49 protein-coding genes and 1 pseudogene (1 of these 50 cut by a window edge) are annotated in these 57,671 nt (G+C 58.7%); 22 read left to right on the forward strand and 28 right to left on the reverse strand.

The window, feature by feature from the left end; all coding sequences use genetic code 11:
• The 7 genes from hflX to ACTG19_RS08835 all read right to left on the reverse strand — a co-directional run.
• Positions 1-956, reverse strand: the 5' portion of a protein-coding gene (hflX, locus tag ACTG19_RS08805; protein ID WP_439988985.1) for a ribosome rescue GTPase HflX. The gene continues 331 nt to the left of window position 1, outside the view; the window shows 956 of its 1,287 coding nt (coding positions 1-956); it begins with the start codon at positions 954-956; its stop codon lies off the left edge, out of view.
• 63 nt (positions 957-1,019) lie between these two features.
• Entirely contained in the window at positions 1,020-1,283 is a 264-nt protein-coding gene (gene hfq, locus ACTG19_RS08810; protein WP_005339045.1) for an RNA chaperone Hfq, read from the reverse strand.
• 72 nt (positions 1,284-1,355) lie between these two features.
• Positions 1,356-2,285, reverse strand: coding sequence for a tRNA (adenosine(37)-N6)-dimethylallyltransferase MiaA (gene miaA / locus ACTG19_RS08815; RefSeq protein ID WP_164980011.1), 930 nt, complete (start codon positions 2,283-2,285; stop codon positions 1,356-1,358).
• Positions 2,275-4,140, reverse strand: coding sequence for a DNA mismatch repair endonuclease MutL (mutL, locus tag ACTG19_RS08820; protein ID WP_129504708.1), 1,866 nt, complete (start codon positions 4,138-4,140; stop codon positions 2,275-2,277). The genes miaA and mutL overlap by 11 nt, the downstream gene beginning before the upstream one ends.
• A gap of 199 nt (positions 4,141-4,339) precedes the next feature.
• A complete protein-coding gene (locus ACTG19_RS08825; RefSeq protein WP_439988986.1) occupies positions 4,340-6,028 on the reverse strand; it encodes an N-acetylmuramoyl-L-alanine amidase in 1,689 nt (562 codons plus the stop codon).
• A 23-nt stretch (positions 6,029-6,051) separates the two neighbouring features.
• Entirely contained in the window at positions 6,052-6,525 is a 474-nt protein-coding gene (tsaE, locus tag ACTG19_RS08830) for a tRNA (adenosine(37)-N6)-threonylcarbamoyltransferase complex ATPase subunit type 1 TsaE (RefSeq protein ID WP_005339056.1), read from the reverse strand.
• Between the two features lie 9 nt (positions 6,526-6,534).
• A complete protein-coding gene (locus tag ACTG19_RS08835) occupies positions 6,535-8,046 on the reverse strand; it encodes an NAD(P)H-hydrate dehydratase (RefSeq protein ID WP_439988987.1) in 1,512 nt (503 codons plus the stop codon).
• Positions 8,047-8,106: 60 nt separating this feature from the next.
• Between ACTG19_RS08835 and queG the strand changes: the two genes are divergently transcribed.
• Both queG and ppgK read left to right on the forward strand, forming a co-directional pair.
• A complete protein-coding gene (gene queG / locus ACTG19_RS08840) occupies positions 8,107-9,261 on the forward strand; it encodes a tRNA epoxyqueuosine(34) reductase QueG (protein WP_439988988.1) in 1,155 nt (384 codons plus the stop codon).
• Positions 9,262-9,372: 111 nt separating this feature from the next.
• The gene (gene ppgK, locus ACTG19_RS08845) at positions 9,373-10,113 is read left to right on the forward strand and encodes a polyphosphate--glucose phosphotransferase (RefSeq protein WP_439988989.1); all 741 of its coding nucleotides are present in this window, start codon (positions 9,373-9,375) and stop codon (positions 10,111-10,113) included.
• 104 nt (positions 10,114-10,217) lie between these two features.
• Here the strand turns inward: ppgK and ACTG19_RS08850 are convergent, their stop codons facing one another.
• Entirely contained in the window at positions 10,218-10,673 is a 456-nt protein-coding gene (locus tag ACTG19_RS08850) for a hypothetical protein (protein ID WP_201938481.1), read from the reverse strand.
• A gap of 504 nt (positions 10,674-11,177) precedes the next feature.
• Between ACTG19_RS08850 and metN the strand changes: the two genes are divergently transcribed.
• From metN to rfaH, 4 genes are all read left to right on the forward strand, one after another.
• Positions 11,178-12,221 (forward strand): methionine ABC transporter ATP-binding protein MetN, encoded by a 1,044-nt coding sequence (metN, locus tag ACTG19_RS08855; protein WP_005339067.1) that lies wholly within the window; start codon positions 11,178-11,180, stop codon positions 12,219-12,221.
• The gene (locus ACTG19_RS08860; protein WP_005339070.1) at positions 12,202-12,855 is read left to right on the forward strand and encodes a methionine ABC transporter permease; all 654 of its coding nucleotides are present in this window, start codon (positions 12,202-12,204) and stop codon (positions 12,853-12,855) included. The genes metN and ACTG19_RS08860 overlap by 20 nt, the downstream gene beginning before the upstream one ends.
• Positions 12,856-12,880: 25 nt before the next feature.
• Positions 12,881-13,681 (forward strand): methionine ABC transporter substrate-binding lipoprotein MetQ, encoded by an 801-nt coding sequence (gene metQ, locus ACTG19_RS08865; protein WP_005339072.1) that lies wholly within the window; start codon positions 12,881-12,883, stop codon positions 13,679-13,681.
• Between the two features lie 96 nt (positions 13,682-13,777).
• Positions 13,778-14,278, forward strand: coding sequence for a transcription/translation regulatory transformer protein RfaH (gene rfaH, locus ACTG19_RS08870; protein WP_216949623.1), 501 nt, complete (start codon positions 13,778-13,780; stop codon positions 14,276-14,278).
• A 59-nt stretch (positions 14,279-14,337) separates the two neighbouring features.
• Here rfaH and ACTG19_RS08875 read toward each other — a convergent pair whose 3' ends face one another.
• From ACTG19_RS08875 to arcB, 6 genes are all read right to left on the reverse strand, one after another.
• Entirely contained in the window at positions 14,338-16,314 is a 1,977-nt protein-coding gene (locus ACTG19_RS08875) for a HAMP domain-containing methyl-accepting chemotaxis protein (protein WP_439988990.1), read from the reverse strand.
• Between the two features lie 39 nt (positions 16,315-16,353).
• Positions 16,354-17,565: an EAL domain-containing response regulator gene (locus tag ACTG19_RS08880; RefSeq protein ID WP_439988991.1), complete on the reverse strand. Its 1,212-nt coding sequence runs from the start codon at positions 17,563-17,565 to the stop codon at positions 16,354-16,356.
• Positions 17,546-21,787, reverse strand: coding sequence for an ATP-binding protein (locus ACTG19_RS08885; protein ID WP_439988992.1), 4,242 nt, complete (start codon positions 21,785-21,787; stop codon positions 17,546-17,548). Before ACTG19_RS08885 ends, ACTG19_RS08880 begins: the two co-directional genes overlap by 20 nt.
• 223 nt (positions 21,788-22,010) lie before the next feature.
• A complete protein-coding gene (locus tag ACTG19_RS08890) occupies positions 22,011-22,214 on the reverse strand; it encodes a hypothetical protein (RefSeq protein WP_005349248.1) in 204 nt (67 codons plus the stop codon).
• Between the two features lie 315 nt (positions 22,215-22,529).
• On the reverse strand, positions 22,530-23,894 hold the full coding sequence (gene dgt, locus ACTG19_RS08895) for a dGTPase (RefSeq protein ID WP_224968705.1): 1,365 nt from the start codon (positions 23,892-23,894) through the stop codon (positions 22,530-22,532).
• A gap of 51 nt (positions 23,895-23,945) precedes the next feature.
• Positions 23,946-26,258 (reverse strand): aerobic respiration two-component sensor histidine kinase ArcB, encoded by a 2,313-nt coding sequence (gene arcB, locus ACTG19_RS08900; protein ID WP_224968707.1) that lies wholly within the window; start codon positions 26,256-26,258, stop codon positions 23,946-23,948.
• A 206-nt stretch (positions 26,259-26,464) separates the two neighbouring features.
• Here arcB and ACTG19_RS08905 point away from each other — a divergent pair, with 206 nt between their 5' ends.
• Positions 26,465-27,463 carry a DUF2860 family protein gene (locus ACTG19_RS08905; RefSeq protein WP_439988993.1) on the forward strand — a complete coding sequence of 333 codons (999 nt, stop codon included), beginning with the start codon at positions 26,465-26,467 and terminating at the stop codon, positions 27,461-27,463.
• Between the two features lie 67 nt (positions 27,464-27,530).
• On the opposite strand, the gene ACTG19_RS08910 is transcribed toward ACTG19_RS08905, so the two are convergent.
• The 4 genes from ACTG19_RS08910 to ACTG19_RS08925 all read right to left on the reverse strand — a co-directional run bounded on the left by ACTG19_RS08910 (position 27,531) and on the right by ACTG19_RS08925 (position 30,451).
• Complete coding sequence (locus ACTG19_RS08910) at positions 27,531-28,229, reverse strand: DUF3334 family protein (RefSeq protein ID WP_005339098.1); 699 nt, start codon at positions 28,227-28,229, stop codon at positions 27,531-27,533.
• A gap of 89 nt (positions 28,230-28,318) precedes the next feature.
• On the reverse strand, positions 28,319-28,765 hold the full coding sequence (locus tag ACTG19_RS08915) for an HIT domain-containing protein (RefSeq protein ID WP_439988994.1): 447 nt from the start codon (positions 28,763-28,765) through the stop codon (positions 28,319-28,321).
• A 73-nt stretch (positions 28,766-28,838) separates the two neighbouring features.
• Positions 28,839-29,480 carry a DUF2057 domain-containing protein gene (locus ACTG19_RS08920; RefSeq protein ID WP_439988995.1) on the reverse strand — a complete coding sequence of 214 codons (642 nt, stop codon included), beginning with the start codon at positions 29,478-29,480 and terminating at the stop codon, positions 28,839-28,841.
• A 71-nt stretch (positions 29,481-29,551) separates the two neighbouring features.
• Complete coding sequence (locus ACTG19_RS08925) at positions 29,552-30,451, reverse strand: LysR family transcriptional regulator (protein ID WP_439988996.1); 900 nt, start codon at positions 30,449-30,451, stop codon at positions 29,552-29,554.
• Positions 30,452-30,548: 97 nt separating this feature from the next.
• Here ACTG19_RS08925 and ACTG19_RS08930 point away from each other — a divergent pair, with 97 nt between their 5' ends.
• Positions 30,549-31,151: a short chain dehydrogenase gene (locus ACTG19_RS08930; protein WP_021231956.1), complete on the forward strand. Its 603-nt coding sequence runs from the start codon at positions 30,549-30,551 to the stop codon at positions 31,149-31,151.
• 128 nt (positions 31,152-31,279) lie between these two features.
• Here ACTG19_RS08930 and ACTG19_RS08935 read toward each other — a convergent pair.
• The 3 genes and pseudogenes from ACTG19_RS08935 to dapA all read right to left on the reverse strand — a co-directional run bounded on the left by ACTG19_RS08935 (position 31,280) and on the right by dapA (position 34,557).
• Positions 31,280-32,418: pseudogene (locus tag ACTG19_RS08935) on the reverse strand (phosphoribosylaminoimidazolesuccinocarboxamide synthase).
• A 131-nt stretch (positions 32,419-32,549) separates the two neighbouring features.
• On the reverse strand, positions 32,550-33,677 hold the full coding sequence (bamC, locus tag ACTG19_RS08940) for an outer membrane protein assembly factor BamC (RefSeq protein WP_031227977.1): 1,128 nt from the start codon (positions 33,675-33,677) through the stop codon (positions 32,550-32,552).
• Positions 33,670-34,557, reverse strand: coding sequence for a 4-hydroxy-tetrahydrodipicolinate synthase (dapA, locus tag ACTG19_RS08945; RefSeq protein WP_005349232.1), 888 nt, complete (start codon positions 34,555-34,557; stop codon positions 33,670-33,672). The genes bamC and dapA overlap by 8 nt, the downstream gene beginning before the upstream one ends.
• Before the next feature lie 205 nt (positions 34,558-34,762).
• Between dapA and ACTG19_RS08950 the strand changes: the two genes are divergently transcribed.
• The 3 genes from ACTG19_RS08950 (at position 34,763) to ACTG19_RS08960 (ending at position 36,450) form a co-directional block, all read left to right on the forward strand.
• A complete protein-coding gene (locus ACTG19_RS08950) occupies positions 34,763-35,296 on the forward strand; it encodes a glycine cleavage system protein R (protein ID WP_005349229.1) in 534 nt (177 codons plus the stop codon).
• A gap of 24 nt (positions 35,297-35,320) precedes the next feature.
• Positions 35,321-35,785, forward strand: a complete 465-nt coding sequence (bcp, locus tag ACTG19_RS08955; protein WP_439988997.1) for a thioredoxin-dependent thiol peroxidase — start codon at positions 35,321-35,323, stop codon at positions 35,783-35,785.
• A gap of 164 nt (positions 35,786-35,949) precedes the next feature.
• Positions 35,950-36,450, forward strand: a complete 501-nt coding sequence (locus ACTG19_RS08960) for a YfbU family protein (RefSeq protein WP_439988999.1) — start codon at positions 35,950-35,952, stop codon at positions 36,448-36,450.
• Between the two features lie 59 nt (positions 36,451-36,509).
• On the opposite strand, the gene yfbV is transcribed toward ACTG19_RS08960, so the two are convergent.
• Complete coding sequence (gene yfbV, locus ACTG19_RS08965; RefSeq protein ID WP_005339116.1) at positions 36,510-36,950, reverse strand: terminus macrodomain insulation protein YfbV; 441 nt, start codon at positions 36,948-36,950, stop codon at positions 36,510-36,512.
• Between the two features lie 304 nt (positions 36,951-37,254).
• On the opposite strand from yfbV, the gene ACTG19_RS08970 reads away from it, so the two are divergent.
• The 5 genes from ACTG19_RS08970 to ACTG19_RS08990 all read left to right on the forward strand — a co-directional run bounded on the left by ACTG19_RS08970 (position 37,255) and on the right by ACTG19_RS08990 (position 44,010).
• Positions 37,255-38,457 carry an acetate kinase gene (locus ACTG19_RS08970; protein WP_005349210.1) on the forward strand — a complete coding sequence of 401 codons (1,203 nt, stop codon included), beginning with the start codon at positions 37,255-37,257 and terminating at the stop codon, positions 38,455-38,457.
• Between the two features lie 55 nt (positions 38,458-38,512).
• Positions 38,513-40,693, forward strand: a complete 2,181-nt coding sequence (gene pta / locus ACTG19_RS08975) for a phosphate acetyltransferase (RefSeq protein ID WP_005339119.1) — start codon at positions 38,513-38,515, stop codon at positions 40,691-40,693.
• 377 nt (positions 40,694-41,070) lie between these two features.
• A complete protein-coding gene (locus tag ACTG19_RS08980; protein ID WP_115521677.1) occupies positions 41,071-41,391 on the forward strand; it encodes a ComEA family DNA-binding protein in 321 nt (106 codons plus the stop codon).
• A 96-nt stretch (positions 41,392-41,487) separates the two neighbouring features.
• Positions 41,488-42,399, forward strand: coding sequence for a UTP--glucose-1-phosphate uridylyltransferase GalU (gene galU, locus ACTG19_RS08985; RefSeq protein ID WP_005339121.1), 912 nt, complete (start codon positions 41,488-41,490; stop codon positions 42,397-42,399).
• A gap of 213 nt (positions 42,400-42,612) precedes the next feature.
• Positions 42,613-44,010, forward strand: coding sequence for a peptide MFS transporter (locus ACTG19_RS08990; RefSeq protein ID WP_005339123.1), 1,398 nt, complete (start codon positions 42,613-42,615; stop codon positions 44,008-44,010).
• A 74-nt stretch (positions 44,011-44,084) separates the two neighbouring features.
• Here the strand turns inward: ACTG19_RS08990 and ACTG19_RS08995 are convergent, their stop codons facing one another.
• Entirely contained in the window at positions 44,085-45,056 is a 972-nt protein-coding gene (locus ACTG19_RS08995) for a response regulator (protein WP_439989000.1), read from the reverse strand.
• A gap of 240 nt (positions 45,057-45,296) precedes the next feature.
• On the opposite strand from ACTG19_RS08995, the gene ACTG19_RS09000 reads away from it, so the two are divergent.
• The 3 genes from ACTG19_RS09000 to ACTG19_RS09010 all read left to right on the forward strand — a co-directional run bounded on the left by ACTG19_RS09000 (position 45,297) and on the right by ACTG19_RS09010 (position 47,690).
• Positions 45,297-45,995 (forward strand): DnaT-like ssDNA-binding domain-containing protein, encoded by a 699-nt coding sequence (locus ACTG19_RS09000; RefSeq protein WP_439989001.1) that lies wholly within the window; start codon positions 45,297-45,299, stop codon positions 45,993-45,995.
• Positions 45,996-46,066: 71 nt separating this feature from the next.
• Positions 46,067-46,921, forward strand: a complete 855-nt coding sequence (locus ACTG19_RS09005) for a DnaA ATPase domain-containing protein (protein WP_439989002.1) — start codon at positions 46,067-46,069, stop codon at positions 46,919-46,921.
• Between the two features lie 133 nt (positions 46,922-47,054).
• Positions 47,055-47,690 carry an NAD(P)-dependent oxidoreductase gene (locus ACTG19_RS09010; RefSeq protein WP_439989004.1) on the forward strand — a complete coding sequence of 212 codons (636 nt, stop codon included), beginning with the start codon at positions 47,055-47,057 and terminating at the stop codon, positions 47,688-47,690.
• Positions 47,691-47,800: 110 nt separating this feature from the next.
• On the opposite strand, the gene ACTG19_RS09015 is transcribed toward ACTG19_RS09010, so the two are convergent.
• From ACTG19_RS09015 to ACTG19_RS09030, 4 genes are all read right to left on the reverse strand, one after another.
• A complete protein-coding gene (locus ACTG19_RS09015) occupies positions 47,801-48,997 on the reverse strand; it encodes an ABC transporter permease (protein ID WP_439989005.1) in 1,197 nt (398 codons plus the stop codon).
• Complete coding sequence (locus tag ACTG19_RS09020; protein ID WP_439989007.1) at positions 48,997-50,151, reverse strand: ABC transporter permease; 1,155 nt, start codon at positions 50,149-50,151, stop codon at positions 48,997-48,999. The genes ACTG19_RS09015 and ACTG19_RS09020 overlap by 1 nt, the downstream gene beginning before the upstream one ends.
• Positions 50,151-51,155 (reverse strand): HlyD family secretion protein, encoded by a 1,005-nt coding sequence (locus ACTG19_RS09025; RefSeq protein ID WP_082182312.1) that lies wholly within the window; start codon positions 51,153-51,155, stop codon positions 50,151-50,153. Before ACTG19_RS09025 ends, ACTG19_RS09020 begins: the two co-directional genes overlap by 1 nt.
• A gap of 73 nt (positions 51,156-51,228) precedes the next feature.
• A complete protein-coding gene (locus ACTG19_RS09030; RefSeq protein WP_439989008.1) occupies positions 51,229-52,641 on the reverse strand; it encodes a TolC family protein in 1,413 nt (470 codons plus the stop codon).
• 292 nt (positions 52,642-52,933) lie between these two features.
• Here ACTG19_RS09030 and dusB point away from each other — a divergent pair, with 292 nt between their 5' ends.
• The 3 genes from dusB (at position 52,934) to ACTG19_RS09045 (ending at position 56,204) form a co-directional block, all read left to right on the forward strand.
• The gene (gene dusB / locus ACTG19_RS09035; RefSeq protein ID WP_019445016.1) at positions 52,934-53,899 is read left to right on the forward strand and encodes a tRNA dihydrouridine synthase DusB; all 966 of its coding nucleotides are present in this window, start codon (positions 52,934-52,936) and stop codon (positions 53,897-53,899) included.
• 26 nt (positions 53,900-53,925) lie between these two features.
• The gene (gene fis / locus ACTG19_RS09040; RefSeq protein WP_005309538.1) at positions 53,926-54,222 is read left to right on the forward strand and encodes a DNA-binding transcriptional regulator Fis; all 297 of its coding nucleotides are present in this window, start codon (positions 53,926-53,928) and stop codon (positions 54,220-54,222) included.
• Between the two features lie 557 nt (positions 54,223-54,779).
• The gene (locus tag ACTG19_RS09045) at positions 54,780-56,204 is read left to right on the forward strand and encodes a hypothetical protein (protein ID WP_439989009.1); all 1,425 of its coding nucleotides are present in this window, start codon (positions 54,780-54,782) and stop codon (positions 56,202-56,204) included.
• A 198-nt stretch (positions 56,205-56,402) separates the two neighbouring features.
• Here the strand turns inward: ACTG19_RS09045 and ACTG19_RS09050 are convergent, their stop codons facing one another.
• Positions 56,403-57,599 (reverse strand): J domain-containing protein, encoded by a 1,197-nt coding sequence (locus tag ACTG19_RS09050; protein WP_439989010.1) that lies wholly within the window; start codon positions 57,597-57,599, stop codon positions 56,403-56,405.
• Between the last annotated feature and the right edge of the window lie 72 nt (positions 57,600-57,671).

A 57,671-nucleotide genomic window follows, 5' to 3' on the forward strand; every position in this document is an offset into this window, starting at 1 on the left:
ATCTTGTTGCAGATCATCAGCTGGGGCCTGTCATCGGCTTCGATCTCGGCGAGCACCTGCTGCACGGAGTCGATATTCTCCTGCATCTGCTCATCGGCACAGTCCACCACATGCAGCAGCAGATCCGCTTCACGGGTCTCCTGCAGGGTCGCCTTGAAGGCCGCGACCAGATCATGGGGCAAGTGTCGAATAAATCCAACTGTATCCGCCAAAATCACATCACCCACATCCCGGATCACCAGTTTACGCAGGGTGGGATCCAGAGTTGCGAACAATTGGTCGGCAGCATACACGCTGGCAGCTGTAAGTTGGTTGAACAAAGTGGACTTTCCGGCGTTGGTGTAACCAACCAGTGACACCGTCGGCACTTCGTTGCGGTTGCGGGCACGGCGTCCCTGCTCCCGCTGCTTGGCCACCTTGTCGAGCCGACGCAATATCGCCTTGATGCGTTCCCGCAGCAGACGTCGGTCAGTTTCAAGCTGGGTTTCACCCGGGCCACGCAGACCGATCCCGCCCTTTTGACGCTCAAGGTGGGTCCAGCCTCGCACCAGACGAGTGGAAAGATGGCGCAACTGGGCCAGTTCGACCTGCAGTTTACCTTCGTGGGTACGGGCGCGCTGGGCAAAGATATCGAGGATCAGGCCGGTTCGATCCACCACCCGGCACTGGAACAGACGCTCCAGGTTGCGCTCCTGGGCAGGGGTCAGGGCATGGTTGAAGATGACGACGTCGGCATCCAGCATCTGGACTTGGGACGCGATCTCTTCAGCCTTGCCACTGCCGACAAAAAATTTGGCACTGGGCGCACTGCGACTGGTGGTAATTACCCCCAGCGCATTGACTCCGGCCGAGCTCACCAACATCTTGAGCTCTTCCAGATCCTCCCGCTCACCCTCATCACTGAAGTTGACATGCACCAGAACGGCCTGTTCGCCAGCTGCATAACGGTCAAACAAGCGCTTGCTCCTTAACAGGAATCATGATGAATCTGAGTTGGCGAGTCGACTCGCCCAGGGATATCACGCCTCGGCATCACCCTGTTCATCAGCCGCGCCACCCGGAGTGGGCTGGTGATGATTGACGGCACGGGCCGGTACGACAGTCGAGATGGCGTGCTTGTAAACCATCTGGCTCACGGTGTTTTTCAGCAGGATAACAAACTGGTCAAAAGACTCGATCTGACCTTGCAGTTTGATGCCGTTCACCAAATAGATAGAAACAGGAATCCGCTCACGGCGCAGCGCATTCAAAAACGGGTCTTGGAGAGATTGCCCCTTAGCCATTTTTCTTTTCCTTATAGTTTGTTGTTTTTAAACACCGAATATCAATATAACAACCTGATTATACAGGGAGTGTCAAGCCGCACCAGCGCGAGCAAGCACGCGGTCGAGATTGCCAGACTCACCAGATTCCAACCAGGTCACATCGGGCCAGCCGCGCAACCAGGTCATCTGTCGTTTTGCCAATTGGCGTGTGGCAACAATGCCACGATAACGCATCTCATCATACCCCACTTCACCGCACAGGTAGTCCCACATTTGGCGATAACCCACACAGCGAATGGAGGGGAGATCCGGGTGCAGATCGCCGCGCGCCATCAGCGCACGAACCTCCTGTTCAAAGCCGCCTTGCAGCATCTTGTCAAAGCGTTGTTCGATCCGCTGATGCAGCACGGCGCGATCGCTCGGGGCGATGGCAAACTGCTGCACCCGATAGGGCAAGCCCTCCCCCTGCACCTGCGTCAGCTCGGTAAGGGTCTTGCCGCTGATGCGGTAGACCTCCAGCGCCCGGGAGAGTCGTTGCGGGTCATTGGGGTGGATCCGCGCACCGGCCACCGGGTCGATGCGCACCAGCTCATCGTGCAGCGCCTGCCAACCGAGGCGGGCAGCCTCTTCCTCAATCCCGGCACGAATGGCGGGATCGGCAGAGGGCAGCGGGGACAATCCCTCCAGCAGCGCCTTGAAATAGAGCATTGTGCCGCCCACCAGCAGCGGAATGCGGCCGCGGCCGGCGATCTCTTTCATCTCCCGCAGGGCATCCTTGCAAAAATCGGCTGCCGAATAACTCACAGCGGGATCAAGAATATCGATCAGCCGGTGCGGGGCACGTGCCAGTTCATCGGCGGTCGGCTTGGCCGTACCTATATCCATGCCGCGATAGATCAGCGCAGAATCGACGCTGATGATGTCGCAAGGCAATGCCTGGCACAGTTCAATGGCGAGATCCGTCTTGCCGGAGGCCGTCGGCCCCATCAGAAAAATTGCGGTCGGCAAGTCACTCGCCATGTTCAAACTCCTCCAGCACGGTCGCCAGCGAAAGAGGGCGCACCATGCGAATGTCTGCCAGTTGGTCACTGAAATCGGTCACAAGTTCCGTCAGCAGACGACTGGCAGTTGAAAAATCGTATATCTTCTCGCGGCTTATCCCCTGCTCCACCAGCCATTGGCATAATACTTCAGCCTGCTGACCAGCATCACTGTCAGATCCGCCCTCGATAATTTGCAGCAATTCGGGTAACAGACGAACCAGATCGGTCTGGCGCAGCAGAGCCGGCACCCGAGTCAGGATCATGGTGTCACGCCCCCCGCTTTTCAACTCCAGCCCCATCCGTTTCAGCAAACGCTCCTGCTCGGTCACCAGCGCGATCAAATTTTTCGGCAATTTGAAGGAGACCGGCAGCAACAGTGGCTGGGCCGCCAGCCCCTGACCCCAGGTCTCCAGCAGCCAGTGGCGCAGCAGCACCCGCTCGGCGCGTACCAGCGAGAGCAGCGCCAGCTGATTATCCCGCTCGATCAACAGGTAAGCCTGCTCCACCAGTGTCAGGGCGCGACATCCCCCCTGTTTGGGTGACGGCACTGGATCAGTGGGCTGCACAGGAGCAGCCTCAGCTTCGATAGGCAGCGTAGTTAGCAGAGCGCCCATGCCGCGCATCGCCTCCCGGCTTGGGGGCTCGGGCGGTTGATAATTGCTGGCTCGGCCAGCCCCACCGCCCCCCTCCCGCACCTGTGCAGGTGCCCGGTAGCTGTGCTCGGCACCGTACCATTCGGGACGTGGCGCCTGACCGGGATATTCAATCTGCAGACTGACCGGCAGCTCGACCAGAGTTTCGGCCAGCGGGGCATCCTGATGAGCGGCACTGACGCCTTCGCGGCGCAGCGCAGTAAACAGCGCCTGAAAGATAAAGTCGTGGATCAGTCGCGCCTGATGGAAGCGTACCTCATGCTTGGCCGGGTGGACGTTGACATCCACCTGACGGGGATCCAGCTCGATATAGAGCACATAGGCGGCGAAGCGGTCGGGAGGCAACAACTCGTCATAGGCCTGACGAATGGCGTGGTTGATGAGCTTGTCGCGCATCATCCGGCCGTTGACATAGGTGTATTGCAGATCGTTTTGCGGTCTTGCCCCCTCCGGAGTCGCCAACCAGCCCCACAACCGCACGTCGCTATGCTCGCTCTCCACCGCCAGCGCATGGTGCATGAAGGGAGTGCCGCAAACGGCGGCGAGACGTCGCTCCTGCTCCGGCACGGTATTGGCGGCCTTGTACTGGCGCACCACCTTGCCATTGTGGCGCAGGATCAGGGTGGCATCGAAGCGGGAGAGCGCAATGCGGCGCACCAGCTCGTCGATATGGGCAAACTCGGTCTTTTCGCTGCGCATGAACTTGCGCCGCGCCGGGGTATTGAAGAAGAGATCCACCACCTCCACCGTGGTGCCCACCGGATGTGCCGCCGGCTTGATAGTGACGCTCATTTCGCGCCCTTCCGCCTGGGCTTGCCAGGCTTCGGACTGCTCGGCGGTGCGGGAGGTGAAGGTGAGACGGGAAACCGAGCTGATAGAGGCGAGCGCCTCACCACGAAAACCGAGGCTGTTGATCCCTTCCAGATCGTCCAGCGTGGCCACCTTGGAGGTCGCATGACGCGACAGCGCCAGCACCAGCTCGTCTTTGGCGACGCCACAGCCGTTGTCACGGATGCGGATCAGCTTGGCGCCCCCCTTGTCGATGTCGATCTCGACCCGGTCGGCCCCCGCATCCAAGCTGTTTTCCACCAGCTCTTTCACCACAGAAGAGGGCCGCTCCACCACCTCTCCGGCTGCAATCTGGTTGGCCAGAATGGGTGGCAAAATACGGATCGGCATCATTTACTCCTGAATTTCTATCTTGCGGATGGTCAGTCTCTTAAGGCTCCAGGAGGGCCGCTCCACCACCTCTCCACCAACCGGAATCTGGTTGGCCAGAATCGGGGGTAATATACGGATCGGCATCACTTACTCCTGAATTTCAATCTTGCTGATGGTATTCGCTAACAACGGGAGTGGCATCGCCCAATCCCGCGCGTCAGTTTTGCGGAATGTAGAGCACCTGCCCTACCTGAATATTCCGCGACTTGAGCTTGTTGATCTCTACCAGCCGTGCCTGACTCACCCCATGTTTCTCGGCAAGGCGGGAGAGGCTCTCGCCCCGCTTGACCACATGGCGGATCATCTGCGACTTGTCGTCACTGCGAACGGGGGCAGCAGCGCGGCTCTGCCCCTGCTGAGGGATATAGATAGTCTGACCAATCTGAATATCCCGGCTGCGCAGCTGGTTGATCTCCACCAGAGTGGACTGACTCACTCCATGCTTCTCGGCAAGGCGAGAGAGGCTCTCACCCCGTTTGACCACATGGCGGAGCATCCGCGATTTGTCATAGTCGCCCACACTGCTGACCGGTGCACCGCTCTCCTGCGCTGCCGCCGAGTAAGGCTTGATCACCCCGGCGCCAGAGCCGCTCCCAGCACCGCCGTCACGGGCGGTGGCGGGCATCTTGTTGGTCACTACCGACTGCGACTGTGTCTGCCTGGGCTGGCTCACCGGCTGCCGGGCTACCGGTGCGGGGCGAGTAGCGGCAGGTTGGCTCACCTGCCCTTTGCCGGTCAGCATGGCCCCCTTGGTCGGGTGGGCGCGGTAGTAGTTGCGGATCCCCTCGAAGATGGCGCGGGCCAGCTGGTCCTGATAGCTGGCGGTAGCCAGCAGCTTCTCTTCCGCATGGTTGGAGATAAAGCCGGTTTCGACCAGCACGGATGGAATATCCGGCGCCTTCAGCACCGCCAGACTGGCGTGTTCCGGCGCCTTCTTGTGCAGTCGGGCGACCTTGCCCATGGAGCGCAGGATCTGGCGGCTGACGTCATATCCTTCGGCACGGGACTTGTCCATGGAGAGGTCGAGGAAGGTCTGTGCCAGATAGGGGTTGGGATCGGATTCCGCCAACACCTTGCCGACACCGCCCAGCAGCTCGCCCTGCTTCTCCTGCTTCTCCAGCCAGCTGCCCATCTCGCGGTTGGCACGGTTGGTCGACAAGACCCAGACCGAGGCACCGCGCGGGGTCGAGTTATGAAAACTGTCTGCATGGATAGAGACCAGCAGATCCGCCTTCGCCTTGCGGGCAATCTCGGAACGCTTGTTGAGGTCGACGAAATAGTCGCCACGACGGGTCAGCACGGCGCGCATCCCCGGCTCACGGTCGATCAGTGCCGCCAGCTTCTGGGAGACCGCCAGCGTGACCCGCTTCTCGTAGGTGCGGCGCGGGCCGATGGAGCCCGGGTCTTCCCCGCCGTGGCCCGGGTCGATGGCAATCACCACCCCTTTGCCCTTGCCACCAACAGGCGTGGATTGCACCGCAGCCGCCGAGCGCTTCTCTTCATAAGGAAGGTCGATGACCAGACGGTGGCCATAGGGTCCGGCTGGCGCTAACGGAAAGACCACCGGCTTGATGGCGGAGCTGAGATCCATCACCAGTCGCAGACCCCCCTTCTCCAGCGGTGTACTCTGGCGGATCTTGCGCACCAGTTCGCTGTTGTTCTCGATCCGGGCCAGATTGGCGGCGTTGCTCGCCCCTTTCAGATCGATTACCAGCCGATCCGGGCCGGTGAGGGTGAAGTAGTTGTAATTGGGGGCGCTGCTCATATCGAGCACCACCCGGGTGTTATCCGGTGATGGCCAGATTCGTACGCTCTTGAGCTGATTCGCCCAAGAGGGTAACGCCATCAAAGAGAGAGCAATAACAAGGATCAAGCGCACGTAGATGACAACCGTTCCAGAATGGCTTCGCCAATAGCAGTGCGAGCCTCTATCAGAACCTCGCGCTGCTCGCCTACATAAGTGAGGGTAATTTCCAGGTCGGGAGCCGGTAACCAGCCCTCGCCCTTCTCGGACCACTCCACCAGACAGAGAGTGTTGGCGGCAAAATAGTCCCGAATGCCCATGAATTCCAGCTCTTCCGGATCTGCCAGGCGATAGAGATCGAAATGGTAGACCTGCCAGCCATCGAGTTCATAGGGTTCGACCAAGGTGTAAGTCGGGCTTTTTACCTTGCCCTGATGGCCAAGGCCCTGCACCCAGCCGCGGGTCAGGGTGGTTTTACCGGCGCCAAGCGTGCCATGCAAAAACACTGTGGTCGCCTGCTGGCAGGCCTGTGCCAGACGGCCACCCAGTGCCACGGTTGCTGCCTCGTCCGGCAGTGTCATCATCAACTGTTTTGCCATGTTCTTCTTTTAACTTGTAATGGTGTCGGGATTAACCAGTTTGCGGATCAGCGGCAGCAGATCTGACGCCAGCATGCCCCGTTCGCCGTCAGCGGCGGCCTGATCTGCAGCCTCGCCGTGGATCACGGCGCCCAGCCAGCTTGCCATGGTGGCAGACCAGCCCTGGGCCAAAAGGGCGGCGATTATACCAGATAACAGATCGCCCATGCCGCCACTTGCCATGCCGGGATTGCCTTCACAACAGAGAGCTACCCGCTCGCCGTCATAAATAAGTGTTCCCGCCCCTTTTAACAACACCACACCGCCATAACGCCGCTGCAGCGCCTGCACGGCGGCAAACCGATCGGTTTCAATCTCGGCAATGGAGCATCCCAGCAGGCGCGCAGCTTCGCCGGGATGGGGCGTGAGCACCCAATTATCCTGATGGCGGGGAGATTGCGCCAGCCAATTCAATCCATCGGCGTCCAAAACCAGTGGCAGCCGGTCGGTGAGATAACGGGCGATTTGCGCGCTTCCCCACTCATCCTGACCGAGCCCGGGGCCAATGACCCGCACCGACGCCCACCCCTCGTCATCAGCGGTAGTGAGACTCATCAGTTCGGGTTGATAGAGGCTGACCGGTGGATGCTCCGGATGCTGACACACCCGCACCAGCCCGGCCCCCGCCCGCAGGCAGGCGCGAGCCGCCAGCACGATGGCCCCCTGCATGCCGCGATTGCCCCCCACCAGCAGTACCTTGCCATAAGAGCCCTTGTGGGAAGCGCGCGGGCGCGGGGTCAACTGCGTGCTGAGCAGTGGATAATCGATACGCCAGGCGGCGGGCAGCATTGTGTCATCAGGCGTCACGCCAAGGGGATCACAGTCGAGCTGGCCGACACAATCCACCCCGTCGCCGGTGAGCATCCCCTGCTTGATACCGATAAAGGTGAGGGTGCGAGTGGCCTGCACCACAGCCCCCATGGCACGGCCGGTATCGCCGTTGAGGCCGGAGGGGAGATCCACCGCCAGCACGGGCACAGCCAAGCCATTGATTGTTGCGACGATCTTTGTCAGTAGTGGCGAGAGGGGCATGTTGACGCCGGTGCCAAGCAGGGCATCGACCACCAGATCCGGGGTGGAGTGCAGGTCCCCATCAAACTGCTCGGCCAGCCAGACCCGGCCACCGGCCGCCAGCCACTCATCGGCGGCCCGTCTGGCATCCCCCTTCAGTTGGTCGGGTGCTCTGGCGGCAATCACCACCACCTCGATGCCAATCTGGCGGGCAAGGCGGGCCAGCACATAGCCATCACCGCCGTTATTACCGGGGCCGACGAAGATCCACCAGCAGCGACTGTCGGGCCAATGCAGGGTGGCATAGGTGCGCAACGCAGCACCTGCTCGCTCCATCAGGGCATAGAGAGGTTGCCCCTCACGCGCGGCCCAGTTGAGCTCCAGTGCGCGGATCTGTTCAGTCTGCCACAGCCCCTGTGGTAAACTGCCCCCCTCTTTTGTGCCCAACGCGCCCCTGATGATCTCTACCATGACGGCTCCCGCCTCTTATCAATCGACCCACGCCAGCAAACGCCAGCCAGGCCAAGCCGCATGAGCGCTCCTGACTTCCACCAGCTGGCCCACGATATCAAGCTCTGGGCACGGGAGCTAGGATTTGACCAGGCGGGCATCACCGACACTGATCTGCGTATCGAAGAGCCGAGATTGCAGGCCTGGCTGGATGCGGGCTATCACGGCAGCATGGATTACATGGCGCGCCACGGCATGATGCGCGCGCGCGCCCACGAGCTGCTGCCGGGCACGGTGCGGGTGTTGTCGGTGCGGATGAACTACCTGCCGTTCGAGGCGGGTTTTGCCGCCACCCTGCGCGATCCGACCCTCGGCTATATCAGCCGCTATGCTCTCGGTCGCGACTACCACAAGGTGCTGCGCAACCGGCTCAAACAGCTGGGTGATCGCATCGAAGCGCGCTGCGCCGAGCTGTTTCAAGGCACCGAAGATACCTTGGGTGAGTGGCGCCCCTTCGTTGACTCCGCCCCCATCCTCGAGCGGCCGCTGGCAGCCAAGGCGGGCCTCGGCTGGGTTGGCAAACACTCACTGCTGCTCAACGAATCGGCCGGCTCCTTCTTCTTTCTCGGTGAGCTGTTGCTCAACCTGCCGCTGCCGCTCGACCAGCCAGTGGAGAAGGAGCAGTGCGGCAAGTGTGTCGCCTGCATCAACATCTGCCCGACCGGCGCCATTGTCGCCCCCTATGTAGTAGATGGCCGCCGCTGCATCTCCTATCTCACCATCGAGAATGACGGCCCTATTCCGGAAGAGTTCAGGCCCCTGATGGGCAACCGCATCTACGGCTGCGACGACTGCCAGCTTATCTGCCCCTGGAATCGCTACGCCGATGCCAGCCCGGAACCCGACTTCAGCCCGCGCCCCAGTCTGCACCGCCCCCCCCTGCTGACGCTGTGGTGCTGGAGCGAGAGCGATTTCCTCAAACAGACCGAGGGGAGCCCGATCCGCCGCATCGGTTACCAGCGCTGGCGCCGCAATCTGGCGGTCGCCCTTGGCAATGGCCCGGCGACCCCCGAGGTGATCGCGGCCCTGCAACTGGGGCTGACCACCGCCGAACCCATGGTGGCCGAACATATCGAATGGGCGCTGGCCACCCTTGCCCGGCGTCAGGATGAAGAGAACAAGAAGACCCGTTTGCTGATCCGCTGCATCGAAAAAGGTCTGTCGGATCACGCATAAGTGATCTGCCCCTTGCCGGATTGCAGCACTTTTTTCATGCTCTGCCGACCTGCAGTGCCCATAACAGCGTGGTCACTGCAAACTGCTCGGCACACAACAAGGACAACACAGATGCATATGTTGGGAGTGGATATTGGAGGCTCAGGGATCAAGGGCTGTCTGGTGGATACCAAAACCGGCGAATTGATTGGCGAGCGCCATCGCATTGCCACACCGCAACCGGCCACCCCGGCCGCCATCGCCCATACCCTCAAGGCGCTGGTCGAACATTTCGACTGGAAAGGACCGGTGGGTTGCGGCTTTCCCGCCACCATCCACAACGGGGTTGCCAAGAGTGCCGCCAACATCGACAAGAGCTGGATCGAAACCGATGCCGAGCATCTGTTTGCCGATGTCACCGGCAAGCCCTGCTATGTGCTGAACGATGCCGATGCCGCCGGTCTGGCCGAGATGCGCTTTGGTGCTGGCAAGGATCGCAAGGGGGTCATCATCCTCATCACGGTCGGTACCGGCATCGGCACCGCCATCTTCGTCAACGGCCATCTGCTACCCAACACCGAGCTGGGCCATCTGATGCTGGAAGGAATGATCGCCGAGCACTACTGCTCCGATGCGGCGCGCAAACGGGAAGATCTCTCCTGGAACCGCTGGGGCAAGCGTTTCAACAAGTATCTGGCGCGCCTCGAGTTTCTCTTCTCCCCCGACCTCTTCATTCTGGGGGGCGGCAGCGCAGCCAAGCTGGATAAGTTTGTCGATCGCATCGAGACCCGGGCGCCGCTTATTCCGGCGGCCAGCCTCAATCAGGCGGGCATTATCGGGGCCGCCCTCTACGCGGCCGAGCAGCAGGGCTGACCGACGCTCACGGCAAGTCAGCAGATACCAATTGAAAGGGCCCGACACTGCTGCCGGGCCCTTTTGTTTGGCCGTCATCTTGCGAGTTTGGCGCTTATCACCCGCTACATGTCGTCGAGTCGGTGCACTCCGTGCACCAGTCGGGTCAGGCGGGTCTGCTCCAGCCCGGCCAGATTCTCGAGCAAAGCGGTGGTGGCCGGTGTCGGGCACTCCCGGGCCAGATGACTCAGTTCGCCCACCAGCTGCTCTTCCCAGCGGCATACCTGAGTGACGATATCCTGAGTCTGGACTGATGCCGGCAGCTCGAAGCGGGTAATGGCAGGCAGCATATCCTCGCTGAAACTCTGGTTCAGCCAGGTCTCCCTGACCGCATCTCCCAGCTGAGCGGTATATTCGTGCAGATGGGCACTGGCCGCATCCTCACGCCCTTGCAGATAGACCAGCAACATCCGGCTGCGTTCGCTGTCCACCTGACTGGTCAAACGCCCGTAACAGAGTCCGAGCTGGTGGTGAACCTGCTCAAGATAGTGCAGCAACTCTTTGATCTGTTGGAATCTCATCGCACTGCCCTCCATGTTTGTCGACAACATCAGTATAAAAAACCGGCGCCACCGACCCAATCCCTATCCGAGCCCCCCTTGCGCTGCATCAAGGTTGACGCCGACAAAGTGACGGTCAGGTGATCCGGTCGAGAATAGGGAACGCTTTGTGCAGCAATTTGTGTAACGATGGAGGAGCATTAGCTCGACAGCAGATGTGAACAGAAACGGGCTGGCACACTAATAAAACCATCATATACCCGATATAAACCATCTTTAATTCGGTCATATCCCGTAGGGACGAAACAGGATCTGGAAGAGCAACAATACCATCCTGATCGTTATCCGCCTGACAGAAATCCTTATCACTTTTTTAGACGTCTAGACGTAAAAACATGCGTTGACATGGCCATCCAGACATCTTAGCATCATCCTCCATGATGACAGAGTAACCCAGTGGAACCTCTGCCCAATTTCCCCGCCTGTAGCGCCCTGTGCTTTAAGGCTGTTAGCACGGAAGAATCCATGATTAAGTTGATCGGTCTCAACAAAGTCTACGGTACAGGCAGTGACGCCGTGCACGCCCTGCGTGATGTGAGTCTGCATGTACCCCAAGGCAAAATTTTCGGGGTGATCGGTGCCTCCGGTGCCGGCAAGAGTACCCTCATTCGTTGTGTCAACCTGCTGGAGCGCCCGACAGAGGGTCAAGTTATCGTTGATGGCCAGGATCTGGTCGCTCTGAGCGAACGGGATCTGACCCAGGCTCGCCGCCAGATCGGGATGATCTTCCAGCACTTCAACCTGCTTGCCTCCCGCACCGTGTTTGCCAACATCGCCTTTCCGCTGGAGCTGGCAGGCTGGAGCAAAGAAAAGATCCAGCAACGGGTTGCCGAGCTGCTGGCGCTGGTCGGGCTGGAAGCCCGTGCCCAGGCCTATCCGTCCGAGCTTTCCGGCGGTCAGAAGCAGCGCGTCGCCATTGCCCGCGCACTGGCACCGGCCCCCAAGGTATTGCTCTGTGACGAGGCCACCTCGGCCCTCGACCCGCAGACCACCCGCTCGATCCTGACCCTGCTCAAGGAGATCAACGTCAAGCTGGGGCTCACCATCCTGCTCATCACCCACGAGATGGATGTGGTGAAGGGGATTTGTGACGAAGTGGCCATCATCAGCGATGGCCGCCTGATCGAACAGGGCGAAGTGGCCTGGTTCTTCAGCAACGCCAAGACCCAGCTGGCCCGTGACTTCATCCACTCCACCATCCATCTGGAGGTACCGCAGGAGTATCAGGATCGGATGAGCAGCGAGCGGGTGCCGGGCAGCTACCCGCTGGTGAAGCTTGGCTTTACCGGCAGCACGGTCGATACGCCGCTGATCTCCGAGGCGAGCCGCCGTTTCAATATCGACATCAGCATTCTGAGCGCAGACATCGAATACGCCGGAGGCGTCAAATTCGGTTTCCTGCTGGCCGAGCTGTTCGGGGATGAAGCCCAGTGCGAGGCGACCCAGCAGTTCCTTATCGACAACCACATTCAGCTGGAGGTAATGGGTTATGTCCGAAGCCATGATTAATCTACTCATCACGGCCCTGGGCGACACCCTGATCATGGTGTTTGCCTCCGCCCTGTTTGGCTGCCTGCTGGGTCTGCCGCTCGGCGTGGCGCTGCATGTGACCAAAGCTGGCCAGATCCTGGCCAACCCACTGCTCAACCGCACCCTGGGCATGGTGGTCAACGTGGGTCGCTCAGTGCCCTTTATCATCCTGCTGGTCGCCATCATTCCGCTGACCCGGCTGATTGTCGGCACCAGTATCGGCACCATCGCTGCCATCGTGCCGCTGACTGTCGGCTGCATCCCATTCATCGCCCGTCTGGTGGAAGGGGCCCTGATGGAAGTGCCGGACGGCCTGCTGGAAGCGGCCAAGGCGATGGGCGCCAAGCCGCTGCAAATTATCACCAAGGTGCTGCTGCCAGAGGCTCTGCCCGGCATCCTCAACAGTGTCACCATTACCCTCGTCACTCTGGTGAACTACTCGGCCATGGCCGGGGCCATCGGTGGCGGTGGTCTGGGGGATGTGGGTATTCGTTATGGTTATCAGCGCTTTGACCCGACCGTCATGCTGGTGACCGTGGTTATCCTGGTAGTACTGGTTCAACTTATCCAGAGCGCGGGTGAGCGCCTGGTCAACAAATGTGATCATCGTTAATCGTCGATTTCTGACAGGAGGTTTTATGAAATTTGGCATCAAATCCGTTGCGGCTGCCCTGCTGGCTGGTCTGGTTCTGGCCGGTTGCGGTCAAAAAGAAGAGAGCAAGGTTCTGAAAGTGGGCGCTATTGCCGGCCCGGAGACCGAACTGGTTGAAGTGGCTGCCAAGGTAGCCAAAGAGAAATACGGTCTGACCGTCGAGGTGGTCAACTTCTCCGACTACGTCACCCCGAACGTGGCGCTGAACGATGGCAGCATCGACGTCAACGCTTTCCAGCACAAACCCTATCTGGATGCGCAGGTGCGTGATCGCGGCTTCAAGCTGGTGCCGGTTGGCAACACCTTCGTCTACCCGATTGCCGGTTACTCCAAGAAGATCAAGGCGCTGAGCGAACTGCAAGATGGCGCCCAGATCGCGGTACCGAACGATCCGACCAACCTGGGTCGCTCGCTGATCCTGCTGGCCAAACAGGGTCTGATCACCCTGAAGGATGGCGCCGGTCTGGAAGCCACCGTGCTGGATATCGCCAGCAACCCGCGCAACTTCAAGATTGTCGAGCTGGAAGCAGCCCAGCTGCCGCGCTCGCTGGAAGATGTGGATCTCGCTATCATCAACAACACCTTCGCCGGTCAGATTGGTCTGACCCCGACCGAAAACGGCCTGTTTGTTGAAGACAAAGAGTCCCCGTACGTCAACCTGATCGTCGCCCGCGACAACAACAAGGATGACGAGAAGGTCAAACAGTTCGTACAAGCTTTCCAGACTGATGATGTCTATAAGAAAGGGTTGGAGCTGTTCAAAGGCGGCCTGGTAAAAGGTTGGTAATTGCTCACTCGGCAAAAAAGGCCACGCAATGCGTGGCCTTTTTTATTGGCGCCGCTATCATATCCGCGAGCACGGCAACACGAACATACTCATAACATGAAAAAATGGTATCTGGCCTACTGCAAGCCAAAAGAAGAGGCCCGCGCCCGCGCCCACCTCGATGCCCAGGGTATCGAATCCTATTACCCCATGGTGGAGATCGAGAAGCTGCGCCGGGGCAAGCGAGTTCCGGTACGGGAACCCATGTTCCCCAACTACCTGTTTATCTTTGTCGATCTGGAAGAGGTGACACCGGTCACCCTGAAATCGACCCGCGGCATCAGCCGGATCATCCACTTTGGCAGTGAATGGACCCCCATCAGCAGCAAGCTGGTCTATCAGCTGATGAGCCGCGATGACAGCGACGAGGCGAGAGCCAGCTACGCCTGCCTGCCCTGCTCGGGCGACAAGGTGCTGATTGAAGAGGGGCCGCTTGCCGGCTTCGAAGCCATCTATATGGAGCCGGATGGAGAGAAACGGGCGATTTTGCTGGTCAGCCTGCTCAACCGGGAGACAACCAGCAGCTTCGACAACCACACCTTCCGACGTCTGGACTAAACCCACGGGCCAGACGGCCCGGTGAATGGCAATAGCAATGGCGGGATGCTCCCGCCATCTCAGGCATCAAGATCAAAGCGGGCGATGACCGCCTTCAGCTTGCCGGTATCGCCAGCCAGTCTGGCTACGATCTCCTCCCCCTGCTGACTACGCTGACAGGATTGCCGACTGAGCCCGGCAATGTCGTCGACCGTCCCGGATACCTCGGCGGCCACCCGCGACTGCTGCTCGGTTGCCACCGAAATGGCCTCCAGCTGGCCCGACAGCGACTGCACCAGCTGGTTCATGGCACTCAGGGTATCGGTCACCAATCCAACGGCATCCCGCCCTTGCTCTACCAACCGGGTGCCGCTGCTGACGGTGCTCACCGTCTGGCGAGTCTGCTGGGAGATGGCCGCAATAGTCTGGCTGATCTCGGCGGTGGATTGATGGGTGCGGGTCGCCAGCTGGCGCACCTCGTCGGCCACCACCGCAAAACCGCGCCCCTGCTCGCCTGCCCGTGCCGCCTCGATCGCCGCATTGAGAGCCAGCAGGTTGGTCTGCTCCGCAATGGTGGCGATCACCTCGGTGATCTGCCCCACCTGTTCACTCTGATGCTCCAACAGCCCCATGGCTTCGTTGGCCTGTCCAATCATGGCGGCAATCTGCTGCATGGTATCGCTCATTCGTGCCAGCGCGGCCTCTCCCTGACGGGTCTGCTGCCGCACCTGATGGGCTCCATCCGCCACACCGGCAATGTTGCCTGCCACATCACGAGCACTCACCGACATCTGATCGATAGCCGCCGCCACCGCATCGACCCGCTGATCCTGCTCCGTCAGATCCGCCACTATGGCTCTGGTGGTGCTGCCCACATCGAGACAGGCCACCTCGACCTGCCCCACAGCCCCCTGCAACTCCCCGACCAGATGATGTAACTGGGCAGACATCCGGTTGATGGAACCAGTCAATTCTCCCAACTCATCCTGCCCTGTGATTGGCAAGGGCTCGGCCGCCAGCCGACCATCCGCAACCTGCCCCGCCCGGTTCACCAGACAGGCAATGTCACGGGTCAGACGGCGACTAAAGAGCCATGCGACCACCATGCCAAGCACGATGGCGCTGCCGGTAGCCAACAGCAGTGTCTGGTTGATGGCCCTCCCGGCGCGGGTCATCTGCGCCGAAATCTGATCCACCTCGGCGCGGGTTTTCCCCACCTGCTGGACCAGCTGCTCGCTGAGGCTGGACTGCATCGGCTCGATGTCGGTGGCCATCAGGTAGTTTGCCTGATCCCAATCCGGCGCCTGGCGCTTCTCGATCACCTGCCCCACCAGCTCGGAGAAAGGGGTCGCCATCTCTTCAAACAGCTGCCAGAGGCTCTGCTGGGTGTCGGTAAAGAGCGCAACTTGCTGTTTAACCTCAGCCACCCGCTGCTGGTGAAACTGGTAGTAATCCTGATATTTGCTGCGGTATTCGGGATCGCCTGAGATGAGAAAATCCCGCAGTGCGGAGAGGGCGTTGGCGAGGCTGTTGTAGGCATCTCCCACCTGCTTGAGCAGCATGCGACGATCGCCGGAGAGCTGATCCTGCGGAGTACCAACCTCTTCATTGGCAAAGGATTGCAACTGATCGAGCGCCGCCTCCGCCAGCGGCCCCGCCTCCTGCAGCATCAGGGTGTGAGCGGGCAGATTCTCTTCGCTCTGAGCTATGGTCCACACCTTCTCCTGATGGCTTTTGAAGGTCTCGAGAGACTTGGCGAGCGCCGGACTGAAGGCCTGATGGGCAATGGCCTGCCAGGCCGACTCCCACTCCTGCTTGAGGCGGGAAGCCTGAGCCGGATCCTTGCCGAGGATCAGATAGCCACGCAAGGCAGAAACGGTGGCAACCAGCGCCTTCTGGCTCGTTTCATCCCGCTGCAGAGTGGGCAGCGCCTGCTCCAGCAGGGTGTGTTGGGCCTGATTGATCTGGGTCAGCCGGTAATAGACCAGCGTGGAGGAGAGCAGGATCAGCAGGTTTATAAAACCGAAGCTGAGCAGCAACTTGCTTGAGATTTTCATGAACATCCTTGTTCAAACGGAGGGATCCAGCCAACAGAATCAGATAGATATCAGTGTAGGCAATCTATCTTGCCAAGTCCGGTGCCAATTAGCCAATTCACTGCGCGGCATCGGGCGGGCAGAGAAAAATCCCTGACAGAGGTCGCAACCGAGTTGGGCCAGCGCTCGCCAGGTCGCCTCATCCTCTACCCCTTCAGCCACCGACTTCAGCCCCAGCTTGCGGGCCAACTCGATACTGGACTCGATGATAGCCAAACGTGACGGATCGGCATGGCAGCGATCGACGAAAGAGCGATCCAGCTTGAGTTCGGTGAACGGCAACAGTGCCAGCTGCTGCATCGAGGAGTAGCCGGTACCAAAATCATCGATGGAGAGGCCAAAGCCATGCATCCTCAGCCGGGTCAGCACCTCCAGAGACTTGCCCAGATCCTGTACGAATGCGCTCTCGGTCACCTCCAGAGTGATAAGCTCCAGATTGATACTCCAGCGCTTGCACTGATCAATCAATAAGTTGCAAAGATCCCCTTCAATGAGTGAGGTGGTGGAGAGGTTCATCGACAGATTGAGTGACAACCCGGTTTCCTCCCATAAATGACCATCACTCAGAGATTTGCTGATGATCACCTCGGTCAACGGATCGATAAGCCCGTTGTGCTCCGCCAGTGAAATAAAACGCCCGGGAGGGATCAGGCCAAACTCGGGGTGTTGCCAGCGGGCCAACGCCTCCATCCCGACCCACTCGCCAGATGCAAAACTCACCTTGGGCTGATACCAGGGCAGCAGTTGATCTTGCTCGATCGCCCGACGCAACTCATCGAGTCCTATTCTGTGTCCCTCTTCCTCCCTGAGGGGTTCCTGCCGGGGTGACCAAGCCTGGATAAGCCGCTGGAGCTGCTGCGGCGTTGAGGGTTTCTCTATGCGACCAAGCACCTGCAAGCCATAAGCGCTACTCATACGCAATACGGCTTCGACCACATCCCCCTCAAGCGCGCTGGAGAGGATAATGCCGCCCTGAAAACCACCCAGCGACAGGCGGCGCAACAGCGCCATGCCATCCATTCCGGGCATTCGCAGATCACAAAACAGGATATCGACGTTGTGTTGCTGGCTAAGCGCCAACGCCTCGATACCATCAACCGCTTCCAGCAGATTCTGGTAACCCAGGCTGCGGATCTGGTGCAGCAGCGCCTTGCGCTGAAATCCATGGTCTTCCACGACCATGATGACCAACTCATGTTGTGCTTTTTTCATCGAGCCATAATCCAATGTCGTGGGCAATCGACGTCATCAACCTCTGCACTGTGCTGACCAGATCGTCGAGCTCGTCGAGCCGCTTCAATCGCGCTGCCGATTCCAGCATGGCAGCCTGGCTGGCAAGCTCCTCCAACCCGACCATTCGGGCAGCCCCCTTGATCCGGTGGGCGGTCTCTACCAAGGCGCTGGCATCATGACAAATCAGTGCTGCCATCATGGCCTCGCCATCCTGCCGGTTGGAATCGAGATACTCCACCGCCATGGCTCGCGCGGTCAGCTCGTCACCAAACAGCGCCAACCAGCGCTCAGCCTGCATGCCTGTAGCCCCAACAACGGGCGCAACCGCGCTTCTGGTTGGCGTCCTCTCTGCCAGCCAATGGGCCAGCATCTGGCGCAAGATATCCAGCGGGTAGGGCTTCAGTAACATGTCACTCATGCCAGCCTCTACCATACGAGCACTCGCCTCTTCCGACGTATCTGCCGTTACCCCTATGATGGGGGCCGTCACTCCCGCAGCCCGCAGCGCCTTGGTCAGAGCATAACCATCCATCACCGGCATATGGCAATCAGTCAGCAGCAGAGAGAATTGCTGTCCCTGCCAGGCCCGCAGAGCCTTCTCGCCATCTTCCACGACCTGAGCCTCGATACCAAGAATGGCCAACTGCCGTGCCAACAAGGCACGATTGACCGGATGATCATCGGCCACCAATACTTTGCCACCCAGCTTCTCTGCAAGCGCAGGGAGGATTGGTGTGACCCGCTCCTGTAGCAATTCGTGGCAGCTCTCCAGCAGAAGATCCGGATAGAGAGGAGATAGACCCAGGCGCCACCATTTCTGTTCACCAATCCGCCCCCGTAACGCCTCATCGGGTGACGCTATGATCCCCTTCAGCGCAGAGTGTTGCAGCCAGCTTTGCCATTCCCCCCCAAGCGCTTGCTCAAGCCACCGTTGATCGGCCAACAGCAACCCTTCCAGTGAGCGACTGAGCTCATTGGCCCCCAAGTACCTGAGCTTGGCCCCCTGCCGTACCATGGCCGCTTCGAGGTTGGTGTCATCGCTGAAAAACCACCATTCTGTGTCAGCCAAAGCAGGGGGATCCCACTGCGGATTGGTTAGCGGCACGGTAAAGCGGAAGCTGGAGCCCTCTCCTGCCTTGCTGGTCAGTGTCAGTGCCCCCCTCATTTTGCACACCAGCTGCTCACAGATTGCCAACCCCAGTCCGGTGCCACCAAAACGACGGTTGATATCTGACTCCACCTGCTCAAAAGGCGTGAACAGCAGCGCCTGCTTCTCTGCGGCGATCCCGATACCGGTGTCACTGACACTGATGGTCAGTTGCTCACTCAGATAGCTGACCCGGATAGTAATACCCCCTTGTTCGGTAAACTTCACCGCATTGTTGAGCAGGTTGGAGATGACCTGACCAATACGCACCCCATCGATGTCGGCCCAATCCGGCACATGATGCTCCCACTCCAGCACCACGTGGAGCCCCTTGTTATGAGCCAGTGTCGCATGGCCACGAATGGCATCGCAGATCACCGTTTGCAACCGGCTGCTCTGGTAATTCAACTGCAACTGACCCGCTTCTATCTTGGAGAAATCGAGGATGTCATTGACCAGATAGAGCAGGTTGTTGGTCGAGGTGACCACATTGCGCACCATAAAACGCTGGTCGTCGTTGAGCTCGCTCATTTGCAGCAATTCGAGCATGCCATGCATGCCTGAAATGGGTGTTCGTAGTTCATGGCTCATCGTTGCCAAAAAGCGGCTGCGAGCCTGCATCGCCTGCTCGGCATAGGCGCGAGCTTCGCGCAGCTCATATTCCTGTTGCTTGAGGGCAGTGATGTCCTGAATCACCCCGTTAAGGATCAATGCCTGCTGCTCCTGTCTGACAAAGTTGCCACGTACTTGCAGATAGCGATCTCCATCAGGTCGCTCCACCTTGACCTCCAGATCGAGGGGCGCCAGAGTCTCGGCATGATTGGCCACCTTGCTGACAAAATCCTGCAGCGCTTCTTCGGTAAAGCCAAATACCTCACCACCCGATTCAGCGTTAAATAAATCCTGGTGAGATACCCCCAGAATCTCGTTGGTCCCCTGAGAGGCATAAAGAAAGCGCCCCTTGCCCGGCCCTTGCCACAAATACTGATAGACCACCCCAGGCATGCTGTCGGTAATCTGAGTAAGGCGATTTTCAGCCTGACGGGCGCGCTCCTCCGCCTCCTTGATCCGGCTGACATCGGTCAGTACTGTCAACACCCCCAGCATATTGCCATCGGGATCGCGATAAGGGCGTTTGGCATAGATAACATGGCAGGGCGTACCATCAGCTCGCAGGTTACTGCCTGCCCCCTCCAGATCCTGTCCGGTCTGCCACACCAAACGCTCTTCTTCCAACACACTGTTTCTGAGTGTCTCTGGCATGTTTTGCAGCTCCTCACTGCTACTGCCAGCACCGAGGAAAGCATCGCGATAGGCCTGATTGCACAAGGTGATCCGCTGCTCGCTATCACGTAGCGCCACCATGGTTGGCAGTGAGTTGAGCAAGGTCTGCACAAACAGCAACTGTTCGTTCAGCTTGTCCTCTGCGATTTTACGCTGCGCAATCTGGCGACGCAAACTGCGAGCCCAGAACATCACCAGCAAACCGCTGACGAGCAAGGCGCCCCCCCCTATGGCCAACCATTTGTAAATCAGGGTGTAATCAGACTCGATATTGACCGACACATTGAGCCAGCGTCGTTCCAGCAGTTGCCACTCCTCATCCGTGATGGTCAGCAGCAACTTGTCCATGATTCGGAGCAACTCGGGCTGAGCATTGTCGACGGCCATACTGATAGGTACGGAAAATTCGGGAGAGCTCAGCACCACCTGATACTTATCATTGAACCCCTTCATCGCCTGCTGTCCCAGATTGGTCATGGTCAACAGCACATATTCGGCTCGCCCAGTATCAAGCAAGGTCAGTAAATCGGCATCTTTGCCTCCTTCGATAATATTGGCGCCCAGCGCGTGAATGAGAGAGGCTTCGTAAGAGCCCGTCACACCACCAATCAGACGCCCTTTCAGCTCGACCAACGACTTCAGCGGGCGAGCACCGTGTCTGGCTACAACATAGCTGTCTAACTTCAGATAGGAGGAGGTAAAAGAGGCAAAGGACTGACGATCCTTGAGCGGTGTCATCAAGGGAATAAGGTCCACTTTGTGCTCTTTCAGCATTTTAAGTGACTCCTGCCAGGTATTTGTCGACGCCAGCTCAAAGCGGATCCCGGAGCGCAGACTCAATAACTTCATCAGGTCTGCCGTATAGCCATGCAATTCACCTTCGTCATCGATTTCACTGATGCCGGCAAATCTGGGGGCAACGGCGAACTTGATGACCTTGTTTCTCTGCTTCAGCCAACTAGCCTCATCTGGTTCCAGCAACAGACCAGCGTTGGCGCGTTCATCTTCCTGATGCAACCGTAATCGTGAGTCTGCAACGGGTATCCGTTGATATGCCTGCCAAAGCTTCTCACTCAGTTCTGGCTGGAGGGAACTGGTCGCCATCGTCAACGTGCTGCCAGAAAGCCACCCAGGAGCGACAACCCCCATTGACGCTGGCATTCTCTCCATCTTGAGGGTAACAATTGGCCCCAACTCAAGATATGCATCGACAGCGCCCAGCTTGACCATATAGGTCGCCTCAGTGCGGCTCTCCAGCTCAGTTACATCAGAGATCCCCAAACGCGCCAATTCATTACAACTGCCAAACCCGCGAATACAGACCCAGCGTAACTTGCGCGCCTGCTCCAGGGTCAATTGCTGATCCGGGGTATGCATTAAAATGGAGCGGGCATATGAACCGATACTGCCGATATGGTTTATCCCCTTCAGCTCAAGAGCATTACGTTCGACCCCGATTAATGCATCGATCTGGCCACCTTGGAGAGCAATCTGGGCATCTACGTAGGAGTTGTAGGGGATATAACGCAATGACACGCCCATTTCGGCTGCAATACGCGAGGCCAGCTCCTTGAGCGGACCGGCATAACGCAGGTTGGGGAGTTGATAGATGAAAGGGGGATAACCACCACGGGGAACCCCGACCAGCAGCTCCTTTTGTGCAGAAATTTCGTTACTTGTGCTCTCATCTTGCGGCTGGGGAGCCGCAACAGCCAACATGCCTGAAAACAACAGCAAAATGGGAAGAAAAAGCTGACGAAGAAGTGGCATAAGGTCTTGTCCTGATAAGTAAAACAGATAGGGCTGCCACCTCTAATCTTGCAGATCCTGACGACGCAAGGCGAGAAAACAATCACAGCTGTTACAAAGAGGGCATAGAGGATAATACTGAGTCACCAACATGTGAACCTGGAATCAACCATAATATGGAAAAATGGCAGGCGGGCAGCCTGCCATTTCACTAGCGAGGGGGATCTTATTCTCCCCCTCGCGATCAGGTTATTCGATTCCCGAGGCGGAAGCCGGTTTGATACTCCCGCTCGCGAACGAGGGCGATTTGACCCTGATATCCTTCCAGCCCGATATCCCTGAGCAGGGCGGGTGACAGATTGACCTGCACGAGACGACGCTCGACCCGGGCAATCCTTCTCTGGACCAGGGATTCAACACTGCGCAGTAAAACCAGTTCGATAGACATGACATTCTCCAGTTGAACATGCGGTTCTCCCGGAGAAAGTGGATATCACCCTGCGGGACGAACCGCGGGTGATAAAAAGACAGGGGTTACCTGTTTACGCCACGCGGTAAAAGAGCACGAGATTTCACGCCGCACGCAGTGCCGCGAGAGAATGCAATATTGAGCATCAGATGTTGCATATTCGTCTCCTTACAGGATAAAAGTTGAACAGGTTGCAGAAGTCTAAAAAATATCCGAATTTAAAACAAGCCTCTTGCGACTCCTTTTTAAACGTTTTTACGGCATTTTATGCTGCCCGAAGGGGAGCTTGGGACATCAGATCCCCGAGAGTAGCCGGTACTCCTCCAGCACGTAGGTATCCGTCATGCCGCTGACATAATCGAGCAGCAACCGCACCCGGTAATACCACTCTTGCTCATGCTTACAGGCAAAACGTGGATCCGGGGTGGCGATCGCCAATCGATAGGCCTTGAGGTGACGAGCCGAGAGGCGGTGATAGAGGCGGCGCGCAAAGAAAAGCGCCTGACTCCCCTCCCCGGCCAGCAGACGGGCAAACTGTGGCGCTGGCAGCGCCAACAGGCAGGCATAACTGGTGAGCACCCCGCGCAGCGCCGCATACCCCTCCAGCTCAAGCGCTTCCACCTCGGGACGCATAAAGACCAGCTCGCGGGCCACCTGCTTGAGGATATCGAGCACCCGCGCCGCCGGCGCCTGACCGTGCAGCAGCGCTTGCGGATAGGATCCCTGCAAAATGGCCTGATGTTCGCTGACATAGCTCTGCGCCGCCAACGCCACCAGATCCCGGGTCAACAGCTGGCGAAAATGGGGGAAAAAGCCCCGACCAGAGGCCAGCGCCTCATCCAGCAAGGTGCCCATGTAGTCACTCTGGTCAGCAGCTCGCAGCGCCGCCAGCAGTTCACCCTGAGTCAGGATCCGCCGGTCTACCGCATCTTCCAGATCGGCGATGCAGTAGGAGATGTCATCGGCCGCCTCCATGATGTAAACCAGCGGATGACGGCAGCCGGGGGCCAATCCCAGGCTCTGACCGAGGGCACGGTAGAGCGGCTGCTCGCTAAAGAAGATGCCCCGTTTGCTGCTCCAGCCATGATGCTGGCCATAGCTCACGCCGGGTTGCGGCTGCTGCGGGTATTTGCAAAGTGCCGCCAGTTGTCCGAGCGTCAGGTTGAGCTCGTGCAAGCTGTGCACCAGCCGCAGACTCTGGGCGTTGCCATCAAACAGTTGCAGGTCCTGACGCAGTTCAGCCCACTGGGCCGAGGGGGGCTGCGCCAGCGCCTGCTGATAGAGGGGAGCGAGCATCTCGCCGAGCCACTGGCTCATCACCTGCTCACCGAAGTGGCCGAACGGCGGGTTGCCCACATCGTGCAAGAGGCAAGACATCTCCACCAGATTGATAAAGGCCCCTTCACAGACCATCCCGGCAGGCAAGGCGGCCAGAATGCGGCGGCTGATCTGGCGACCGGTCTCCTGCACCTCCAGCGAGTGGGTGAGGCGGCTGCGCACCGAGGCCTTCACATCGAGCGGAAAGACCTGGGTCTTCTGCTGCAACCGGCGCACCGGCGCGGCCTGCACGATACGGGCGCGATCCTGCTCGGTCGCCTCCAGCAGCTCCTCATTCCCCCAGGGGTGGATGCGCGCAGGGGTAATCAAACGGCTATACATCTCGCAGCTCCTTGCCAGCAACTTCCATCAGACTCAAGACAACCTCCAGCCTCAAGACAGCAACCAGCGCCGCAGACGGGCGATATCGCCGGGATATTCGCGGCGCAGCGTCTCAATCCAGTCTTCCACGTTTTCCCACCAGGCGGGGTGATCCGGGCTCTGGATCAGCTGGGCCGTCTGCTGCAGTCGACGCAGACCGATGGAGCCTGCCGCCCCTTTTATCTTGTGTGCCTCTTCCACCACCCCAGCTTGATCCTTGGCAATCATGTTGGAGTCAAGCACCGCCATGTAGTCCGGCATCATCTTCTCGAACAGATCAACGCTGGAGAGCAGCACCTGCTTTCCCACGGTATCGGCGTAATCGGTGAGGAAGGGGATATCCAGCAGGGCATCCTGATTGCCCGCATCACCCTGCTCGTCCGCTTCATCCTCGGCCAGATCGGCAAACAGGTGACCAATCACCTCCCGCACCGCTTTGGAGCCAAGCGGCTTGTTGATCACATCCTGCATGCCGTGATCCCGGTAGTACTGGCGATCGCCGGTGGAGTTGGCGGTGAGCGCCACCATGGGTGGCAGGCTGTCGCCATAACGCTCTAGCAGGGTTTTCGCCACATCAAAGCCGGTCATGTCCGGCAGCTGGATATCGAGCAAAATGAGGTCGAAATCATCCGGGTTGGCCATCGCCAACGCCTGGGTGCCGTCTCGTGCCACCTGCACCTGATGACCCAGCTTGCCCAGCAGGGCGCAGGCTACTGTCACGTTAAGCTCCACATCCTCCACCAGCAGGATATCGAGGGAGGGCATCTCCTCCTCCTGCTCTGGCAACACAGGCTCGGCGCAAGCCACTTCCAGCTCGGCGGTAAAGCAGGAGCCTTCGCCCGGATCGCTGTCCACATAGAGCTGCCCGCCCATCGCCTGCACCAGCTGACGGGAGACCGCGAGGCCAATGCCGGTGCCGGTGGCGTGCTTCTTGCCCTGCACCTGATAGTACATGGCGAAGATCTTCTCCTGCTGGGCGCGCGGGATGCCGATGCCGGTATCCTCCACCTCGAAGTGCAGGGCCAGCTTGCCCGGCTCGTCGGCTGGATGGGAGAGACAACGCACGGTGACGCCCCCCTCATCGGTAAACTTGACCGCGTTGCCCACCAGATTCCACAGCACCTGACGCAGGCGGGTACCGTCAGCCATCACAAATTGCGGCATGTCGCCATCGCGATCGAAATGGAGATAGAGCCCCTTCTGCTCCGCCTGAATGCGCGACAGGGTCTCCAGCTCGTCGAGGAAGGCAGGCAGGTCGATACGGGTTGGCGCAATTTCGAGGCGACGGCGATCCAGTTTGTCCAAGTCGATGATGTCGTTGAAGATATTGCCAAGGGTCACCGCACTCAGGTGAATGGTCTTGAGCTGCTGGTGCTGCTTGGGATCGAGGGGGGTATCCATCAGCATCCGGCTTAAGCCCACGATGCCGTTGAGCGGGGTGCGCAACTCGTGGCTGATGGTGGAGATAAAGGTGGTCTTGTCGCGACTCGCCTTCTCCAGCTTGTCCTGATACTGCTTGCGCTCGGTGATGTCGCGGCCAAAACCGAGCAGGCCGAGTCGCTTGCCGAAGCGGTCGAAGAAGGGCACCTTGCGCAGCTCGAAGTAAGCCTTGCGGCCATCGGGATACTCCAGCCACTGCTCGTAGGTGAGCGGCTCGTTGCTGGCAAAGACCTGCTTGTCGGTCTCCACCACCTTGTTGGCGATCTCCTGCTTGTAGACATCGAACGGGGTCAGACCGATCAGCTCGGCCTCCACCTTGCCGGTCAGCTCTTCCATGGCGCGGTTGCAGCCGGAGAACTGCTCATCCTCGTTGCGGTAGTAGACCAGATCGGGGGAGCAGTCGATAAAGGAGCGCAGCAGCGCGGTGCGCTCCCCCAGATGGAGCTGGGCTTTCTCCCGCTGGAACACCTCGTTCTCGAGATCCTCGATGGCCTGCAGACGCAGGCTCTCGGCCCGGTTGGTCTCGGCAATCTGGGCGTTGAGGCGGCTGATGTTCTCCTGCAGCTGGGTATTGAGCTCCAGATCCCGCTCGCGCATATCTTGCAGCTTGCGCACCATCCGGCTCAGTCGCTGACGGGAATCCTCCAGCTGATCCACCACGATGGAGAGAAAATAGACCGCCCAGGGGGTCACCAGCAGGCCAAAAAAGACCGAGCGAACGAAGTCGATCACATCGATATTGCCGCGCAGGAACAGGGTCACCCCCATCTGGATGGCGACCGCCAGCACGATAATGCCCGCCGCCAGGAACATGCTAAAGCGCACCAGTCCCAGCTTGGTCATCAGATCGACATAATATTGCGCCCAGGATTTAATCTGTTTCATCTTATTGTTTTCCCCCGATATTCGCGGTATAGAATACCAGCACAACCGAGTGAACTCTTCTTAATCTCGCACAATTAATTAACGATTCGCCGAATGAAATGAGTGGGTTAGGATAATTGGCAATATTGAGTCAGTTGCCATTAAGGTTTTTTCTTTATACTCACCGGCTGAAATAATTCACAACCATTTAATTTAGGAGTTATCCGATGCGCAATACCACCTTGCTGGGCCTGGGCCTGATGGTCGCAAATAGTGCTTATGCTGATTTGGGCGAAATTCCCAAGGAGTCTGGCTGGTCCGGTTTCCTGCTTGGCGGGGTCAGTGTCATCAATTACGAATCGAATTTTTATAGTGGTGATGATGAAAACCGCCGCCTGAGCGGACTGGGCAGTGCCGAGAGCAGCTCCGCCGTTGCCCCGCTGCTCAACGCCGATATCCGCTACACCTTTGCCGATACCCGCACCCAGGTCTTCCTCGGTAACCTGATCCAGGATGCCATCCGTTTCGACTTCACCCAGCAGCTCGGTATCCGTCAGGAGATGAGCGACAAGGGCATCGTAGCTGGCTCCGTGGTCTTTAATGCCATGCCGACCGAGCAGTGGAGCGATCCCTTCGCCGTAGGCGTTGATCGCCAGTCGACCGATATCAAATCAAAAGGGGTTCGCTTCGCCTGGGACAGCATCTGGGGTAGCAACTTCAATGGCAGCCTGACCACCCGCAACATCGAGGTGGATGAGGAGCGCAGCGGCCAGCAATACGATAAGGATAACCAGACAAACTATGCAACCAAGCTGGATCGAAACGGCAAGATCCACGCCCTCGACCTCTCCTACAAATGGCAGCTGGCACCCGGTCAGATGCTGGAGCCAGCCTTTATCTACCGCCAAGCCGACCTGGACGGCAGCGCCCAAAGCTACAAGAGCAACGGCCTGCAGTTGACCTACGGCATGCGCGCTTCCCAGTGGTCTTTCGTCAGCAACGCCTATCTGGGCCAGACCAAATATGATGAGGCCAACCCCATCTTTGGCCAAAACGCCGACTCCGACGAGTTTGCCCTGACCGGTACCTTCTTCTGGCACCGCCTGTTCGGTATTGCGCCGCTCTCCGCAACCTTTACCGCTGGCTATGCCAAGTCCGATTCCGACATCAACTTCTACGATTCTGAATCCGTGATGTTCAACACCGGCCTGCTCTACAACTTCTAACGACTGTTGTGCGCACCGATACAACAAGGCCACCCGAAGGTGGCCTTGTTGCTATCCGGCGTTTGACTCAAATACCCAGGGAGTCGAGTAGATCGTCGTGATCGTTGGCGACCGGGGCCGCAGCCTGAGCCGGCTTGGCGGCATCCTGCTTGGCCTGGGCGATCAGCGCATCGGGATCCAGCTCCTCGTGCTCCATCCCCTCATTGTGGATACGGATGAACTCGGTTTTGTCCATCGCCAGCTCCAGATAGAAGATGTTGTTGCGGGCGGTGAAGAAGGTGACGCGGCGGGACTCCGGGCTGTCGAGATTGGTATCGACACTCAGCATCACCTGCTTGTTGAGGGCCAGCATCTTCGGCTGGTTCTGGGTGATGTGGGTCTGCAGATCCCGACCCACCTTGACGGTGAAGCTGCCGACGATCTGGTTCATCAGCTCGCCCATCACGTTGCTCACCTCGTCAGAGGTGTGAGAAATGGCGAGATCCTCTTTGGAGAGTCCCATGCTCAGCATGTAGCTCTCGTACAGCTCCATGGCGGCGGCGGCGGAGAAGTTGATCACCACCAGACCGGAAAAACCGCCATCGAACAGCACGAAGCAGCCGATATCCGGCTTGAGGCAGGTCTTGCTGATCCGCTGCACCATGCCGGAAAACCGCACCTGACTCATGGTCGCGGCACTCAAAACGTCCGTCACCGAGTTGCACAGGCTGAGCAGCACATCCTCTGTGGTCAATACGGCATCGTCATCGGATCTTGTCACTATCATGGGACCTTCCTGAACATCGAAAATGGGCTTATCTATACCATAACTCTAACAGATGGCGCGGCCCGGAGACTGAAATAGCGACACGCCTCTCAGTTGACTCCGTTATCAGCAGCCACAGGGGTGAAACCGCTCAGCTTGGCGAGCCGGGCACGCCATATATCGGCCTGCTGTGCCAAAACTTGTGGCTCATAAAGCACGACCGGATGAGCACCCCAGATGGGGCCAGGCCAGGCGCGATCCGTCGCAAAGCGGGCGACATGGTGAAGGTGGAGTTGTGGCACCAGATTGCCCAGCGCTCCGATGTTGATCTTGTCCGGGCTGAGGGCCTGCTCCATCAGAGCGGCGACGGCGCAGGACTCCTGCATCAGCTGTTGCTGCTGCTCCGGCGCCAGATGGTGAATTTCCCGCAGGTTGGCTACTCGCGGTACCAGGATCAGCCAGGGATACTGGCTGTCTTTGGCCAGCAAGACACGGCAGAGGGGCAGATCCCCGAGCCACCGGGTATCTGCCTGCAGGCGTGAATGCAATTCAAACATGAAAACCTCGTTGAGTACGATGAACAGAGCGCCTGAAAAAGGAGTGTCCACGTTACTGCAACGGGCAGAAAACTTAAAGCTGTGGGACGGCCCAACCGATAAAGCGCTTGCGCAGGGCCGGGTCTGCCTGGAGGAACAACTGCTGCAACTGCCCTTCCAGCTCGCTGGCTGCCACAACGGGTTGAGCCCCACCAGCGGCCGTGGCCGTTGGCTGCGTAGCAACGGCGCCAGCCGTCAGCGCCGCCTTGCCGCCGCTGCGGTTGTATTCAGCCAGTTTGCCGTTCCAATCCACCCCAAGCAGCATGCCGCTGGTCACCAGCGCGTCCTGCTGGATGGCAAGCGCGCGGCCATTCTCCTGCAGCGCTACCACAGGAGCCTTGGCATAGGCCTGCATCCCCCGCTCGTCCCCCGGTACGCTGGCCATCAACTGCAAATGCTGATTGCTGCCCTGATAGCGCACCACCTGCGGCTCTGAGCGTACCTGCCGATCATTCTCGCTACTACTGCGACTGGGGATCACCCCCTCGAAGCGCACCAACAGTTGCTGCTCGCCATCCGCCAGGGTGGCATGCTGCTCGTCCTGCAAGGTACCGTTGCTCACCGCGAGGATGCGGAAATTCTCCGGCACCTTCACTTCCACCATGGCCTGCACACTGCCAGCCCCCAACACTGCACAGAGCAGCACAAACCCGGTCAACCCTCTATTGCTCTTCATTCCCGCTGATCTTCCTGATGCCGATGATGGGCGCAGGGTAGCAGCCGAAGATGACAGAAAAATAACGCCGCTCAGAGCAGGTAGTGGGGTCGCTCGGAAAACCACTGGGCCAGCACCTGCTTGAACAGCCGGATCTTGCGCGGCACCCGACGCTGCTGGGCATGCAGCACATGGAGCTGATGCAGCCCGCTCTGCCACTCGTCGAGCACGGTCACCAGCTCTCCTGCCGTCAGCTGCGATTCCACCAGCATCAGCGGGCACTTGGCATAGCCCATACCGGCGCGCGCCAGCTGTAGCACTGTGCTGTAGTGGTTGGCCCGCACCTTGCCCTGCACCAGAATGTGGGCCTCTTCCCCCTCACGGATAAAGTGCCACTGCTCCCAGGCCGGATTGTGCCCCTGCAACAGGCAGCTGCGCCCGCTCAGCTCATAGGGAGTGGCAGGATACCCCTCTCGCGCCACCAGCGCGGGGCTGGCCACCACCACATCCTTGAGCCGCCCCAGCGGCAGGGCCACCAGATTGTCCGGCACCTCGCTCATGGCGCGCAGGGCGATGTCGTTTTCTCCCTGACTCATGTCGACCATCTGGTTGGTGAAATTGAGTTCCACCTCCACTCCCGGGCAGAGCGCGGCAAAGCTGGTCAGCAGTTCGCTCACCATGCGATCGCCGGTGCTGACCGGGCAGGTAAAGCGCAGTCGTCCGCAATCCTCTTCGGTCAGCGCCTGAATATCCTGCTCCGCCTGCCGAGCCAGCGCGAAGATCTCCCCCGCCTGCTGATAGAGGGTCTTGCCCGCCTCGGTCAGACTGAGGCGGCGGGTGGTGCGCTGCAACAGTTGTGCATTGAGGGAGGTCTCCAGCGCGCTGACGTGGCGGCTCAGCATCCCCTTGCTAACTCCCAGCGTATCGGCAGCGGCCGAGAAACTGCCGCGCAGCACCACCTCATAAAAGCTGGCCAGATGGGCGATATCCATCATTAGCTCCAATATGGAAACAATGGGTTTATTTTACGCGCTTTTTCGCATTTTATGTTGCGCTAGAATCAACACACCCCAACCAGGAGTGATGCAGATGAAAATTGTGATTGTGGGTGCCTCCGGCACCGTCGGCTCAGCTGTCAGTGAACTGCTTGCCAAAGATCATCAGGTGATCCGGGTCGGCCACAGCCGTGGCGATGCCACGGTCGACATGCGCGATCCCGCCTCCATCAAGGCACTGTTTGCCCAAGTGGGCCAGTTTGATGCGCTGGTCGTCGCCAGCGGCAGCGTGGCCTTCAACGGCCTGACCGAGATGACCGACGAGCAGTGGCAGGTGGGACTGGAGAGCAAGCTGATGGGCCAGATCAACCTGACCCGCGCCGCCATTCCCTATCTGACTGACAAGGGTTCCATCACTTTGATCAGCGGTATTCTGAGCGAGGAGCCGATCAACTGGGGCGTGAGCGCCAGCACAGTCAACGGCGCCATCGATCACTTTGTGAAAGCGGCCGCCTGCGAGCTACCCAGAGGCCTGCGCATCAACGTGGTGAGCCCGACCGTGCTGGCGGAGTCGATGGACAAATACGCCGACTTCTTCCCGGGCTTCGTACCGGTGCCCGCCGCCAAGGTGGCGCAGGCTTACAAGAAGTCGGTGTTGGGCATCCAGACAGGTCAGGTGTTCAGGGTCAACGGCTGATCGCCGCTCGCTTGCCGCCAGACCAGCAATAAAAACGGGCCCCATAGCGGGGCCCGTTTGTTTCTCTGCCTCTCTCCATCGCCACCAGCAAACGTTTGTTTGTTGGCGACAAAAAAAGAGAGCAACACTTAGTCGATCAGACCGTACTGATCGCGCAGCACCTCGATGATCTCCTGCTTGGGATTGGCAGAACGCGCCAGCTTTGGCCGATAATCTTCTCGGCGATCCCGACGTAGGTGTTGGAGATATCCATCATCACTTCGGTCGGCAGCTTGTTGTCGCGGGCCAGGGCAAAACGTTCCGGCATGCGGTTCTTGTTGAGCAGGATGTCCGGATCCGGGAAGTGGTTGAGCAGCCACTGACGGAAACCCTCTTTGGACTTCTCGACAATCTGACCGTCGCGCAGGGCCGCGCCATCCCAGATACGGGAGCTGTCGGGGGTGCCCACTTCGTCCATGTAGATCAGCTTCTCGTTGCCGGCGGCATCGTGGACGTAACCAAACTCGAACTTGGTATCGACGAAGATCTGATCCAGCCCGGCCAGCGCGTCGCTGATGACGTTGAAGCCCTCTTTGAGCAGCACTTCGTAGCGGTCGATGTCGGCCGGTTTGCTGAAGTTGAAGCCTTTATAGTGGCGCTCGATATCGGCACGGGAGACGTTGACGTCATCGGCTTCCGGCACGCCATCCAGCCCTTTCAGCACGCCCTTGGTAGACGGGGTGATGAGGATTTCCGGCAGCTTTTGATCCTTTTTGAGCCCTTCCGGCAGGGTGATGCCGCAGAACTCGCGCTCGCCATCCTTGTAGGCACGCCACATGGAGCCGGTGATGTACTGGCGGGCAATCGCCTCGATCATCACCGGACGGGCTTTTTGCACGATCCAGACGAAGGGGTGCGGAATATCCAGAATGTGGCTGTCGGCCAGTCCCTTCTCCTTGAACAGCTTGAACCAGTGGCTGGAGATGGCATTGAGCGCAGCCCCTTTGCCCGGTACGCCGTTCAGGCCATCCACACCTTGCCAGATGCAATCGAAGGCCGAGATGCGATCGCTGATCACCATGAGGGCGAGGGGCGCATCGGCCGGCACATCATAGCCTTTCTCTTTTATGAGCCGGGCACTGTCTTCGGGGGTCAACCAGTAGACGCTGCGCACTTTGCCGGAATGGACAGGTTTATCGGTACGGATCGGCAAATCGTCATTCACCGCCAATACTTGATCTGCAAGACTCATGGCTAATAACACTTCCTGTTTGGGGGGGGTAAACATCGCGAGTTCCTCACCTGCGCGCCCTGTTTGCAACGGGCTGGCAAGGGGGCTCGCATCATCGAAAACCGCTCGGAATCCCCGCGTTTTCAGGGGGATTCTGATAACAAAACAGGGGCACAAGGCCCCTGTATTTATTCTGCTTTTGCTGCTGCCTGATCGGCCAGCCCCTTGGCGAACGCCTCGGACAGGCTGATATACATCTGGGAGATAACCCCGGACGATACCGGCTTCTTGTCCTTGTCGAACAGGGTAATGGAGGTCTTGCCTCCCGCCATTTCGCCAAGCTGGAAGCGGTATTTCTCCTCCTCCAGTTTGAACGGCTCGCTCCCTTTCGCCTTCCAGAACTCGGCGCTCGGCTCTTCGTACTCGACGTCGATCCAGCCCAGAGACTGCTGGGTATCCTTGATGGTGAAACCGTAAGCGGGCAGTACCTGGTTGAGGCGACGCCACACCTGATCAAAGGAGCCTTCGGCAATCCAGGCGCTCAGTTCGTTGTTGTCCAGACCCAGTTGCAGACCCATGCCATCGTTGGACTTGTGCTGCTCGCGGGCTTTCAGCTGGCTGTCGTAATAGAGAGAGAACTGGTTCAGCACTCGCGCGGCATAGCGCTGGGCATCGGCAGGGGTCAGCTTGTTGCTGGTCTCGCCGTCGATGGTCTCTTCGTGATCCAGTACCCGGACCGACATGTTGACGGCGTGGCGCTGGGCATCGTTGCGTACGGTGAACTGGTAACGCTGACGGATTTTGAAGTCTTCGTCATCTTCACCCCAGCCATCGAGGGCGACTGTGTTGTCAAACCAGCCGGTCTGCAATACGCCATCCTGCTGATCCAGCTTCTCGGTGGTGACCTTGTATTTGGCCAGGAAGTTCATCAGGAACGACCAGGTATCGCGCTCCACGCTCTGGCTGGTGCTCAGGGCATAGAAGGCAACGGTCGGTTCGGTTGCGCTCTGCACCACCTGACTGCCCGGTACCACGGTCAGCAGCTGAGCGGGTGGGCGCACATCAACCTGGGCGCCGAGGGCACCTTCACGGCTACTCTCGGGAAGCGGCGGGATATCGTACTGGCTGTTGAAGGTGGGGGCACTCAATCCTGCGGGGATCAAGAACGCGCGGCCCTCGAGGCGGGCATCTTCATAACCGAAGTCGCGGTTGGCCATTTTGCGATCCTGGGGGGTGCTGCAACCGGCCAAGACGGCCACAGTCGCAACGCTCAGCACCAGACGGGCTCTATTTCCCTTTCCATTAGATTTAAACACTCGCCATCAACTCCGCTGTGGTCAGTGCTCGCGCCATCAGCTGTTCGCCCTCGGGGGTGAGGTCAACCAGCGGCAGGCGCAAGGTGGCTGTTGCAATCAACCCCAGTTGGGCACAGGCCCATTTCACCGGGGTGGGGCTCGGTTCGCAGAACAGAGTCTTGTGCAACGGCATCAAGAGATTGTTGATGTCATGCGCCTGCCCGGCATCACCGGCCAGCGCAGCACGACACATGTCGGCCATCTGGGCCGCTGCAATATTGGTGGTGACCGAAATCACGCCATCGCCACCTTGCAGCATAAAATCACAACCAGTGGCATCGTCGCCACTGTAGAGAGCAAACTCCGGCCCGCACAGCTCGCGCAGCAGCGGGGTGCGGCTCAAATCGCCGGTTGCCTCTTTCAAACCGATAATGCCGGGAACCTTGGCCAGACGGGCCACGGTCTCCGGTTTGAGATCGCAACAGGTGCGACCGGGCACATTATAAAGAATTTGGGGCAGACCACTAGCCTCGGCGATCGCACAATAGTGGCGATAGAGACCTTCCTGAGTAGGCTTGTTGTAGTAAGGAGTCACCGAGAGGCCCGCCACCACGCCGGTTTTGGCCAGTCGCTTTGCCAATTCAATGGCATGGGCAGTATTGTTGGAGCCGCAACCGGCGATGACGGGAATGCGTCCGGCGGCATACTCAACGGTCTTTTCAACGACGGCGATATGCTCCTGCTCGCTCAGGGTCACCGATTCCCCTGTGGTCCCCACCGCAACAATGGCGCTGGTCCCGGCGCTGACATGATAGTCGACCAGCTTGGCCAGACTGGCCCAATCGACTTCACCTGAAGCCAGCATGGGGGTAACGAGCGCAACAATACTACCGCGTAACATGGACTTTTCTCCCGATTTTCAGGGGCGTAATGGTAAAGCTGACCCCTTTGAAAAACAAGGGAGAGAGGGGGCAAGCCGTGATACCATCCGGAACAAAAAGTAATGGACGAAAGTCGGCAGCGCCCCTCAGGGAGTGGTCATCAGGGCCGGAGGGTTGGCTTGCCAGCGCGGCTTTCGCAACGAAATAACGGACGAGAGAAGATTTATGACTCACTACCTGGTCGTAACGGCCATCGGCACGGACAGGCCTGGCATCGTCAATGAAGTGACCCGCCACGTCAGTGGCTGTGGTTGCAACATTGTAGACAGCCGCCTTGGCATCTTCGGCAATGAATTTACCTTTATCATGCTGCTCTCGGGCGACTGGAACAGCATGATGCAACTCGAAATCAGCCTGCCCCTGCGTAGCCAGGAGTGGGATCTCATCACCATGATGAAACGCACCGAGCGCCACCAGTCCCTGCAGTATGACGTCCGCGCCAGTGCCGACCTGTTGATCCGCGACGAGCCCGGCATCGTAAGCCAGTGCACCCAGTTCTTCAGCGAACATGGCTGGAATATCCAGGCGATGCAATCCATGACTCTGGAACAGCAGCCGTTCAACCTGCTGAAGATCAGTTTTCAGCTCAATCTGGCCAGAGAGGGTGAAGTGGAAGGTTCGCAAACCGCCTTCGCCGAATTCTGTCGTCAACTGGGTGCCGAATCGTTCGAGTTTATCGTCAATCGCAAACACGCCTGAGGGCGTTTTACCCGAGGAGACCCCATGCAACCACTACAAGCTGGCAGCCCCGCCCCCGATTTCTCCCTGCCCGACCAGAATGGCAATCAGGTCAGCCTCGCTGGCCTGCGCGGCAAGAAGGTGCTGGTCTATTTCTACCCCAAGGCGATGACTCCCGGCTGCACCACCCAGGCCTGCAGCCTGCGCGATGTGAACGCCGAGCTGGCCGCCCTCAATGTGGTGGTGCTTGGCATCAGCCCGGATCCGGCCAAACGTCTGAAAAAGTTCGAAGAGCGGGACCAGCTCAACTTCACCCTGCTGGCTGATGAAGACCACGCCGTCGCCGATGCCTTTGGCGTCTGGGGCCCGAAGAAGTTCATGGGCAAGGAGTATGACGGCATTCACCGCCAGAGCTTCCTCATCGACCAAGAGGGCAAGATTGCCCACCACTTCGACAAGTTCAAAACCAGCGATCACCATCAGGTGGTGCTGGATTTCCTCAAGGGATAATTTTCCCCCTTCATCCTTGAAAGGCCTGCCACGCAGGCCTTTTTTGTCTGGCCAGCCGCCCCTTGCCAGCGGATTTTTCTCACCAACTCCCCCGCCCAGATCAAAAAATTCATTTTATATATGAGTTAACGTGGCTCCAGAGTCATCTTCCAGCGAGATATCCCATGAACATGAGCAACACAGAGCGTTTGATCCTGAGCAACCAGTACGAAATTCTGGCGAAACTCAATCCGGAGAAAGCGGGCTTCTACCAGCGTGCCAGCACCATTATCGAGCGCGGCTACTGCCTGCAGATCCTCGAACTGGAGAAGAGCTTCGGCCATCTGGATCTGGCTACCTGCCAGGAGGTAATCGACACCCTAGAGCTGCACCACGCACTGGCCATCTCATGGGGCAATCTGGATGCCGCCGATCAGGGCGAGATCAACGCCAGCCGTCTGGAGTTCAACGGCTACAGCCGCAGCCAGGAGCGTGAACTGGCTGACTACGTCTGCTTCCTGCTGGAGGTGGACAAGCGCTTCCCCGAGCTCAAGTGCCCGTGCGACGAGCTCTCCAGCGACATCGCCATGCGCGACAAGTACCAGCGGATGCTAACTGTATGGCGCCAGTGTCCCCGTCAGTACAAGCTCTCCATTCAGGAGATCCGCAAGGTACTGGCAGCGTGATCCGCACACCGGCCGCAACAAAAAAGGCGCCACTGGCGCCTTTTTGCATCTGAAACGGGTTATTCGTAGAGAAAGGATTTATCGAGCTGCTGGAAGGCGGCCTTGAGGGTATCGGCCAGCTCTTCATAGCGCGGCTGAGACACCAGCTGACGACGGCCACCCTGCTCGTTCATCTTGCCGTTGATCTCCCGATACCAGCTCGCCAGCGACGGGGGTAAACGGGTGTCGGCACGCTGGCCGAGCCAGTAGTAGCCCTGCAGCGGCAAGCTGAGCAGAAACAGCACGGATGTGATGACGGAGGGCCAGTAGTGCAGCTCGCCAAACTGGAACTGCAGCATCACGCTCAGCACCGCCAGCGCGGGGATCACCTTGAGGGCGAACTCGGTCGCCTTGATCACCCGATTTTCAGGAAACATCGAATTGAGCTCGGGACGGCGCGGCCAAAGCGTCATATAATGGCGGCCTTGCTGTAACTTAGTTCCAAAAATGTTCATGCTCATACTACCTCCGAGCGCTTTTTGAACGTACTAACGGCAAAACCTCGACAAAATTTGATGCAAAGTAACAAAGGTTGAGGATGACTTTGTTATTTTTCAACAATCGGGTTATCCTTTGTACGCCCATTTTTGCGTCAAAAGCTTCTTGCTATTGACCTGTCAGGGACGTCTGGATTTCGGGTCTTGTATCACTATACAAGGGGCAAGCAACAGATTGCCAACCCTCATAAGGATAAGTTGAAAGTTTTTGGCCGCACCGCGTCCAACGCATCCGCCTACACAACCCAATCTGCGATAGGATTTATTCATGAGTAAGCTGGTTCTTGTTCTTAACTGTGGCAGCTCTTCCCTGAAGTTTGCCGTCATTGACGCAACCACCGGTGATGACCTGCTGTCCGGCCTGGCCGAGTGCTTCAACCTCGACGATGCCCGCATCAAGTGGAAACTGAATGGCGAGAAAGGCAGTGCCGATCTGGGCGCGGGTGCCGCTCACCAGGAAGCGCTGGACTTCATCGTCAACAAGATCCTGCCGCTCAATCCGGAACTGTCCAAGAACCTGATCGCCATCGGTCACCGTGTTGTTCACGGTGGCGAGCGCTTCACCTCTTCCGTTGTCATCTGCGAAGACGTGATTGCCGGCATCGAAGCTGCTGTTCCGTACGCACCTCTGCACAACCCGGCTCACCTGATCGGTATCCGTGAAGCTCGCCGCGTATTCCCGGCGCTGGCTGACAAGAACGTGGCCGTATTCGATACCGCGTTCCACCAGACCATGCCGGAAGAAGCCTTCCTGTACGCCCTGCCGTACAAGCTCTACAAAGAGAACGGCATCCGTCGCTACGGCGCTCACGGCACCAGCCACTACTACATCAGCCTGGAAGCTGCCAAGCAGCTGAACAAGCCGGTTGAAGAGCTGAACATCATCAACTGCCACTTGGGCAACGGCGGTTCCGTCTGCGCTATCAAGAACGGCAAATCTGTTGATACCTCCATGGGTCTGACCCCGCTGGAAGGTCTGGTGATGGGTACCCGCTCCGGCGATCTGGACCCGGCCATCATCTTCTTCCTGCACGACAAGCTGGGCATGAGCGTGGCCGATATCAACACCATGCTGACCAAAGAGTCCGGCCTGCAGGGTCTGACCGAAGTGACCTCCGACTGCCGTTTCGTTGAAGACAACTACGACAGCAAAGAAGAAGCCAAGCGTGCTATGGACGTTTACTGCTATCGCCTGGCCAAGTACATCGGCGCCTACGCTGCCGCCATGGACGGTCGTCTGGACGCCGTTGTTTTCACCGGTGGTATCGGTGAAAACTCCGCCCCGATCCGTGAAATCACCCTGAACAAGCTGGGTCTGCTGGGCTTTGACGTTGATCACGACGCCAACCTGAAGGCTCGTTTCGGCAAGGGTGGCGAGATCACCAAGGCTGGTTCTACCAAGGCCCTGGTTATCCCGACCAACGAAGAGTGGGTTATCGCCCACGACGCGCTGGAACTGGTCGGCGCTTAATTGACGCAGTAACTCGAGGCCGCCCACCAGGGCGGCCTTTTCCTGATCCCAAAAAATGAACAAGGGGTATAAAGTGGCACGCACTATTATGCTTATCCCGGTCGGCACTGGTGTCGGCGTAACTTCCGTGAGTCTGGGCGTTGTTCGCGCCATGGAGCGTCACGGTGTCAATGTCAGCTTCTTCAAACCGGTTGCCCAGCCGCGTCCGGGTGAAACCGGTGCCGAGCGCTCAACCGCCGTTATCCGCGCTGCTGCCAACATCAACCCGCCCGAGCCCTTCACCCTCTCCTACGCCGAGAACATGATCAGCTCCAGCAACACCGATATCCTGCTGGAAGAGATCGTTGCCCGCTTCGAAGAGCACGTGAAATCCAGTGGTGCCGAAGTGCTGGTTGTCGAAGGTATGGTGCCGACCGACAAGCAGCCCTTTGCCAACAAGCTGAACTACGACGTTGCCAAGGCGCTGGACGCTGACATGGTATTCGTGACCCACCCGGGCCATGACTCCAGCCAGAAGCTGAAAGAGCGCATCGAACTGGCCTGCTCCAACTTCGGTGGTGTCAACAACCCCCGCATCGTTGGCTGCGTGATCAACAAGGTTGGCGCGCCGGTTGACGAGCATGGCGTAACCCGCCCTGACCTGACCGAGATGTTCGAAGCCCATCACCACGCTTCTGACGCAGCTCACAACCTGGAAGTGCTGCAAGTGTTTGGCAAGAGCCCGCTGCGCATCCTGGGTTGCATCCCCTGGAACACCCAGCTGATCGCCCCGCGCGCCAAGGATCTCGCCAAGCATCTGGCCGCCAAGATCCTGCACAAGGGCGAGCTGGACAGCCGCCGCCTGCAGACCGTGACCTTCTGTGCCCGCTCCATCCACAACATGGTCGAGCACTTCCGTCCGGGCAGCCTGCTGGTGACCTCCGGCGACCGCTCTGACGTTATCGTCTCCGCCTGCCTCTCCGCCATGAACGGCGTCAAGCTGGGCGCCCTGCTGCTGACCGGTAACTATCATCCGGAGCCGCAGGTCATGGCGCTGTGCCAACAGGCTATGGCCACCGGCCTGCCGATCATGATGACCGGTACCAACACCTGGCAGACCGCCGTCAGCCTGCAGAACTTCAACGTCGATATTCCGGAAGATGACCGCGAGCGTATCGAGCTGGTGCAGGACTATGTGGCTGGCCACATCGACAAGCACTGGATCGAGTCGCTGACCGTCAGCTCTACCCGTTCCCGTCGTCTCAGCCCGCCGGCATTCCGTTATCAGCTGACCGAGCTGGCCCGTCAGGCCAACAAGCGTGTCGTGCTGCCGGAAGGCGACGAGCCGCGCACCATCAAGGCTGCCGCCATCTGTGCCGAGCGTGGCATTGCCCGCCCAGTGCTGCTGGGTAACCCGGAAGAGATCCGTCGTGTTGCCGAGCAGCAGGGTGTAGTTCTGACCGATCGCGTCGAAATCATCGATCCGGCCGTTGTGCGCGAGCGCTATGTGCCGCGTCTGGTCGAGCTGCGCAAGAACAAGGGCATGACCGAAGTGGTTGCCCGCGAGCAGCTGGAAGACAACGTGGTACTGGGTACCATGATGCTGGAGCGCAACGAAGTGGACGGCCTGGTATCCGGCGCGGTGCACACCACTGCCAACACCATCCGTCCGCCGATGCAGATCATCAAGACCGCTCCGGGCTCTTCCCTGATCTCCTCCATCTTCTTCATGCTGCTGCCTGACCAGGTGCTGGTCTACGGTGACTGCGCGATCAACCCGGATCCGACTGCCGAGCAGCTGGCCGAGATCGCTATCCAGTCCGCCGACTCTGCTGCCGCGTTCGGCATCGAGCCGCGCGTCGCCATGATCTCCTACTCCACCGGTACCTCTGGCGCCGGTGCCGATGTAGAGAAAGTGCGTGAAGCGACCGAGCTGGCCAAGGCCAAGCGCCCCGACCTCATCATCGACGGCCCGCTGCAGTACGATGCGGCCATCATGGAGAACGTGGCCAAGTCCAAGGCACCGAACTCACCGGTTGCCGGTAAAGCCACCGTGTTCGTGTTCCCGGATCTGAACACAGGTAACACCACCTACAAGGCGGTGCAGCGTTCCGCTGACCTGGTCTCCATCGGCCCGATGCTGCAAGGCATGCGCAAGCCGGTCAACGACCTCTCCCGTGGTGCCCTGGTTGACGACATCGTCTACACCATCGCCCTGACCGGTATCCAGGCTGCCCAGGCTGACGAACAAGCTTAATCAGCTCTAGCCTGAAAAAACCGATCACAAAGGCTGCTCACCCCAGGTGAGCAGCCTTTTTTCTTAGTTCTCTTTTGAAGACCAGTGAAACATGCCATCAGCGCAGTGTTGCACAGAATAATGCCATGTGATGTGCCAGAAATGTCTCGAGCGTAGCGCCGCGGGAAAGCGTGCCCGCCACCTTAAAGATGTATCTAAAATAGATTCAAGATCATAAGGTTGGATATATGAAGGCATTCATAGCGAAGCGCTTATAGCAAATATTTCGCCATCGGCATGAGGATTTGACCTGTTAGAAATAGCAGTGAAAAAGACCCGTTCGATACGCTATTCATCAATGTGCCACTCGGCAATATCCACATCATGGAGGAATGGAAATGCTGATGAAGAAGCTCTCTGCAGTTATGCTGCTGGCCTGCTTGCCCCTGTTCAGCCAACCTGTGCTGGCCGTAGATAAGGCAGCGCCCAAGCAAACAACCACAGCCGAGGTCGCCAAGGAGTCCGGCAAGCTGAATATCAATACGGCCACCCTTGCCGAACTCACCAGCCTGAAAGGGATTGGCGACAAGAAGGCACAAGCCATCGTCGACTATCGGGAAAAACAGGGAAAGTTCACCTCGGTCGATCAGCTGGCAGATGTCAATGGCATTGGCCCAGCCACGCTGGAAGCCAACCGTGACATGATCATCGTCAAATAACGTCCGAGCTCTGCATATACGAATGGGGTAGCCTGTGGCTGCCCCATTTTTCTTGGAGTATCATGGCCACACTTTAATCCCGCTGGATAGTTTTCCATGAAAAAGACTCCTCTGACAGTTCGCAAGGCCGTGCTCCCGGTAGCCGGTCTGGGTACCCGTATGCTGCCAGCCACCAAGGCCATCCCGAAAGAGATGTTGCCGGTGGTCGACAAACCGCTGATCCAGTACGTAGTGCGCGAAGCCATCGCCGCCGGGATCAAAGAGATCGTGCTGGTCACCCACTCGAGCAAGAACTCCATCGAAAACCACTTCGACAAGAGTTTCGAACTGGAAGCTACCCTAGAGAAGCGGGTCAAGCGTCAACTGCTGGAAGAGGTGCAACAGATCTGCCCGAAAGACGTCACCATCATGCACGTCCGTCAGGGTGAGGCCAAAGGTCTGGGCCACGCGGTGCTCTGCGCCCGCCCGCTGATCGGTGACAACCCCTTCGCCGTGCTGCTGCCGGATGTACTGATTGATGAAGTGGCCAGCGACCCGAAAAAAGACAACCTGGCCGAGATGGTACACATGTTCGAAGAGAACCAGATCAGCCAGATCATGGTGGAAGCGGTTCCCGAAAGCGAAGTGGACAAGTACGGCATCGCCGACATCAAGGGCGAGGCCCTGAGCGAGGGGATGTCCCTGCCGATGCAGGCCATTGTCGAGAAGCCACCCCGTGACGAAGCCCCCTCCAATCTGGCGGTGGTGGGTCGTTATGTCCTCTCCTCCAATATCTGGCCGCTGCTGGAGAAGACCCCGGCCGGTGCCGGTGACGAGATCCAGCTGACCGATGCCATCGCCATGCTGATGGAGCAGGAGCAGGTCAACGCCTACTTCATGAAGGGCAAGAGCCACGATTGCGGCAGCAAGCTCGGCTACATGAAAGCCAATGTGGAATATGGTGTGCGCCATCACGAGCTGAATGGTGAATTCATCGGCTGGCTGAAGCAGTTCGTCAAGCAGTTGTAATCGCTGATAAATCTGTTTTTTATAGACGTATTTAAGGAGCATCAAATGATGCTCCTTTTTCATTTTTGCAACAAAAAATCAATCAAGAGTAAATAAACTCTCAGCAAATCATAATGTTGTAATTTATTCACACATGCTCTATAAGGATTGAGGCGTGTTTCTCGCCCTTGCATAAAAAACTCAAATAAATATAAGACACAGGTGGAAGTTCCAATGAATAACCCGTCAAAAGGGACCTTTTTAGGTCACCCTAAAGGGCTTTTTTTGCTCTTTAGTACCGAACTGTGGGAGAGATTCTCCTATTACGGCATGCGTGCCGTGCTGGTGCTCTATCTGACCGACCTGACTGCCAACGGCGGTCTGGGCTGGAGTCAGGCAGATGCCCTCAAACTCTACGGTATCTATACCGGTCTGGTTTATATCACTCCGCTGATCGGCGGCTGGCTGGCTGACACCTTCCTGGGTCAACGTCGCGCCATCCTGATCGGTGCCGTACTGATGGCCGCAGGTCAGTTCACTCTGGCACTGCCCCACGCCATGTTCCCGGATATGGTCAACACCATGTTCTACGCGGGCCTCGCGCTGCTGATCGTGGGTAACGGCCTGTTCAAACCGAACATCTCCACCATGGTGGGTGACCTCTATGAAGAGGGCGATCACCGCCGTGATGGTGCTTTCACCATCTTCTACATGGGCATCAACCTGGGTTCCCTGCTGGCAGGTGTGATCTGTGGTGCTGCTGCCACCGCCTACGGCTGGCAAGCAGCCTTCGTCGGCGCCGGTATCGGTATGCTGCTCTCTCTGGTGATCCAGGCCACCATGGCCCAACGTTTCCTGGGTGACATCGGTCGTGTCACTGCCGCCCAGCGCGCAGCAGCCCTGCGTACTACCGAGCAGAAAGCACCGCTGACCAAGCAGGAAGTGGATCGCATCAAGGTTATTCTGGTACTGGGTCTGTTCACCATCATCTTCTGGGCCGGTTTCGAGCAGGCCGGTGGTCTGATGAACCTCTACACCCAGGAGTATACCGACCGCATGATCGGCAGCTTCGAAGTGCCGACCGCTTGGTTCCAGTCCCTGAACCCCTTCTTCATTATCACCCTGGCACCGGTCGTTGCGGCCATCTGGATCAAGCTAGGCAAGAAAGAGCCGAACTCTCCGGTGAAATTCGCCATGGGTCTGCTGTTCCTGGCTATCGGCTTCCTGTTCATGGTTGGTGCCGTGCTGCAGCAAGGTGGTGACAACACCGTCAAGACCTCCATGTTCTGGCTGGTTGGCGCATACCTGTTCCACACCCTGGGCGAGCTCTGCCTCTCCCCGATTGGCCTCTCCATGGTGACCAAGCTGGCTCCGCTGCGTCTGGCCTCCCTGATGATGGGTGCCTGGTTTGGCTTCGTTGCCTTGGCCAACTACGCTGCGGGCTTTATCGGCTCCTTCGTAGGTGAAGCCGGTCCGATCGCCATCTTCGGTGGCATCGCCCTGGCTGCGATACTGAGCGCCCTGATCCTGCTGACCATGGCCAACCGCCTGGTTTACTGGATGCACGGTGCCGAAGGCCCGGCCAAAGAGCCGCAAGCGCAAGAGAAAAAACTGCATTCCGCCACCGTCTAAACGGTCAGGATTGCAAACAACAAACAGGGCGCCCATCGGCGCCCTGTTTGTTTTAGCCTGTTTATCAGGCGGCATCAGTGATGACGAACCTGCACATCCAGCGAGCCGCCGCTGTCGCTGCGAAACTGCAGGGCGAACGGTTCATGCCAGCTACGTTTGTGCAGGGCGTAGTGGCTACTGCGCATCAGGCCAAGGGGCAAGCCACCGGAGCGCATCAGCCAATGGGGAGAAGTGAGCCCTGCGTTGGCAAACACCAGCCCATCATGCTGATCAAACAGCAGCGCCGCCATGGCAAAAGAGTGGCGAAGCCCGGACGCCATCAACTGATGGTTGAGGTAGTCGAGCAACCGGTGCGGCTGGCTCAGCAACCGGCTCTCGTTCTGCTGAAACTGGCGGTAGGGGACATTCATCAAGGATCGCACCAGCGCACCACAAAATGCCGCATCCGTCCCCATGATCGGCAGCTCCATCACCAGCACCAGCAGCTTATCTTCCACCTTAAAGGTATCGGGAATAAACAGCTGCCCCAGCCCCTTGAACGTGACCTGCCAGGGGCCCCACTCCTGCAAGCCCGGCGGCTTGAGCCCCGCCAGCAGACGGCTGGCCGCCTTGTCGTGGACACTGAAATAGTCGATGTGATCCATCAGCTCCAGCTGCTGCGCCCGGTTGGCGCTGCCGTTGAGACACTGTTCGATACTGCGCTCGACCAGCGCGTAATCCTCAAGGGGTTTGAGCAGATAGTCCCGCGCACCGGCACGCAAGGCGCTGGCGACTGCCTCCATGGTGCTCTGGGCCGAAATGACGATAACCGGAATATGGGGATAGCGCGCAGAGAGGCAGGCGATCACCTCGTGGCCATCCATATTGGGCATATTGAGATCGCAGAGCACCACATCAGGATGGTAGAGGGCCGCCGCCGATAGCCCCTCAATACCATCTTCGGCCTGAAACACCGTTGCCCCGTCCCGTGCGAGGTAACTCACTAACGAGTGGCGAAAAACGGCCTCGTCCTCCACCACCAGGATCCGTAGCCCGGCTTTTGACATCTTGATAAAGCTCTTATTAGTCAATTGGTTATTTAGGTATTAAGACTAGCTCAAAAGTGTGGTCAGCGCGGAAACCCTGCGTCAAAAGTAGACCTCGATCATACGATGGCATCAAGAGAACCCTATCTGCCCGCGCAGCTCTATTCGCTCGGGTGGCCCCACGACTACGACCGCCATCCGAATTGTGCAAGTGGGCGCCATAAGGGATAATGCCCCCCACTCCAGCTCATAAAGAAGACCATGACCCCAGCCGAATACAGTGCCCTTGCCCACCCAAGATTGTCCCATCCGGCCCGCGCTCTCTATACCCTGCAGCTGCGCCGACTGGTGCTGGAAAATCAGGCGGCAAGGCTCAACTATCCCGAGCTGGGTCGGGCGCTGGCAGTGGTCGATCCGGGAGATCCCTGCGGCTTTTCGTTTCAGGTCAATGCCCGCCAGCTCACCGAGCTGTTCGATGAACTGATGGAGGCGGGCCTGCTGCAAGTCGAGGCTCAGCCCGAGAGTGAGCACTACCATCAGTGCCCGTTCCAGTTGCCACTGCTGACCCAGAAATTGCGCAGCCCGCTGCCGGAGCGCCCCTTCCAGATGCATCTGCAATGGCGTCCGGACGAAGAGCTGCCCGCCCTCGCCCGTCTGTGCGGGGTGATCGATGCCAGCTATAGCGAAGAGGATCTGGGGGAGTTTATCGCCTACTGGCTGGGGCGCCCCGAGGTGTTCGACTCCCAGCATCAATGGATGCTCAAGTTTATTCGCGCCCTCAAGACCCGCCGCTATACCCGTCGCAAACCGATGGAGGTGCAGGGCTACCAGCAGGTGACGCCGGCACCGGCAGAGTCGGGCCCCAGCAAACGGGCCCAACAGATGATTGAAGAGGCCAAGCGACTGGCCCAACAGCAGACGCAAGAACCCGCAGCGCAGCAGGAGCCGGATAATGATTGATAGCGGCCCCCGCCTGCAGGCAGAATCAACCCCTTGTCTACCCATCCCTGATCGAGCAGAAGGAGCATTCCATGACTGACCCGCAAGATCCCCTGCGCCAGGAGCTGGAAGAGATCGAAGCCAAGCGCCAGAAGATCGCCAAGGCCAAGCAGGATCACCGCATTCACGACCCGGAATTGAGCCGCCATGTGGGTGGCCTGCTGGAGCGCATTCGTCGCCTGCAACAAGAGACCGGTGGCGGCCAGTATGACTACGAGACCCTGCGCAAGGAGTACGACGCCAAGGCCAACGCCGAGGTGCGCGAGCTGCAGAAGGCAGCCCGTCAGGAGCGGATCCAGAAGCTGATCGCCCAGGCCGACCTCAACCCTGACTGGGTATTTGACAAGATGGATGCCGGTGACCCGGCGCTGCAATACCCCATCGAAACAGCCCGTTACTTTATCAGCGGCTTCGAGCACTGGGAGAAGAGCGGTGGCGGCTGCATGCTGATCTACGGCGACTACGGCACCGGCAAGTCAACGCTGGCGGGAGCGGTGGCGCATGAGCTGATCGCCCGTCACCAGAAATCGGTGATCTTCCAGCAGTGGGCCTCCATCGTCGATCGGCTGTTCTTCAACGTCATCCCCGACCAGGATGAGCGCAACCAGTACCGCCGCGCGCTGGAAGAGGTGGATCTGCTGATCATCGATGAGGTATCGGCCAACCGCGCCAAGATGGCGGAGAGCCAGTCCAGCTTCCTCGGCCACCTGCTGCGCCGCCGTCGCAACCTGTCAAAGAGCGTCATCATCATCACCAACCACACGCCCCAGACCCTGCATCAGGCGATCGGTGATTTCAGCTATGAAGCGATCAAGGCATTCAATCCGGTGGATATCCACCTGAGCGGTCCCAGCCGTCGCCCCGGCATCGGCAACTACAACGGCTGATCCCTCTCAAAGAGTGCGAGTCGCTGGCGGCTCGCACTCTCTCCTCCCTGTCAGCTCACAAATAGAAACAACTCTCATTTACAGCAAGCGAACAAGCCACTAGGCTAGCCCCTTTTGCCAAGGGAGCTCATCTATGCCAACCACACTGATTTTCGGAGCCAGCCGCGGGCTCGGCCGCGCCTTTACTCATCACGCCCTGAGCCAGGGTCACCGGGTCGTTGCGCTGGTGCGCAGCCCCGAGATGGCCATGGAACTGAGTGCGCTGGGAGTTGAGGTGATCGAAGGGGATGCGCTGGATCCGGCTGCGGTGCAGCAGGCATGTGCTCTGGCAGGGCAAGATGCACAGGTCGTATCTACACTGGGCAGCTTCCGTCAGGCCGCGCCGGTGGACTATCAGGGCAACCGTCATGTGATCGATGCCATGGAGCAGGCAGGCCTGAAACGGCTGCTGCTGGTCACCTCCCTCGGCTGTGGCGACAGCTGGCAATATCTGCCGCAGCGGGCCCGCGCCGCCTTCGGTCACGAGGTGCGTCTCAAGAGTCTGGCGGAGAGCTGGCTGCAGACCAGCGCCCTCGCATGGACCATTCTGCGCCCGGCGGGCCTGCAGGATGGCGACGCCACCAGCCGCGCCGAGCTGAGTCAGGGCAAGGAGGTACACGGACTAGTACGCCGCGCCGATGTGGCCACCCAAGGGCTGCGTCTGCTGGCGGATGAGCCTGCGGTGGGGCAGATCTACGCCATCGGGGATCCCACGCTCCAGCGTGGCTAAAACAGCAGTACAACTGCTTAACCCCACCACATAACAAAACGGTCAGCCCAAGGGCTGACCGTTTTCGCTTTACCGCACACGCCATCTCACGGGCGCTTGCCCTATCCCGCTTAACCGGCGGTTGTTTCACCCTGCGCGACTGACGGGCGAGCAACCGGCAGCGACTGCTGCCGCCAACGCAGCAGCAGGCAGGCCAGCGCGCCGTAGAGCAGCGCCAGTCCCCACAGTTGCCACCAGTAACGGGAGACCTGCGCAAAGTCGGCCTCCATCTGGTTGAGGCGCAGAAAACCCTCGATGGCGGGGATAGTGGGCACCCACTGAGCCAGCCAGTTGAGAGGCGCCGGGATCAGCTCGAGCGGCCAGATAAAGCCCGCCAGAAAAACCAGCGGCAGGGAGGAGATCAGCACCACCTGAGTCGGCAGATCCCGCCGGGTAAATATCGCGCCGAGCACCACGCCAAACCAGCAGGTCGCCAGCAGGAATGGCAGGGCGAACAGCCACAGCTCCAGCGGATCGGCATGACGAGCGATGTTGTAGTGATCGAAGCAGAAGCCGAGGAAGTAGCTCACCGGCAGCAGGAACAACCCCGCCAGCACCAGGGTTCTGGCCAGCAGCAGCGGCAACACCGGCGCGCTTTGCCAGTAACCATGCTCGCCGCGGCAACAGCGCTGGTTCTGGGTCGCCCCCAGGATCCCCGCCCCCATCAGCAACACCTGATGGAGGATCAGCACGAACACCGCCGGCACCACGTAGTTCACATAGCCCATGGTGGGGTTGAACACCGGCACCACGTTGAGGGCCACCGCATTCCAGCCCATGGCCGCTTGTGGCAGCGCCTCGCCGTGGCTCAACAGCCGCACCACCTTCACCTGCGCGGCGAGAGTGCCACCGGCCTGCGCCAACCCCTCGGCAATGGTGCCGTAGACCAGAAAGTAGGAGGCATCACCGGCATAGCTCAGGGTGACGCTCTTGCCCAGCATCAGATCCCGATAGAAGTGGTTGGGAATATGCAGGATCCCGCTCGCCTTCCCGGCCATCATCAGCTGCCGCGCTTCATCCAGCGAATTGGCCCGCGCTACCAGCTTCACCTGCGGCGTGGCATCGGCCATAAACTCCAGCTGACGGGACAACTGACTGCCATCCTCGTTGACCACCACCACCGCCTCTTCCCGCGGCAGCTGATGCAGATAGGGCTGGGGATAGAGAAACGAGTAGAAGATCACCCCGCCAAACAGGGTCAGCATGATGGCGCGATCCGCCAGCAGGGTGCGCAGCTCTAGGCGCAACAGATCGACAAATCCCAGCATCACTCAGGCTCCTTTTCGGCGCTCGCCACTGCGGCTGATTGACGGGCCAGCTCGGCCTGCTGCTTGTAACGGCGTACCACCAGCAGCAGGGGGAGCAGAAACAGCAGCTGCGCCCCCAGTTGCGGCAACGCCGATGCGAGAGGCAGACCGTAGTTGCTCTGACCAATCTGCAGCTCCACATAGTGAGAGACCGGCAACAGGCTGCGCCAGAAGCGGGCGAAATCTCCCATGGCACTCACCGGAAAGGTGACCCCCATAAAGGCGAAACCGGGCGCAGTGTAAGCCCCCGCCAGCGACAGGGCGCGCGCCGGATCCCGGATGATGCCGTAGAAAAAGGCCCCCATGGTGACGCAGGCTGCCGAGGCGAGCCCCAGACCCACCACCAGCACCAGCCATCTGCCGTGCATGGGGTAGGAGAAGCCCTTGAACAGCAGCAGCGTCCAGACAATCCCCCACACCCAGCCAATCAGCACGTGGGGCAGCAGGGTGCGCCAGAGACCAAACCAGACCCCGCGAGTAGTCCAGTCCAGCCCCAGCCGATCGGTACGGGCCAGTGCATTGAGGCCAAACAGCACCACCAGGATCTGCCACACCGCAGGCAGAATGGCGCTCAGCAGAAACTGGGCGTAGCTGGAGTTGAGGTTATAGATCGCCGTCACCTGACTGCTGATGGGCACCGACTGCCCGAGTGCGCCGGGCAGCGCCTTGCCATCGGCCATCGCCTCCAGCACACCGACCTGACCGTTGAGAGTGCCTACCACCTGCGCCAGCGCCGAGTTGACCAGCTTGGCGATGAGGATGAACTGGCCGTTGTTGAACACCGTCACCTGCGGCTGGGTGCCCTGACGGGCATCCCGCTCCAGATGGTTGGGGATCACCACCAGCGCATAGATGTCGCCACCGCGCAGGGCGTGGGCACCGGCATCGATGGAGTCGAACTGTTGCGCCACCTTGAGCCCCGCTGAGCCATCCAGCGAGAAGGCGAGCTGGCGCGAGAGCATGCTGTGGTCGAGATCCACCAGCCCCACCTTGAGGTCGCGGGCCAATCCTGCCGAGAAGATCCAGCAGAGGATCCCCATCAGCAGCAACGGCACCCAGCTCATCAGGGCACGACTGAAGGGATCCTGCCACAGCAGCCGAAATTCACGTCCCATCAGAGTTCAACCAGCACACTCATGCCAACCCGCAGCCCCTCAACCGGTTGCAGCGGGCGAGCCTCCACCTGGAAGCTCTTCATATCGAAACCCTGACGGGTATCGGTGGCACGCCAGGTGGCAAAATCCCCCATCACGGCCACATGGGTCACCTTGAAGCGCACCATCTGATCGCCAAGGCCCGGGATGCGGGCATCGAACTCGGTACCCACCGGGAAGCGGGGCAGCAGATCCTCGCGCACGTGGAACTGGGCCCAGGCATCGCTCATATCGAGCAGGGTCACAACCGGGAAGCCTTGCGGCGCCAGCTCGCCGCTACGCAGCAACACCTGACTCACTTCACCATTGTGGGGACTGGTGATGCGGGTGTCGGCCAGATAGGCCTCAACCTCGGCCACGGAACCCGCCGCCATCTTGGCCTTCTCGCGAGCGGCGATCTTGGTCTCTTCCCGCGCCCCTTCCAACGCCATCTGGTACTGTTGCCACGCCATCCCTTCGCTGTAGCGTGCAGCTTGCCAGGCAGTCCAGGCCTCATCGCGCTTTTGCAGCGGCATTACGCCGTCGCGGTGCAGGCTGGCAACCCGCTCATAGGTCTTGCCACGCAGCTGGGCGGCAGCCTTGGCTTTTTGCCACTGATCCTTGGCGGCAGCGATCTGTTGGGCACGGGCCCCCTTCTCCGCCTCTTGCGCCAGCGCACCCGCAGCGGCCTCACCGGCCTTGGCCTGGCTCAGCTTGGCTTCAATCTCGGGGCTCGCCAGGGTAAAGACCAGTTGATCCTTGGTCAGCTGATCGCCCTTTTTAACCAGCACCTCGTCGATGCGGCCCGGCACCTTGGAGGAGACCGAATATTGCTGCGCTTCAATCTGCCCTTGCAGATGCACCGGCTCGGGCTGATAAGCGAGCCAGAAGCGCCAGCCGAGCCACACCACCAGGATCACCAGCGCCAGCGGCAACAACAGCGGTTTACCCTGGCTCATCTTCTTTTTGATGGGGGGATGGCTCATCACTTCACCTCGACAAACGGGCGACCCTTGGCGGTCGAAACAGAGATAGAAAAAGGAACGGACTGGAGTGCGATCATGAGTTCACCTCGATCACCTGACCGTGCTGATATTGATTGAAACTGTTCATCTGGCCGGAGAGCGCCAGCAGACGGGCCAGCGACACCACATATTGATAGGCCGCCGCTGCGCGCTGGGTCTTGACCCCCGCCAGCTGGTTTTGGGCATCCACCACATCAAGGGAGGTAGAGAGCCCCTGACCGAAGGCCTTGTCCCGCAGTAACACGTTCTCCTCTGCCAACGCCTGAGTGGAAGAGAGGGATTGATACTCCTCCAGCCCCTGCGCCGCTTCGCGCCAGGTCTTCTCTACCAGCAACTCCAGATCCTGGCGGGTCTTGGCCTGCAGCAGATTGACTTGCAGCTCGGCGCTCTTGGCTGCCTGCACCGTCTCGGATCGGCCATCGCGGCTCACCAGCGGCATGCTGACACCCACCCCCACCAGCCAGTCCGGCGCGGTCTTGGCGGCCAGTGAATCATCTTCATAGAGGTTGTAGTTGCCGAACAGGAATACTTCGGGGGCATATTTGCCCTTCTCCATCCGGATCATCCCCTTGGCCTGCTCTTTCTTGGCGTTGAGCAGCTTGAGGCCGGGGTGCACCTCGAGGGTCTGGCTCACCAGCCCCTCGAGGCGCGGCAGCTCCTGGTTGACGAACAGGCCGCTGTCGGGCTCGGCGCGGGACAGCTTGAGCATATGGCCGAGGGCCAGCTCGGCGATCTCGAGGCCACGGCGTGACTTCTGGGTATCGATGCGGGCCCGATCATAGGCCGACTGGGCGGAGAGCCGCTCCACCCTGGCGATCTGGCCCTGAGCTTCAAGCTTCTTGGCGTGATCCAGATGGTGGGCCAGCCCCTCTTCGATCTCCTGCTTGGTCTGCACTACCTGAGCGGCCAGCACGACGCCGAAATAGGTCTGGGAGAGGCTCTCGAAAGTGGCTTGCTGTTTGAGCACCAGCAGCTGCTGCGCCTCGCTCACCTGCGCCTGGCGGATATCTTGCGCCGCATCGATGCGGCCACCGGCAAACAGCGGCCACAGCATCTTGACCGAGCTGGTCACCACGTTCTGTTTGGTCAGCGGGGTAACGAAGTCATTGGGACTGAGGTTAGCCCCCCTCCCAGCCAAAATTTTGCTGAGTTTCTCACCCAGCTCTGGATGGCTGGCGATGGGGTTGAGATCCATCAGATCAAGTTCCATCGGCTGATCGAGGTGGGTATAGCTGGCCCCCAGATCCAACTTGGGCAGATACATATCCTTGGCCGCCTCGCGCAGCTGTTTGGCCCGATCGACCCCGGCCTGCTCGGCAGCCAACCCTTCATCCTGCTGGATGACCCGGGTCCAGGCTTCGCCAAAACTGATGGTTTGCGCCTGCGCCGACCCCAGCATGGCCCCCATCAGACACGGCCAGAGTGATTTAATGAACCTTGACGTCATAGATCCCCAATCCGCTTTTGTTGCATAAATGTTTGGAGCATTTGCTCGACTTAAGCCCGCTATCATAACGCAAAGCGGGCCTGCAAGTGGACTGACAATTATGCAGGCGTCCGACCCGAATGGTACAGCGATCAGTCTCCGGCAATCTGGCCGTTTTTCAATAACTCCAGAATTTGCAAGCCTTGGCGCGACGTTTTTTTCAGAAAAAAATGGCTGACGCTCAAATACTAACCTTTTCTCCTGCCTAAAAAATGCGTAATATACGCCGCCCTAAGCCGATGGTAACCGTGGAATGCAGATAGGTCCCCACACGCTTGAAACTCCCTTGATTGTGGCTCCCATGGCCGGTGTAACTGACCGACCATTCCGTGAACTTTGTTTGCGATTGGGGGCTGGCATGGCCGTTTCCGAGATGCTGCTGGCCAACCCGGATGTCTGGGATACCCAGAAAACCCGGATGAGGATGGATCACTCTGCAGAAGGCGGATTGCGATCGGTCCAGATTGCCGGAGCCGACCCCGAGATGATGGCGTTTGCTGCCCGCTACAACGTGGAGCAGGGCGCACAGATCGTCGACATCAACATGGGATGTCCGGCAAAAAAAGTGAATAAGAAGTTGGCAGGTTCTGCCCTGCTGCGTGCCCCCGATCAGGTCAAAGCAATTTGCCGGGCCGTGGTTGATGCAGTGGAGGTGCCTGTCACCTTGAAGATCCGCACAGGATGGGATCCGGATAACCGCAATGGCGTGGAGATCGCCCGAATCGCCGAAGATTGCGGTATCGCGGCCCTTGCCGTGCATGGTCGTACCCGTGCCTGCCTCTACAAGGGCGAAGCGGAGTACGACACGATCAGGGCGATTAAGCAGGCCGTATCGATTCCTGTTGTCGCCAATGGTGACATCAACAGTCCGGAAAAAGCCCGGTATGTCCTCGACTATACCGGTGTCGACGCCGTGATGATCGGCCGAGCTGCGCAAGGACGACCCTGGATTTTCCGGGAAATCCGTCATTTTCTTGAGACGGGCACCAAGCTGCCGCCTCCCGAGAGGGAAGAGGTTCGCACCCTGATGAACGAGCATGTAACCAACCTGCACCGGTTTTATGGTGCATATCTGGGAGCGCGCATAGCCCGTAAACACGTGGGCTGGTATCTGGATGAAGAAGAGACGGGCCGAGAATTCCGTAAGCACTTCAATGCCCTGGATTGCGCAGACGCGCAACTTGAGGCACTCGAAGCGTATTTCGATGGATTAGGTTAACAAGATAACTAAAGAGCCGACCGAATATGTTCGAACAAACCCTGACTTCTGATGCATTGGTAACAACTACTCACAATCACGCTGCCGAGCCGACCCAGCGCCCCCTGCGTGACTCTGTGCAACAGGCCCTGCGTAACTACCTGGCCCAGTTGAACGGTCAGGAAGTGATTGATCTGTACGATATGGTTCTCTCCGAAGTCGAAGCGCCGATGCTGGACGTGATCATGCAGTACACCCGTGGTAACCAGACTCGCGCTGCCGTGATGATGGGTATCAACCGTGGCACCCTGCGCAAGAAGCTCAAGCGTTACGGCATGAACTAAGCCATAACAGCTAAGCTATTGAAAATAAAGGCACCATCATTTTATTGATAGTGCCTTTTTCGTTTTGAACCCACATTTGAACCCACACCTACAAGACTAGTTATCATTGTCGACGACTCAACTCGGACTAGCCTGATGAACAGCGTTGACCACATAACTGTACCTATCCTCCCCATGTTGCCTAATGCAAGAGAGGGCCAATGGCCCTCTCTTGCTATCTATGTTGTTGGTCAGTGCAAACAGCACTGCTTGTACTTCTAGCCGCAGCCAAAGGGACACGGCTCGTTGCGGCCAATCTTGATGGGTACCACCACTGGTGTTCGCTACGTTGTGCCAGAAAGTGGGCATGAAGGATACGAGCAGCAAATCGGGCCTTGGTGGCTTGCTCTTGCAGGTGTTCATTGCTGAGCGCCTCCAGCGACGTAGACATGGTTTCTTAACCATGTGTTCTTTATGGTCTCTGTCATCAGGGGGATGTCGCTCCAATGGATAGGCATCTATATCGGTCTCAGGCACAATGTTCGATTAGATAGACCTGATAATGGGTAGTTCAGCTGATGGCACGAATATTAACCAAAGCGCAATTGAGTAAACTGGAAAGCAAAAGCCAAGCCGAGCTGTTGGCTATCGTGCTTGACCTGGCAACGCATCTTCCCCTCGCAAAAAAGCACCTGATTAACCAGTACCTTACTGCTGAGGATGCCTTATTGGCATTGGCAAAAAAAGAGTATAGCAAGCTCACTCGTCGCCCCCCTTCCTGGGATTATAAGGAGGTGGATGCCTTCTTCGATACCTTGCAAAATCAGTTTATTCCGTTGCTGGCCAAGGGGATCGTCGCCTCTCCAAGGGAGGGAGAACTCTTCGCCCTCGAGTTGCTGGCGAATGCCAGAGCCTTGTATGAAAAGATGGATACATCCAGTGGCAGCTGGGAGGACTACCATCTTGCGCTGGTCGAACAGTGGTTGATGGCGATCGCTGCTCAACGAGAGTCTGTCCCCCCAGAGGTGCTGGCTCGTCGATTGCGTGACGGATTGTCAGACATTGATCCATCGATCAGCATTACTTGCCTGTTTGATTACCGTGATGTGCTCGGCTCCCCAGTGATGCGAGCCTTGCGCGATAACTATGCGGCGGCAGGTCTATTGCCAGAGGCGTTGGGGTTGAGCTTTGAGTTGCGTGATATTGCATTCTTTGACTCGGTGCAACAGGCTGGTCTCTTTAGCCACCCCCGTCAGCAGATTGACTATGCCAGACTGCTGACCGACGAATTACGCGCCGATCAAGCCATCGCGGTATTAGAGGCAATGGACTCGGCTCTGTTGCAGCGCCACCGCCAATTGAACCTGTGGCATCAAGTGTTGATCCGGGCCTATCTGGAAGAGGGACGCCGAGCTGACGCTCATGCTCAGGCATTACGCGCGTTTGCTAGCACACGGGCAAACTCGTTTTTTGCGAGTTATTGCCAAAGTGGAGATGAGCCTAGAGAAGTAGCATTAGGCCAGTTTGTTGCCATTGCCGAATCATGGGGGCTACGCCAGGTCTTGTTGCTGTTGGAGGAGGTTGATGCATGGCCACAACTGGCACAACGGCTTGAGCAATGTACAGATGCAGACTTGCAGGAGGATCTCTCACTCCTTGCTGGTTCAACCGTACGAACCTGGTCGAGCCGCCTCTATCAGCAGGGATTTATCGTGGTGGCAGTGCGGCTACGTCGTCAATTGGTGGCCAATGTCGTTAATCAGGGCAAGAGCACCTACTACACGGGGGCAGCCTCGGATCTGAAAAAGAGCCTGGATTATCAGGCGGCCTTAAAGGTAGAACAAGAGGATGGAGAGAGACCTCTCTGTTCGCCACAGGAGTATCTGAATCAGCTTTATCAGCAGCACAAACGCAAGAGCAGCTTTTGGGAGGCGGTTCGTCAAAAGCTACCGGTCATTACCATGTCGGCGAGCGGTGTGCAGTATCAGGCCGAGAATAAATAAGGCGCTAACACCTTTCACTCGGTCAGTCAGCTTGTGCTGGTGTTCCATGCGCCCTTGGCTGTCCAGCGCCTCGATAGCACTCATCTGGATGTCTCATTGCCACGACATCCTTCAAGCTACCCAAAACAAGAGAGAGCCATTGGCTCTCTCTTGTTTTCGAAATAGGTGTTTTCAAAAAATGTGTTTTCGAAAAAAGTGTTATCGAAAGAAGATCTCATCAAAGTCCGGCTCTTCATCCCAGATGGCGTGCTGACGTGCGTCCCAGCGCTCGGCCAGATAGGGTTTGAGGGTTGCAAGGGTGGTGATGGTCGCCAGTTGTCCATGCAACTGCTTGATATCCCGCTGTAGATAGTGCTGATGCTCCTCGAACGCGAGATCGGTCTTCTTCTTCGAGCGCTGTTTAAACTTGTGCAAGATAACCCCTTGCACTCCCTCCGGGCCACTATAAAAGCAGATCTCGAGCTCACGTTTTTTCTGCCAGAGCGCCGGATTGATGGCCACCAGATTCTCTTCACTCAGCAGCTTGTCTGCCTCGGGCAGATGGGTGTGAGCCAGGTGCAACAGAGTAAACATATCCCGCGTTTCCCACGCATGGCTGAGCTCGCCCATCAGGCGGCTCTTCTCTTCACGCTTGACCGGGTCTTGCTCCCGATCCGGGTGCAGCGTCATAGCCAGCTTGCGATAGAGCTGCTTAAGGCTTGAGTTATCGAGCAGTTGCTCAACCCTGGCAACCTCATCCGGATCGGCCATGTCATGATGATCCTGCCAACGTGCGAAAGCCTCGTCATTGGCAAAGGGGTCATCGCCACAGTCCGGCGCGTCGTCGTCCCACTCATGCTCATCACCGCCCTGTTTTTGGGCCTGGGCTTGCATATAGTCGCGCAGCTTCTCGGGATTTCTGACCATCTCGCGCAGCAGCTCGATATCATCGGGGCTCTCGCCAAACGCCTCTTGCAGCATGTCAGTGATAAAATCGCAGCTCGCCTCGAGCTGATCATCATCGAGCTGGCTGACGCTGCCCGCTTGCACCGCCATATAGAGTGACTCCAGATCCAGCTCCCCCCGAAACGGGTTGGATTCATGATACCCCATCAATTCATCAATCCAGCCATGGAGCATCTCGCGCTGCCACTGGGTAAAACTTTTGCGGGCGGTGAAACCGGCCAGCCGCTGGCAAAGCTGAAAAATCAGCCCACACTGCTCACGCTCCAGAGGCTCAATGTCGCTGACAAAGCGCTGATAGATATCCGCCCCCTCTTGCTCCTGTTTGGCCAGCTTGGCCTGCAGCTTTTCGATGGCCTGCCACTGGCGATGAAAATAGGCAAGGGCCGGACTCTCGTGGCGCGGCTCGGCTTTTTTTCGCTTGGCCGAGGTTTTACTCTTGGTCAGTGACATGAAAACTCCAAATGAAAACGGGATAGTTGGCTACCGTGGCCACGGCAGATTATCAGAGGGGAGGAGATGCGC

Source organism: Aeromonas sp. 3P (assembly GCF_051919745.1).
In the GTDB taxonomy this organism is placed as follows: domain Bacteria; phylum Pseudomonadota; class Gammaproteobacteria; order Enterobacterales; family Aeromonadaceae; genus Aeromonas; species Aeromonas veronii.

Bases quoted from the DNA above. Each gene is read 5' to 3' on its own strand.
- hfq (WP_005339045.1), bottom strand. From the start codon at position 1,283: ATGGCTAAGGGGCAATCTCTCCAAGACCCGTTTTTGAATGCGCTGCGC.
- miaA (WP_164980011.1), bottom strand. From the start codon at position 2,285: ATGGCGAGTGACTTGCCGACCGCAATTTTTCTGATGGGGCCGACGGCC.
- mutL (WP_129504708.1), bottom strand. From the start codon at position 4,140: ATGCCGATCCGTATTTTGCCACCCATTCTGGCCAACCAGATTGCAGCC.
- ACTG19_RS08825 (WP_439988986.1), bottom strand. From the start codon at position 6,028: ATGGCGTTACCCTCTTGGGCGAATCAGCTCAAGAGCGTACGAATCTGG.
- tsaE (WP_005339056.1), bottom strand. From the start codon at position 6,525: ATGGCAAAACAGTTGATGATGACACTGCCGGACGAGGCAGCAACCGTG.
- ACTG19_RS08835 (WP_439988987.1), bottom strand. From the start codon at position 8,046: ATGGTAGAGATCATCAGGGGCGCGTTGGGCACAAAAGAGGGGGGCAGT.
- queG (WP_439988988.1), top strand. From the start codon at position 8,107: ATGAGCGCTCCTGACTTCCACCAGCTGGCCCACGATATCAAGCTCTGG.
- ppgK (WP_439988989.1), top strand. From the start codon at position 9,373: ATGCATATGTTGGGAGTGGATATTGGAGGCTCAGGGATCAAGGGCTGT.
- ACTG19_RS08850 (WP_201938481.1), bottom strand. From the start codon at position 10,673: ATGAGATTCCAACAGATCAAAGAGTTGCTGCACTATCTTGAGCAGGTT.
- metN (WP_005339067.1), top strand. From the start codon at position 11,178: ATGATTAAGTTGATCGGTCTCAACAAAGTCTACGGTACAGGCAGTGAC.
- ACTG19_RS08860 (WP_005339070.1), top strand. From the start codon at position 12,202: ATGTCCGAAGCCATGATTAATCTACTCATCACGGCCCTGGGCGACACC.
- metQ (WP_005339072.1), top strand. From the start codon at position 12,881: ATGAAATTTGGCATCAAATCCGTTGCGGCTGCCCTGCTGGCTGGTCTG.
- rfaH (WP_216949623.1), top strand. From the start codon at position 13,778: ATGAAAAAATGGTATCTGGCCTACTGCAAGCCAAAAGAAGAGGCCCGC.
- ACTG19_RS08875 (WP_439988990.1), bottom strand. From the start codon at position 16,314: ATGAAAATCTCAAGCAAGTTGCTGCTCAGCTTCGGTTTTATAAACCTG.
- ACTG19_RS08880 (WP_439988991.1), bottom strand. From the start codon at position 17,565: ATGAAAAAAGCACAACATGAGTTGGTCATCATGGTCGTGGAAGACCAT.
- ACTG19_RS08885 (WP_439988992.1), bottom strand. From the start codon at position 21,787: ATGCCACTTCTTCGTCAGCTTTTTCTTCCCATTTTGCTGTTGTTTTCA.
- ACTG19_RS08890 (WP_005349248.1), bottom strand. From the start codon at position 22,214: ATGTCTATCGAACTGGTTTTACTGCGCAGTGTTGAATCCCTGGTCCAG.
- dgt (WP_224968705.1), bottom strand. From the start codon at position 23,894: ATGTATAGCCGTTTGATTACCCCTGCGCGCATCCACCCCTGGGGGAAT.
- arcB (WP_224968707.1), bottom strand. From the start codon at position 26,258: ATGAAACAGATTAAATCCTGGGCGCAATATTATGTCGATCTGATGACC.
- ACTG19_RS08905 (WP_439988993.1), top strand. From the start codon at position 26,465: ATGCGCAATACCACCTTGCTGGGCCTGGGCCTGATGGTCGCAAATAGT.
- ACTG19_RS08910 (WP_005339098.1), bottom strand. From the start codon at position 28,229: ATGATAGTGACAAGATCCGATGACGATGCCGTATTGACCACAGAGGAT.
- ACTG19_RS08915 (WP_439988994.1), bottom strand. From the start codon at position 28,765: ATGTTTGAATTGCATTCACGCCTGCAGGCAGATACCCGGTGGCTCGGG.
- ACTG19_RS08920 (WP_439988995.1), bottom strand. From the start codon at position 29,480: ATGAAGAGCAATAGAGGGTTGACCGGGTTTGTGCTGCTCTGTGCAGTG.
- ACTG19_RS08925 (WP_439988996.1), bottom strand. From the start codon at position 30,451: ATGGATATCGCCCATCTGGCCAGCTTTTATGAGGTGGTGCTGCGCGGC.
- ACTG19_RS08930 (WP_021231956.1), top strand. From the start codon at position 30,549: ATGAAAATTGTGATTGTGGGTGCCTCCGGCACCGTCGGCTCAGCTGTC.
- dapA (WP_005349232.1), bottom strand. From the start codon at position 34,557: ATGTTACGCGGTAGTATTGTTGCGCTCGTTACCCCCATGCTGGCTTCA.
- ACTG19_RS08950 (WP_005349229.1), top strand. From the start codon at position 34,763: ATGACTCACTACCTGGTCGTAACGGCCATCGGCACGGACAGGCCTGGC.
- bcp (WP_439988997.1), top strand. From the start codon at position 35,321: ATGCAACCACTACAAGCTGGCAGCCCCGCCCCCGATTTCTCCCTGCCC.
- ACTG19_RS08960 (WP_439988999.1), top strand. From the start codon at position 35,950: ATGAACATGAGCAACACAGAGCGTTTGATCCTGAGCAACCAGTACGAA.
- yfbV (WP_005339116.1), bottom strand. From the start codon at position 36,950: ATGAGCATGAACATTTTTGGAACTAAGTTACAGCAAGGCCGCCATTAT.
- ACTG19_RS08970 (WP_005349210.1), top strand. From the start codon at position 37,255: ATGAGTAAGCTGGTTCTTGTTCTTAACTGTGGCAGCTCTTCCCTGAAG.
- pta (WP_005339119.1), top strand. From the start codon at position 38,513: ATGAACAAGGGGTATAAAGTGGCACGCACTATTATGCTTATCCCGGTC.
- ACTG19_RS08980 (WP_115521677.1), top strand. From the start codon at position 41,071: ATGCTGATGAAGAAGCTCTCTGCAGTTATGCTGCTGGCCTGCTTGCCC.
- galU (WP_005339121.1), top strand. From the start codon at position 41,488: ATGAAAAAGACTCCTCTGACAGTTCGCAAGGCCGTGCTCCCGGTAGCC.
- ACTG19_RS08990 (WP_005339123.1), top strand. From the start codon at position 42,613: ATGAATAACCCGTCAAAAGGGACCTTTTTAGGTCACCCTAAAGGGCTT.
- ACTG19_RS08995 (WP_439989000.1), bottom strand. From the start codon at position 45,056: ATGTCAAAAGCCGGGCTACGGATCCTGGTGGTGGAGGACGAGGCCGTT.
- ACTG19_RS09000 (WP_439989001.1), top strand. From the start codon at position 45,297: ATGACCCCAGCCGAATACAGTGCCCTTGCCCACCCAAGATTGTCCCAT.
- ACTG19_RS09005 (WP_439989002.1), top strand. From the start codon at position 46,067: ATGACTGACCCGCAAGATCCCCTGCGCCAGGAGCTGGAAGAGATCGAA.
- ACTG19_RS09010 (WP_439989004.1), top strand. From the start codon at position 47,055: ATGCCAACCACACTGATTTTCGGAGCCAGCCGCGGGCTCGGCCGCGCC.
- ACTG19_RS09015 (WP_439989005.1), bottom strand. From the start codon at position 48,997: ATGCTGGGATTTGTCGATCTGTTGCGCCTAGAGCTGCGCACCCTGCTG.
- ACTG19_RS09020 (WP_439989007.1), bottom strand. From the start codon at position 50,151: ATGGGACGTGAATTTCGGCTGCTGTGGCAGGATCCCTTCAGTCGTGCC.
- ACTG19_RS09025 (WP_082182312.1), bottom strand. From the start codon at position 51,155: ATGAGCCATCCCCCCATCAAAAAGAAGATGAGCCAGGGTAAACCGCTG.
- ACTG19_RS09030 (WP_439989008.1), bottom strand. From the start codon at position 52,641: ATGACGTCAAGGTTCATTAAATCACTCTGGCCGTGTCTGATGGGGGCC.
- dusB (WP_019445016.1), top strand. From the start codon at position 52,934: ATGCAGATAGGTCCCCACACGCTTGAAACTCCCTTGATTGTGGCTCCC.
- fis (WP_005309538.1), top strand. From the start codon at position 53,926: ATGTTCGAACAAACCCTGACTTCTGATGCATTGGTAACAACTACTCAC.
- ACTG19_RS09045 (WP_439989009.1), top strand. From the start codon at position 54,780: ATGGCACGAATATTAACCAAAGCGCAATTGAGTAAACTGGAAAGCAAA.
- ACTG19_RS09050 (WP_439989010.1), bottom strand. From the start codon at position 57,599: ATGTCACTGACCAAGAGTAAAACCTCGGCCAAGCGAAAAAAAGCCGAG.